Raw genomic sequence first — 40,784 nt, 5'->3', positions numbered from 1 at the left:
ATCGAGCGCTGGCACCAGACCATGAAGAACCGAGTTCTGCTGGAAAACTACTACATGCCCGGAGATCTCGAACGGCAGATCGAAGCCTTCGTTGAGCACTACAACAACCACCGATACCACGAGAGCCTGGGCAACCTGACACCCGCTGACGTCTACTTCGGCAGGGGCGCTCAGATCCTGTCCATGAGAGAGGAGATCAAGAAACAGACCATCCGGAAACGCCGCTTGCAGCACGACAGCGCTGCCGCATAACCTCAAACAGAAAGCAAACCGGAGCCCTCGTTACGAAATCGCCTCACCCTCTCTGGAAAACTCTGACGACGGACAATGTTTGGTGACCACCCTGCACCACTCAACTGGATTCGCTCGGACAATACCTTGGCGGCATTTCCGGGGTCTCCTCTGCCGCGATCCTGACTATGATGCCAGAGTTTGGCGACCTCGACCGCAAGAAGGCTCCAAGCCTCGCTAGTCCGGCTCGCGTCACCTTCCAGTCAGGGTGCTCTCCACTTTTTCGGGGCAAGTCCAGTTAGGACCCTGCACGCGGCTTCATCAGTCCGGCGGTCAATGCTGCAGCTATTCAGACTCTAGCCGTTGTCCGCTTACCCCATCGAACAGGTGAACCTTGTCAGGCAACCAGGAAATCGCCATTTTCTGGCCCGCCACCAAGGGGTATCGTTCGTTAAACACGGCACAGACCTCCTGGCCGGCAAAATCGAAGAACACCTCGACATTCGCGCCGGTCGGCTCCACTACCTTCACGGTCGCCGCGAAACCTTCCTCCGGATCGGTGAGGGAAAGGTGTTCGGGGCGAAGCCCGAGGACGACCGGTTGGCCATCCACGACGGGGGCATTCTCTGGCAACGGAATTTGGCTACCATTGGCGGTCTCCAGCAAGGCGGCCCCATCACTTCGGCGGGCATTTCCTTCGATAAAGTTCATCGAGGGCGAGCCGAGAAAATCGGCCACGAAGAGGTTTCCGGGTCGGTCGTAGAGTTCCAGCGGGGCGCCCACCTGCTCAACCCGACCGTCCCGCATGACGACAATCCGATCCGCCATCGTCATCGCCTCAATTTGATCATGCGTCACGTAAACAGAGGTCGTCTTGAGGCGTTGGTGGAGCGCCTTGATTTCGGTTCTCATCGTCACTCGAAGTTTGGCGTCGAGGTTGGACAGAGGCTCGTCGAAAAGAAACACTTGCGCATCTCGCACCAGCGCCCGTCCCATGGCCACACGTTGGCGTTGGCCGCCCGAGAGTTGTGCGGGAGAACGTTGAAGGTAGGGCCGAAGATTGAGGGTCTCGGCTGCCTCCATCACCTTTCTATCGATCTCGGATTTCGGGCGTTTGCGCAGTTTCAGGCTGAAGCCCATGTTGTCGAAGATGTTCATGTGCGGGTAGAGCGCATAGTTCTGGAACACCATCGCGATGTCCCGGTCGCGCGCTGGCACTTTGTTTACCACGCGCTCGCCGATCATGATATCGCCACTGCTGATCGTCTCGAGCCCGGCGATCATTCTGAGCAACGTGGACTTGCCGCAGCCAGACGGACCGACGAGCACGACGAACTCGTGCTCCGCCACCTCGATGTCGACACCGTGGATGACCTTGATGGAGCCGAAAACCTTCTCGACATTGCGAATTGTTACAGAAGCCATTGCCCGACCTTCCTGTTCGTATCCGGCCTATTTCACGGCGCCGAGCGCCATGCCCCGGATTAGGTATTTTTGAAGCCACGAGAAAACGATCGCGACAGGCACCGTCGCGAGCACCGTTCCGGCCATGACGTGATGCCATTCCACCTGATAGCGTCCGGCGACCTGCGAATAGATCTGCACCGGAAGGGTGAAATCGTCCGAGGAACGGATCATCGTCAGGGCCAGCACGAATTCATTCCAAGCATTGATGAAGCTGAAGATCCCGGTCACTGCCATCGCGGGAACCGCGAGTGGCAGAAAAATGCGTATCAGGCTCGAGAAGTGGGTGGCCCCGTCGATCCAGGCGGCCTCTTCGAGATCACGCGGGATGGTATTGAAGTAGCTCTGAAGCATCCAGATCGTGAAGGCCATGTTGAATGCCGCGTAGGTCAATACCAAGGAATTGAGGTTGTTGACCATGCCCAACGCCACCATCAGCCGGAACAGCCCCAGCACCAGCACGATCGGTGACATCATCTGCGTCATCAGCAGGAAAGTGCGGTAAGCCCCCTTACCAGGAAACCGGTAACGCGACAGCGCATAGGCCGCAGGGATGCTGAGGGCCAGCGCGAGCAATGTCGACATTACGCTGACGTAGACGCTGTTGAGCAATGCTTGCCCAAAACTCGTTTTCACCCACATCTCGGCGAAATTCCCCCAACGGAATTCGCTGAACCACCACGTCGGGGGAAAAACAAACAATTCGTCGCGCGGACGCACGGCGGTGACGAACATCACGCCAAAGGGGAACAGGATCACCACCACAAGTGGCGACAGGATGACCCAGTAAACAATCGACCGTATCAGTTTCGACTGCATGTCATCCCTCCTCCACTTCTTCCGGTTGCCTGTCACCGCGCGAAACCAACATCACGTAGAGGATCGTGAAAGCCAGCAGAACACCGAACATGATCAAAGAGATCGCCGCGGCCTTGCCGAGTTGACCGAAGCGGAACGCCAGCTTGTAGAGATAGGTCACCAGGATGTCGGTGCCATTGGCCGGTCCGCCCTCGGTCATCACCCAGATGATCGGCAACGAATTGAACACGTAGATTACGTTTAGTACGATCGCGATGTTGATGAAGGGCTTCATTAGCGGCAGCGTTATGTGGATGAACTGGTCCCATCTCGTTGCGCCATCTACCATCGAAGCTTCGTAGGATTCCTGCGGCATCGAAGAGAGACCGCCAAGAAAGATCGTCGTGGTAAAGGGGATCGAGACGAGGATGCCCACGAGGATCTCGACAGTGAAGGCGAGTTGAGCCTCCGCCAGCCATTCGATCGGCTCGGCTATTATTCCGACATCCATCAGCGTCGCGTTTAGCAACCCGGAGCGCCCGTTCAGCGTCCAGCGCCAGACCACCGCCGTCATGGTGAGCGAGATGGCCCAGGGCAGCATGATGATCACCCGAGCGAGCCCCCGCCCATAGAAATCCTCGTTGAGCATGATCGCGATCGGCAACGAGAGCAGCAGCGTGCCGGCGACCACACAAACTGTCCAAATGGCGGTTCGATAGAGCGACGACCAAAACAGCGGATCGGAGAACACCTCTGCGAAGTTCGCGAACCCGGCAAATCCCTGGAGTTTGCCGAAGCGGCTTACCTCCTGGAGCGAAGTGTACGCGAGATCGGCTACCGGATAGCCAATAATGAACATGGCGAGAAACAATCCCGGCAAGATCATCGCTAGAGGTTTCAGGCCGCTGAAAGATGTCATTTCCGAACCGTCGTGGACGTTGGGTGCCGGCAGAGCCGGCATACATTCAAGGGCGGCAGCACGCCGCCCTTGCGTAATTTGACAAGAGGCTTACTTGCCGCGGATCTTGTTGATCTCTGCCGCCGCCGCAGTAAGAGCAGCTTCCGGCGTTTCCTGCCCGAGATAGATCTGCTGAAGCGCGCGCACTGTTGTATCGGCAATCTCCTCCCAGTTGGCGATGGTCGGCGCGAATTTTGCGTAAGGCAGACCCGCTGCAAATCCGGCGACGTCCTTGTCGGCGGTGAAATACTCCTCGGCAGCAACGTTCTTGGTCACCGGCAGGAAACCTTCACCGCGGTCGAACTTGGAACGCCATTCGTCACCATAGGCGAACTCGATGAACTTCCAAGCCTCTTCCTTTACGTCGGAGTCCGAGAACAACATCAGCGTATCGGTGACCCCGTAGGTTGCCTTGGAAGCCTTTTCCGGGAACGGCAGAACCTGGTAGTTCATGTCCGGTGCCTCGGCCTGCAACTGCGGGATCAGCATGGGGAAGGTAAAGATCGTGCCAAGCGTTCCCTGCTTGAAAAGGTTGAACACGTCCTCGCGGCTGTAGTTGGTCGGTGACGGCTGAGTCAGCCCTTCGTCGAGCATCTTCTTGTAGAGCGTCGCGGCCTCGATCGCTTCAGGAGAATCCAACCCCGACATGCCGTCTTCGGTCAGGATATCGCCCCCATGAGTCCAGAGTGCGTAGTAGAAATAGGCGTCCGTCTCGATCTCTTTTCCCTGCAGGCCCAGGCCGTAAGTATCGGGCAGTTCGGAGATCTTCTTGGAGGCTTCATAAAGCTCGTCCCAGGTCGTCGGCGGCGACACGCCCGCCTTCTCGTAAAGATCGGCGTTGATGATCATGGCACGGGCGGACGCTGCGACCGGCAGGCCCATGATCTTTCCGTCGATCACGGAAGGCGCCATGAACGTATCGATGAACGTGTCCTTGAATTCCGGTGTAAGGTACTCGTCGACCGGTTCGGCGATGCCCTGCTCGGCGAAGTCGAGCAGCCAGCGGGTACCGATGATCGAGATATCCGGCGCGGTACCACCGGTGATGTCGGTGGTCAGGCGCTGCAACAGCGTATCCCACGGCACGACCTCGATATTGATGTCGATATCGGGATTCTCTGCCTCGAAAGCTGCGGCCACCTCTTCGAAGTAGGGACCGGTCTTCGAGCTGTATTCGGCAACAGTGAAATCCACCGTTGTTTTTGCAAGGGCCGGGCCGGCAAACGCCGAAAGCACCAGCAGTGATGTCGCAAGAACAGGTTTCTTTGCGCGGATCATGTCTTTACTCCTCTGTCGTATTCGCGTCTGCCGACGTTCGTCGCCGGTTATTTCTGACGAGACCAAGTCTGCGGCGAATTTCCGTTCGATAAAAATAGAATTATGGCATCATGCCATGTGGCTCCGGCATCACGCCTTGCAGCGACGAAAACAGAAATGGCCCGCCGGTTGAAAAAACCGGCGGGCCCTGTGCGTGCGTAGTGGACAGGTAGAGAAGGCGCAGAGTTTTCTCAGGATTTCCGCCAGGAAAACTCGGGCTCGTAGCCCAGAACCCGGCGCGCCTTATCAATCGAAAGAAGGGTCTCATTCCGGCCCAGTTCGCCCTTAACCGGGACCTCCGGGAACACTTCCTTCAAAAGCTCCGCACTGCTCTTTTCCATCACAGTGTCTGCATTTGCGATGATGAAGTGATCAGCGCCCACGAAGTCGACATGCAGGGATTTGCGCACAGCCTGCGCACAATCTCGGGCGTCGATGTAGCCCCACAGATTCCACTCGCGGAATCTCGGCGTATCCTGCCAGTCAGGGAACCGGTCATAATCCTGCGGTTCCATCACGTTGGACAACCGCAACCCGATGAAAGTCGTATCCGGGTTCCAGCGGTGCATCTGCCGCGCCATCTCTTCCCCGAGATCCTTGGACAGGGAATAGGCGCTTTCGGGCCGCATCGGGTGATCCTCGTCAACCGGCGCGTAGGCCGGTGGATTGTCAGGGCTGAACGGCAAGCCGAGCGTCGTCTCGCTCGAGGCCCAGACAATGCGTTTGATGCCGGTTCGAAGCGCCGCATCGAACACGACGTAGGTCGAGACGATGTTGTTGCGGAATGTCACTTCTTCGGGTTGCAGGTCCGGCGCGGGGATCGCCGCAAGGTGGACGATCCCATCGGGGGTGCCAAAGCTGCGGAACGGGTGGTCCTTACCGCCGGTCCATTGCAATGCATCAATAACCTGCCCCCGATCCGTGAGGTCGACGCGGTAGAACGGACAAACCGGGTCCGGCGAGGGCACGATATCAATGTTCAGAACATTGTATCCCTCCTCGACAAGGTGCCGGCACACTGCCCGGCCCGCCTTGCCGCTTCCGCCCGTGACGACGACGTTTTTCATCTGAACCTCCTGTATGTCGGCCGGAAGGACGCGACGCCGCGGCTCCGGACCTGTCGGAAATGAATTTAGCGCCGCAATGCCCGGGATTTCGAATGCCGATTCCGAATTTCCCGATGTTCTCTATGCATTGGTGCCGAAGGGACAACTCTCCTAGGTTTCAACGAAATCCCGAAGCCGAAACGGAGACTGCCTGATGCCCACCCATTCGATGTATGTCTATCCGTGGGACCTGCGCGACGAAGGCGTCTGCGAGGTTGCGGCCAGACTGCGGGACGCATCGATCGATTCCGTCTCGGTCGCGACAAGCTACCATGCCGGCAAATTTCTCCGGCCCCACGGGCCGCAGGGAAAAGTATATTTTCCCGAGGACGGCACCGTCTATTTCCGACCATCGGCTAACCGTTACCGCGTTCTGGCCCCGCAACAGGCGAGAATGGCACGCGAATACGATGCCCTTTCGGAGCTTTCCCGACATGCGCCGGATCTCGGCGTTACCGCCTGGACGGTCGGCCTGCACAATTCGCGCCTCGGAGCAGCCCATCCGGACCTGGCGGTCGAAACGGCCTTCGGGGACCGGCTGATCAATTCTCTCTGCCCCTCGCAGCCCGAGGTGCGCCATTTCGCCAAGGCGCTCTGCGCCGACGCGGCCAGCCAGCCGGGCGTGCGTGAAGTCGCCCTGGAAGCGCCGGGATGGCAAGCGTTCCGGCACGGGCACCACCACGAGTTCGAGCTGATCGAACTTCCCGACGTGGTCCAGATCATGCTTGGCACCTGTTTCTGCACTGCCTGCCTGTCGCGTGCGAGCGCCGCGGGGATAGACGGTGACGGGCTCAAGCGCGCGGCCCGAACCGACCTCGAAGACTATTTTCACTCTGGAGCCGCACCGGTGACGGACCCGAAGACGGATCCGGACTGGGTCGCCTATTTCCATCTGCGCGCCGAAACCGTGACCAGCATGGCCAGCGAGATCCGGGCGGAAATGCCCTTCGACGCCACGCTGGCGATCATTCCGACCACGCAAAGCCCGAACGATCTGTGTTGGATCGAAGGCAGTGACCTTGCCGGCCTGGCCAGCGCCGCGGACAGGATCGAAATTCCGGCATATCAGAATGGCGTCGCCGCCATTTCCTCCGATGCCACCCGGGCGGCTCGGGCCGCCGGGAACGACGCCGCTCTGGGTTTCATCCTCCGCCCGACTTACCCGAACTTAGCCGGCGCCGAGGATGTCACCAGAGCGGTCGAAGCCCTTCGTGCGCTCCGGCCAACCTCCATTTCATTCTACAATTACGGACACATGCGCCTCGAATCCCTTGACTGGATTGCAGCCGCATTGACCGCATCCTGAGAAGAAAGGACCTTCAATGACGACTTCAAGCAAACCTGTGGCCATTGTAACCGGCGGCAGCCAGGGCATCGGCGAGGCAATCACGGAGCGCCTGGTGCAGGATGGAGCCGCTGTCTGCATCCTGGACATTGACATCGAGCGGGCCGAGGCGACCGCAGCGCGCCTCGTCGATGGGGGCGGTACCGCAATCTTTCGGAAGGCCGATATCACCGATTTCGCCGCAGTCGACCGCGCGATTGCCGATACCGAAACGACGCTTGGCCCTATCGACCTGCTGGTGAACAATGCAGGTTTCACCGATGCCGGCGATATCGAAACGATCGCGCTGGATTCCTGGCACCGCGAGATAGATGTCAACCTTCACGGCCCGTATCACTGCATTCGCGCGGTCCTTCCTGGCATGATCGATCGCCGCGCAGGGGTCATCGTCAATATCGCCTCCGTCAACGGTATGCGCTATTTCGGCAATCCCGCCTACAGCGCTGCAAAAGCGGGGATCATCAATCTCACGCAGTCCACGGCTTCGGAATTCGGCAAGTACGGCATTCGCTGCAACGCGGTCCTGCCCGGCTCGGTTCGGACCAACAACACGTCCTGGGAGATCCGCATCCGGAAAGATCCCGACGTCTTCAACAAGCTGGCGCGCTGGTACCCGATGGGGCGGGTGGCCGAACCGGAGGACATCGCCAAGGCCGTCTCATTCCTGGCGTCGGAAGATGCAAGCTACATCACGGGCGCGATGCTGCCGGTCGATGGCGGGCTGATGGCAGGCATGAACGTGATGATCGACGAGTTCATACTCGAGTCGAAGGATTGACCTACGGGTCCGCAAGAATGAAAGAACCGAACGTGCCAAACCGGAAGACCCTCCTCACCCTGCCGACGCCCTGCCTTGTGCTCGATCGCGCAAAGCTACGCAGGAACATCGCCCGTATGAAGGCCGCCTGTGCCCGCACCGGTGTCAAACTGCGCCCGCATCTAAAGACGGCAAAATCGATCGAGGTGGCCCGGCTCTTCGATGGGCCGGACAGCCCGGGAATTGCCGTGTCCACCCTGTTGGAGGCGGAGTATTTCGCAAGCAACGGGATCCGGGACATCCAGTACGCAGTCGGGATCACCCCCGACAAGCTGGACCGCGTCGCTGCAATTCAACGGGAAGGCGCCCGCGTCACGCTGATCACGGACGATCTCGGGACGGCGCAGGCGATTTGCCGCCACGCAACCGAAGCCAATGCAGTCTTTCATGTTCAGATCGAAATCGACTGCGGCGAACGGCGTTCTGGCGTTGAGCCCGACTCCCCTCTTGTGCTGGAAATCGCCAGGACACTGGCCGGGGACGAGAATGTCGTTTTCGATGGCGTCATGACCCATGCGGGGCATTCTTACGGCTGCCGGTCGTTGAAGGAGATCGAAGCGGTGGCCGAAGCGGAACGTCTTGCCGTGGTTACGGCAGCCGAACGAATCCGCGCGACCGGAATTCCCTGCCCCACCGTCAGTGTCGGCTCATCCCCCACGGCACTGCACGCCCGCCATCTGGAAGGCGTCACCGAAACCCGGGCCGGTGTGTTCATGTTCGGAGACGTTTTCCAGGCGCAGATCCTCACTTGTGATCTCGAGGACCTCGCCGTTTCGGTACTGACCGAAGTCACCGGCCATCGTGCGGACCTAAGGCACATGACAGTCGATGCCGGCGCCCTGGCGATGTCCAAGGACCGCAGCACCGAAAATGTCAGTAACGATGTTGGCTTCGGCCTCGCCGCTGATATCGACGGTTCAGTGTATTCGCCGCAACTCACGATTGCGCGGGTGTACCAAGAGCACGGTCTCATTCCGGTCGCTTTGCCACACGCGCTGGACGATTTCACCATCGGAAGCCGGCTCAGGATATACCCCAACCATGTCTGCATGACGGCGTCAATGTATCCTCGCTATTTCGTCGTCGACAGCGAGGAAAGCGACGGGATCGAGGTGGTCGAAGAGTGGAAACGGATCAGCGGCTGGTGACCGCTGACCCGGACCGATCAGTACTCAACGGTGTTGCCACGCCCGGCGGCCCGCGCCTTGTTCACCGCGAGATTGGCAACCACGAGATCCTGTAACGCCACCCCTGTCCCGTCGAAAATAGTGATCTCGTCGTCGGTCTTCCGCCCGGGGTGCATGCCCGCCACGACCTCACCGATGCTCGCCCTGAGATCATCAGCCTTGATCAGCCCTTGCGCAAAGGCGTGCTGGAATTCGCCGATTGACTGCACCTGTTCCAGTTCGTCGTAAAAGAGCGAGGCGCCGGCAACGAGATCCGGGGCGAGTTCCTGCTTTCCTTTCGTGTCGGCACCCATTGCCGACACATGCGTGCCAGGCCGCACCCAAGCCTTTTCGACGATCGCCGCTTGGGAGGGCGTGACGGTGATCACGATATCGGCCGGGGCGACCGCACCGCGCGGGTCGGCATGGCCGGTGAACCCCAACCCGAGCTTCTGGGAGAGTTCGCCAAACCGCTCCAGGTTGGCCACGACCGGATCCCAGGCATGGACCTCCTTGATCTGGCGAACTTCCATCGTCGCGCGCAACTGATACTCCGATTGCCCACCGGTGCCTATGAGACCGAGCACACTGGCATCTTTCCGCGCCAGGTACTTGGTTGCAATCGCGCTTGAAGCGCCAGTTCGCGCTCCTGTCAGGTAATTTGCGGAGACAAGCGCCGATGCCCGGCCCGAACCCGCATCGAACAGAAGCGTCGAGGATTGGTGATTTCCCATTTCCCCGCGCGCGGCGTTGTGCGGCCAGTATCCGCCCGCCTTGAGTCCGAGCACCTCCTGGCCGATATCGCAACCGGTTTTCACGCCAAACACGGCGTCATGGAGACCGAGCACCTCCCGGACAACCGGATAATTTCTCGCGGTGCCCATCGCCATACCGGCAAAACAGGTTTCGACGGCCTCGATGGCATCGGCTAGCGTTACCAAATCTCGGGCGAGAGCTTCAGATATGACGATCATGGGGTTTCCTAGGGCTTGAGATTCAGGGATGGAACTTCACCGCAACATGGCCGGCAGGAACGCCGAAAGTTGCGGGAACAGGATCAGCAGCAGAACTACCACGAGTTCGACAATCAGGAACGGTAGGACTGCCCGAAAAATCCGCAGGACGGGACTGTTGGCGATCCGGCAGGCCACGAACAGGCAAACGCCTACCGGCGGCGTGATAAGGCCGAGTGTAAGGGTCAGAATGATGACCATGCCGAGCTGCATCGGATCGATTCCCATCGCGTTGGTCACTGGCATGAGAACCGGAACGATCAGAACGATCGCGGCACCGGGTTCGAGGAAGGTCCCCACGACCAGCAGGACCGCCGACAGCACGATCAGGAAAGTGACCGGGCTGCCGGCAAACTGCGAGGCAAATTCCTGCACCGCCATCCCGATACCGCCGATCGTCAGCACATATGAGACAATCGTCGCCGCCGCGATGATCAGGTAGATGGTCGCGGTCATTCGCGCCGCGCGTTTCAATGAATCCCAGAATTCCCGCAGGTCTATGGTTCGAAAGATGAATGCCGACACCACCAAGGCGTAAAGAACCGCAACGCCGCCAGCCTCGGTCGCTGTGAATACCCCCAGGAGCGTGCCACCGACGATGATCCCCGGCAGGCCGAGCACCAGGGCGCCATCCCGGATCATGACGGGGATCTCGTGCCGCTCGATACGGATTTGCGAGCGCGGCAACCGGTCGCCACGTGCCTGAAAATAGATCACCATCCACATCGCCGCCGCCAACAGTATCCCTGGAATTACCCCGGCAACGAACAAGTCGATCACCGATAACCGGGTCACCGACGCATAGATGATCATGATAACCGAAGGCGGGATGATCGGACCGATTATTGAAGACGCGATCGTTACCGCAGCGGCATAGTTCTTGTCGTAGCCTTCTTTCGGCATCCCATTGATGAAAACCTGCCCCAAGGCGGCCGTATCCGCTACAGCTGCGCCGGAAATCCCGGCGAACAGAACAGAGGAAGATACATTGGCATAAGCCGTTCCGCCCGGCACGCCACGGGTAATTAGTCCCGCCAATCGGATCAGGCGCTCGGTAATCCCGCCGCGATTCATGATCTCGCCCGCGAGGATGTAGAATGGCGCCGCGAGCAGGACGAAATTGTCCATCCCGGTAAAGAGCCTGGTCGGAACCGTCAGGAGGTCCAAATCCAGCGCCCAAAGACCAACTGCCCCGGCCAGCCCCAGCGAAAACACGATTGGCACGCCAAGAAGAAGCGTCACGACGAAGACGATAGCCATCGCGATCATTGAGCTTTCTCCGAGGGTGAAGTGGCCGCAAGGTCCTCTGTGGACATTTCGGGAAGAAGCATCATGGCAACCGTGTTTATCAAGATCAGCACGGCGCCCACTGGCACGGCGAGATAGGGCAGTGTCATCGGAACACGGATCGCCGGAGAAACCTGTCGCATGTTGTCGATCGCGCCCGGAAAGCCCTTCCAGATAAGAAGGATGCAGAACGCGGCAACGCAACCCTGCGAAACGAGGCGGACAACTCGGCGCAACTTCGGCGGAGTATCGTACTGCAGAAAATCGACCGCCATGTGTTCGTGTCGCAAAAGGGCTGGCGCTGCCGCGAGCATGACCATCCAAGTCGTGGCGTAGCGCATCGCCTCTTCCGACCACGAGATCGGGTCAACCACGACATAGCGAAAAAAGATCTGGGCAAGGTTGAGCGCCACCACGACCAACAGAAGCAGCCCTGTCAGAGCCTCAGTCGAATCGGAAATCCGGTTCACCAATTTCCGCGGCAGGTTAGCCATGACGTCCCCTTCCTTGCTTGATTCACTTCGGAAAACAGCGGCAGAGACCGTCAGACATGACGCTCCCTGCCCCTCGTTCTCGTTTGACTACAGGAACCTACTTTCCATAGAGCGACGGTTCATATTCCTTGGCCGTCGCCAGAAGGTCCGCAACCAGATCCGCCCCGACCTGCTCGCGCAGATACTCGAGCACAGGCTCCTGCGAGACCTCGGCAAAGGCTTCCTTCTCCGCCATGGTGGTCATGTGGACTTCGACGCCCTTGTCCTTGATCAGGTCGATATACTTTTTCGCCCCGGCCAGTTTCTGGGTGTTCTCAATCCGCGATGCGAGCAACGCGGCCTCGAGCACGACGGCCTTGTGCTCGTCGCTCAGCTTGTCGAAGAACTTGTCCGAGATGATGTAGGCGTGAACCCCTAGGATATGCTCATCGGTCGACATGTACTTCTGCACATCCATGAGGTTGTAGTCATAGTTCACCTGGGCCGGGTTCTCCTGCCCGTCGATCACACCCTGCTTCGCGGCCATGATGATCTCGGAGCCGGGCATCGGCGTTGCCGCCGCACCGAAAGACTCGACAAAGCGGATGAATACCGGGCTTTCCATGACCCGCATTTTCAGGCCGGAAAGGTCCTCGGGAGTCCGGATCGGTCGCACGTTGTTGGTGAAATCACGGAAGCCGTTTTCACCCCATGCCATGACGCGAATGCCGGTCTCGGCGCGCATGTTCTCTGCGAGTTGGTCGAAGAACGGGCTGTCGAAAACCTTCCACGCATGCGCCGAGGACTTGAACAGGTAAGGCACCGACAGAACCTGGATGTTATTGTAGAAACCGGCCAAGGCGCCGGTGTCCACCAAACAGACCTCGACCGTCCCCTGCTGGACCTGTTCGGCACAGGCCCGTTCGGCACCGAGCTGCGCACTCGGGAAGAGCTTCACGTCGATCGCGCCCTCGGTCTTGTATTCGACGTGGTTCTTGAATGCCACCAGGGCATTCCACTCCGGATTGTCGCCCTGAGGCGCGTTCATTCCGAACTTGATCGTTTCTGCAGACGCCGGCAGCGCGGTGAAAGCTGCGGCGATAACAGTCGCGGCGATACTGAATCTGGCTTTGCTGAACATGGCTGGCTATTTCTCTCCCAGTTGCTTTGTTGTTCTGCCGCAAAATCTAGAGAGCGATTGGACGGCGATAAAATGCCAATATTCTATTGCGTTATGCAGGACTCTTGAGGACGGCAGCAGCGCAAGGACACAGCTCCGCAACCCGGTCTCCAGCACCGGTTCTCCTGCATTATCGCCAACGGTAAAGGGGCCGCGTTTTCAAGCAGGCACCGACCACTCCACCTCGGAATCGACCGGAAACACCGGACGAGGCATGTTCTTGAAATCGAACCGTGACAGGATCGGCGAGGTCAGCCCCGGCGCATCCACTTCGATCACTTGATCCGGCCCAAAGAACTCGCTGAACCCGGCTCGGAAATGCCCCCTGGATTTCACCACGACGGCGCGCGCCGCGCCGATGTCGAGTCCCATCATCTCCAGGAACACCGGATCTGCGCATTGGTTGCGGATCGAGATCACGACCACATCGATTCCTCCAAGCGCGAGCCGCACGGTCAACCCGAGATTCATGCGCCGCCCGGCGTAGAACCCTCGGCGTCCCACGCAATCGCCATCGCGTATGCTGACAACTCTGGCCTCGGCCTCGAAACGACGGGAAAACTGGTCGGGTTCGTCCCGGTTGAAAACGGCTCGAAATACCGACCCTTCGCCAAGATCGGCAGCCTCGGCCGCTAACCTCGGATCGTTGATCACACCGACGATCACGCCCGTGGCCCCGGCAGCATGAAGCGCCTCGATGATCCACATGGTGTTGCCGTTGCCGCCGCCACCCGGGTTATCCGCGACATCAGCGAGGATAACCGGAGGCAATGAAGGGTCCCGTGAAACTTGCAGAACACGTTCGACTGCCGTTTCCATCGACGTCAGGACCGGCATGAACCGTCGATGGCTGTCCCAGGCAAGCTGCGCGATCTTTCTGGCGACGCGGTCTGCGGTGCCGCCTTTTTCGCGCGCCGTCACGATGATCGCCAACCCATTCTTGGGAGTGTCGCTATAGGCGAACCCGCCGAGAATGGAAATGTTCACAATCCCTTCCCCAACCAGGGACTGGCCATAATCGATCAGGTCGGCGTAAGGACCTTCTTCGGTCAACTGCGTGACGGTCGGCGGCACGATCGGCAGCCGCAGAAAGGCCACCTCGGGCTCCATTCCCGAGAACAGCTCCTGCAGAATTCGGGCGGCTTCCTTGCCACGTTCCAGCATGTCGACATGGGGGTTGGTCCTGTAAGATACGATCACGTCCACACTATCCACCATCCGCGACGACACATTTCCGTGGAGGTCCAGTGTCGCCACGATAGGCGTGTCCGGGCCGACAATCTCTCGCACCATGGCGAAGATCTCGCCATCCGGGTCGAGCATCTCGGTCGTGATCATCGCCCCATGGTTGCAGATATAGACGGCGTCCAGCGGCATCGCGGCCTCCAGACGGCGGCGCATCTCGGCAAGCGTTGTCTTGTAGAACCCATGTTCAAGTGGTCCCCCTGCCTCTACGAGCCCCACCAAAACAGGCGCCGGCTGCCAGTCGCCCTGGCTGTCCATCTCGCGACAGAAGCCGCACAACTCCGTAGGCAACATGGGATCGAAGCTGGCAAGATCGCGAAGGATCTCGTCCCCGGCCAGATAGACGCGCCGAAGATAATCCTCTTCCGTTATCACAGGGGCGAAACTGTTACTTTCGAGCATCAGCCCCAGAAGGGCAACTTTGCGCGGCTGTATGTCAGACATGTTCGGACCCCTGAAAAGTTTTGTCCGAACTTACGCGCGGGCTTCGTCCACCTCCAATGCAAGCTTGGCCTATGACGATGCCGAAGCTGCATCATCGAGGTATTTCCAGAACGCTTCCGCTGTGTTCGGCAACGGATCGCGGCTGCGAAACAGGCGGATTTCCGACGCGATATTCCACGAATTGTCACCTGCATAGACCAGACTGCCTGCCTCCAGTTCAGTCACGACTTCGCTTTGAGGGAGCCATGCCACCCCCCTGCCCTCGACCGCCATCGACTTGAGAACACCGGCGAGATGGGTTTCGAACACCCGCCGCAAATGGATTTCATTCCCCTTTTCCCGGAGCAAAACTTCCACCGCGCGTCCGCTCACCGCTGAGCCGAAGTAAGAAAGGTAGTCCAAGGGCGCTTTCTGGGTGCCCGGAAGGGCATGGCGTGGGGCGCCCGTCTCATCGGGGGCCGAAACAGGAACCAGCCTGTCCAACCCGACTGGAAGCGAGATGAATTCTTCCTCGGAGAGTTCGACTTCGACGGAAGTGTGGGTCGGAAGCAAGGCAAAGTTGCATTCGCCCCGAACAAGCGACTGCACGCAATTTCTGATCTGTTTGGAGTCGAGCCGGGTCCGAAGCTGGCCAAGCTCCTTCTCGACTCCGCGGATCCAGTTTGGGAAGAATACCAGCGACAGGCTATGTGTTGCGGCGAAAGTTATCGTGCTCTCGGTCCTCTGACCAATCCGTTGGATCTCTTCTCGGCTTTGAAAGAGCCTTCGTAGCACTTCGTCGGCCACCGGCTTGAACCTCCGGCCTGCTTCGGTCAACTCGATTGGTTGCTTGCTCCTGTCAAACATCGGCGCCCCCAACCATTCTTCGAGCGCCTTGATACGGCGGCTGAACGCCGGTTGCGTGGTTGCCCGGTCATCAGCGGAACGAGAGAAGTTCCGCGTATCCACGAGAGAAAGAAAATCCAATAGCCATTTGACTTCCATAGCGGTGCCTCGCGATCGCGATACTCTTTGTTTCGGGCATACCCGGAGCCTAGCAGACGCAGGGCAGGTTGAAAGGATTTGCACTGCGTATGCACCGTTGGCATTGTCGCATCCAATTTCAGCATTCGCTTTTGCCTGGAGGGGGGTATTTAGTCCTTGCCAATCCCGCTGAGCGGGATCGCAGGAAACGTCCGGAGGGGAAAATGAGTACCGGGATTCGCTCCTACTGGAAAAATTACATTGCTGGCAAATGGGTAGATGCCTCGAACGGTGGCAGACTGCCCGTTACGGACCCGGCAACGGGCCAGACAATCTGCGAGGTCGCCCGCGGCACAACAGAGGATATCGACGCTGCCGTCGCCGCAGCGCGGGCGTGTTTCGCCTCGCGGGCGTTGCAACTGATGCCGCCGCACGAACGCGGCGCGCTGATGTTCCGTATCGCCGACGAACTCGAAAAGGCCGCGGACGAAATCGCACTGGTAGAATGCCGCGACAACGGCAAAACATTAAAGAACGGGCACGGCGAGATACCGTTGACCCGACGCTACCTGCGCTATTACGGCGGGTTGGCAGACAAGCTCGAAGGCCGGCAGATCCCGCTCGGTGACGGCATGCTAGACTATACCGTGCTTGCCCCCTACGGCGTCTCGGCCCAGATCGTCCCATGGAACGGGCCGCTTCCGGTTGGTGCGCGCTCTATCGCCTGTGCATTGGTTACCGGCAACACGGTGGTGCTCAAGTCGCCGGAAGACTCCCCGCTCAGCCTGTTTCTGTTTGCCGAAGCCTGTGAACGTGCTGGCGTTCCCGCCGGTGCCGTCAACATCGTCTGCGGGATCGGCTCCGAAGCCGGCGCGGCGCTTGTGGCGCATGACGATATCGACCACATCGTTTTTACCGGCTCGGTCGAGACCGGCAAAAGCGTGCTGCGCGCGGCCGCCGAGCGGGTGGTGCCCTGCGTCATGGAACTCGGTGGTAAATCGGGAGGGATCGTGTTTCCGGACGCCGATCTCGACCAGGTCGCCGAGAGCGCCGCCGCGGGGATATTCAAACATGCCGGGCAAATTTGCTCGGCAGGCTCGCGGCTAATCGTTCATCGTTCAGTGTACGACGACGTGGTCGCTCGCCTTGTCGCCAAGGCAAAAGCGCTCGACGTCGGCCCGGGAATCGAGGGGCACACGATGGGTCCGCTGATCTCGGCGCAGCAGTTGGAGCGGGTAATCGCACTCTGCCGCTTCGGTGTCGAGGAAGGAGCAACGCTTGCCACCGGCGGTGACCGCGTTGCCGGGCTCGACGGATATTTCATGACGCCGACGGTTTTTGCCGACGTCCGCCCCGACATGCGGATCGCACAGGACGAGTTCTTTGGACCAGTTGTCGTGGTGATCCCGTTCGACACGACCGATGAGGCGATAGAGATCGCCAACGGAACCGATTACGGGCTTGCGGCGGGACTGTACACCCGCGACCTGTCGACCGCCCACGTGGTCGCGGACCGGCTGGTCGCCGGGCAGGTCTACGTCAACCAGTGGTGGGCCGGAGGTGTCGAGACTCCGTTCGGCGGCATGAAGCGCTCCGGCTATGGCCGGGAGAAGGGCCAGGAAGCGCTGCTGGGTTACGTTCAGACAAAGAATGTCGGCATCCGCCTCTGATGGCACATGACTGCTTCGACTACGTGGTCATAGGCGCCGGAAGCGCTGGGTCCGTTGTCGCCGGACGCCTCGCAGAGGCCGGCAAGGGAACGGTCTGCGTACTTGAAGCCGGCGGCCGGGACTGGCATCCGGCGATCCACGTGCCGGCCGCCGTGGTCTATGCGCTCGGCAACCCGCGGCTCGACTGGATGTACCGGACAGCGGCCGGATCGGGTATTGCCGGACGCTCCATACTTCAAAGCCGTGGCAAGGTTTTCGGTGGCACCGGCGCCATTAACGGGCATGTCTGCACCCGAGGCCATCGGTCAGACTTCGACGACTGGGCAGAACAGGGCAACCCGGGTTGGACCTATGCCGAGGTCCTGCCGTATTTCCAGCGGCTCGAAGGCCGGATCGGCCCCGGCGACGCGCGGTATCGCGGCCGAACCGGGCCCTTTACCATCACCGACATTGACGCCCCCGACCCGCTCTGCGAAGCCTTTATGGACGCCGCCGCCAGTCAGGGTATTGAGCGCGCGAAGGACTACAACGCCGCGATCCAGGAAGGCATCGCCTATGTCCAGCGATCGATCCACAAGGGGCGGCGGGTGAGTCCGGCGCGCGTATTTCTGCACCCCGCGGTGCGGCGCGGTGAAGTGGATCTGCGGCTCGACTCTCAGGTTGTGCGACTTTGCCTCGACGGCAACCGGGTCACCGGCGTGACTTATCGGCGAGGCGGCCGCGAAGAAACAGTCCTTGCCAGACGCGAGGTAATCCTCTCGGCGGGGGCTATCGGTTCGCCCCACATCCTGCAGCTTTCCGGCATCGGAGACGGCACGTATTTGAAACAGTCCGGCATCGCGGTCCGGCACGCGTTACCCGGCGTGGGAACCAATCTGCAGGACCACTTCGCTGCGCGGATCGTTCTCAGGATCCAGGGTGCTCGATCAATCAACGAGCGGGTGCGCGGCCTGCCGCTCCTGCGCGAGGTGGCAAAGTTCGCATTTCTGCGAAAGGGCGTGCTGACGCTGACACCTACCCTGCTCTACTGTTTCGCCAAATCCGACCCGGCCCTGTCGCGCGGTGACATACAGGTCTCCTTCACACCGGCGAGCTACCCCGGCGGTGTCTGGTCGGGGCTGGACCGTTTTCCCGGTGCGACGATGGCCTGCTGGCAGCAACGCCCCGAGAGCCGGGGACACGTCCAGGCGAAGTCAGCCGACCCATTTGACGCCCCCGAGATCCAGCCCAACTATCTCGTGGCGGATGCAGACCAGCGCGCCATCGTCTCGGCTATGCGCCTGGCGCGCGCCATCGCCGCCAGCGAACCTTTCGCGCAATATGTCGAAAGGGAAGCTTGGCCGGGGTTGGATGCTGCGAGCGACGACGAACTTCTTGAACACGCCAGGCAAAACGGCAACACGACCTATCATGTAATGGGCACCTGCCGGATGGGGCCCGACAGCGATGCCCGCAACGTGGTGAACCACCGGCTGGAGGTTCATGGTCTGACCGGGTTACGCGTTGCCGACACTTCGGTGATCCCCGACATGCCGGCCGCGAACACCAATGTTCCCGCGCTGATGATCGGGGAACGCGCCGCGGACTTTGCCCTCGGCCGTCCACCCCTGCCAACTGCGGACGTCTGACCGCGCGGCAGGCCAGCGCCAATGCTATCTTTGCATATCTAAATAGTGCATCGGCATTTCACGCCCCTCGGATTCTTCGCCTAGGCTCTTCGGGATTGTGGAGCGGCAACTTGAATGCCGCTTTGCACACCGACCGTCATGTACCCTGCCATGAGAGCCAGACAATGAGTTTTCCCGACAGTTTCCGCCTGGATGGCAAGCGTCTTTTCATCACCGGTGGAAGTCGCGGCCTTGGGCGGGAGATGGCGCTTGCGATTGCCGATGCGGGCGCGGATATCGCGCTCGTCGCACGTCCTTCGGACAGCCTGCAGGCGACGGCGGAGGACATCCGCGCCCTGGGGCGGAAGGCCTGGACTATCGAGGCCGACATCGGCGATCCGCAGGCCTGCGAGAGCATCTGCCACGAAGCTCTGGACACATGCGGGCCATTTGACATTCTGATCAGCAATGTCGGGGGCCGTCGCCTGAGCATCCCCACGGAAGAGATGGAACTCGAGCAGTGGAAATCGCTGGTCGATCTCAATCTTACCAGCACCTTTCTCTGCGCCAAGGTGATCGGCGGCGCGATGATTGCGCGCGGCACGGGCGGACGCATCATCAACATCGCCTCGATCAATGCCATGGTCCCCGGCCGTGGTATTGCCGGACGCCATTACGAGACGGCCAAGGCCGGTGTGCTGCAACTGACCCGCAGCCTCGCGGTGGACTGGGCGCAGCACCGCATCACCGTCAACGCGATCTGTCCGGGCATTTTCCTGACGGAGCCGAACAAGGCCTGGTCGAAAAGCCACCCGGAGGTGATCGACGGCCTCCTCAAGAACATCCCGATGGGAGAGCTCGGCGATCCGAAGGATATCGGCCCGCTGGCGGTCTACCTCGCCAGTGACCGCGCGAAATACATGACCGGCGCCTCGCTGGTCATAGACGGCGGCTACACGTGTTGGTGAGGCTGGAAATGATCACAAGTCGTTAAAAATGTTTAAAAAAATAACCAAAGCAACAGGAGAGGACCACATGCAACGGAAACTTGGCAATCTGGCACGCACCAGCGTGCTAGCCCTCGCGGCGGTGATGTCGGCGGGCAGCATCTCGGCCGAAACACTTCGCTATGCCACGATCGGCGAGCCGCCCAGCCTCGATCTGCAGATGGGCACGGCCACGCTGGCCACCACGATCGGGCAGCACATGTTCGAGATGCTTTACGCGTTCGACTCGACCTTCGAGCCGCAACCTTTCCTAGCCACCGGCGAGACCATTTCCGACGATGGCTTGACAATCACCATTGGATTGCGCGAGGGCGTGAAGTTCCATAACGGCGACGTCATGGACGCCGATGACGTGGTCGCATCGCTGCAGCGGTGGGGAGAATTCGGCGCCCGGGGCAAGCTCCTGATGAAGGACGTCACCGGGATCGGGGCGACAGGTCCGCTCGAGGTCACTATCACGCTGGCGCAACCCAACGGTGCCTGGAAATCCATGCTTGCCTTCCCCAACGGCGGTCCGGTCATCTATCCCGCCGAGATCGTGAGCGCGGCCGCCGGCGAGCCGATCGCGGCCGAAAACTACGTGGGCACAGGTCCCTACAAGTTCAGCGAATGGCGCAACAATCGCCATGTCGAGCTAGTGAAATTCGATGATTACAGCGGTCTAGCCACGCCGACCGACGGCTATGCCGGCGCGCGCCCGGCCGAGATCGACACGATCCGTTTCATTCCCGTGCCGGATGTCGGCACGCGTGTGAGCGGCATTCAGGCCGGAGACTATGACTACGCCGAATTCATCTCCGGCGACCTCTACGGCATCCTGAAGGACGATCCGGCGCTCAAGATCCACCTGAGCGGAGCGCCGATCTTCGGCCTCGTGTTCATGAATTCCAAGATCGGTCCCCTGGCTGAAAACTACCCGCTGCGGCGCGCGATCCTGACTGCGCTCGACATGGAGGAAGCACTGCGCGTTTCGGTCGGCGAAGAGGCTCTGTGGAGCGCAAACGGCTCGTTCTTCCCGGAAGGCAACATCTGGTACACGGACGCCGGCACCGAATCCTACTCCGTCGGCGACCCCGAGAAGGCCAAGGAAATGGCTGCGGCCGCGGGCTATGACGGTTCGCCGATCAAGCTGCTGGTCTCGACCAACTACAAGACCCATTTCGACCAGGCGACCGTGTTTACCCGCCAGCTCGCCGATGCCGGCATCAATATCGAGATGGTCGTGGTCGACTGGGCGACACTGCTCAAGAAGCGCGCGCAGCCCGACCAGTGGGACATGTTCGTCACCCACCACGGCAACATCCCCGATCCAGTTCTGTTGACCGCGCTCAACACCAACTACCCCGGCTGGTGGGCGACCGAGGAAAAGCTAGCGCTCGATCAGAAGTTCACCGGCACCTCGGATCTCGACGTGCGGCGCGAAGCATGGGCCGGATTACAGAGCCTGATCTACGAGCAGGTACCGACGATAAAGGTCGGCGATGTCTTCTCCTACGACATCGCTTCGCCGAAACTCGGCAACATGTGGGACACATCTTTGATCTGGCCGCATTTCTGGGGCGTGACCAAGTGATCCTGCGCGAAAGGAAACCGGGACGACGATGCTATTCTATGTCCTGAGACGCACCGGCGCGGCGCTGGCGACGCTTGCCGCCGCGTCGGTCGTCATCTTCGTCTTCATACACCTCATCCCCGGCGACCCTATCTACGTTCTTCTGGGGGATGAGGCTACTCCGGAACAGGTCGAGGCGCTGCGCACGCGACTCGGCCTCGATCGGTCTATTGTCACCCAGTATTTCTACTGGGTCGGCAATGTGTTGCAGGGAGACCTAGGCACTTCCATCTTCTTTCAGGATCCAGTTACCCTGATCATCCGCGACGGGGCCGAAACCAGCATTCTGCTGGCCTGCGTGACCATGGTCTGGATCGTCCTTCTGGGTGTACCCGTGGGCGTGCTGGCGGCAACGCGCCATGGCACCTGGATCGATCAGGGCCTGTCGGGCATTGCCATGTTGCTGGCGTCCATCCCGACATTCTGGGTTGGCCTCTACCTGATCCTGATATTCGCGGCGAATCTGGGCTGGCTGCCGAGTTCGGGATACCCCTCGATCTTCGAGGAAGGCGGGTTGTCGAACCTGCGCTACCTTCTTCTTCCGAGCCTGACGCTCGCGGCACCAAACGCGGCGCTGATACTCCGGCTGACCCGCGCAAGCATGCTCGACGTCGCCAAGGAGGACTACGTACGCACCGCGCGATCCAAGGGAATCCGCCCGCAACGTGTGGTGATCCGGCATATTCTACGCAACGCCCTGCTCGCTGTCGTTTCGGCTTTCGGCTTCACGTTCGCTGCGCTGATATCCGAGGCGGTCGTGACCGAAACCGTCTTTGCCTTGCCGGGCATTGGGCGCCTGGTGGTGCAATCTATCCTGCGCCGCGATTACCCGGTGATCCAGGGCGTGATCCTCGTCATCGTTTGCCTCTACCTGATCATCAACCTGCTGGTGGACATCTCCTATCGTTATCTCGATCCAAGAGTGGAGCTCGAATGACCCGCTCATTGCGCCCCTTCTTCGACCTCTTCGCAACCCGTCCGCTCGCGATGCTCGGCCTCGTCTACCTTGTGGTCATCATCGTGGCGGCCCTTGGCGCCAATGTCCTGGTCCACTACCCGCCGGAACAGATAGAGCCGATAAACCGGCTGAGCCCCCCGAGCTGGGAACACTGGTTCGGCACTGACCACTTCGGCCGCGACACGTTCAGCCGAGTGATCTATGGTTCCCGACTGGCGTTGCTGATCGGCGTCGGCGTGGTCAGCTTCGCGCTCGCCACCGGCGTGCCAATCGGTATTCTCTCGGCGCTGTACCCGCGGCTGGGACGCGTTCTCATGCGAATGGTCGACGTCATGATGGCCTTTCCGTCATTGCTGATGGCGCTCGGGCTGATCGTCATTCTGGGCCAGAGCGTTGCCAACGCCATCCTGGCAATCGGAATAGTCTATCTGACGACCACCGCCCGTATCACCTATGGCGTTTCCCTGCGGCTAAGGGAGGAGACCTATGTCGAGGCGGCGAATTCCATGGGCGCCAGTACGTTCTGGATCATCCGCAAGCACGTTCTGCCCAACATGATCTCGCCCCTGCTGGTGCAGGCTAGCTTTGTCTTCGCCTTTGCCCAGCTCGGCGCAGCCTCCCTCGATTTCCTCGGCCTCGGCGCGCCGCCCGAAGTACCAAGCTGGGGCAACATGCTGGCGGAATCCCGAATTTATATCACCCGGGCACCGTGGCTGCTGTTTTACCCGGGGCTGATGATCGTGTTGACCGCCTTCTCTCTCAACCTCGTCGGCGACGCACTTCGCGACCGGATGGATCCGCGTTTCCGTGAGATGCTCGGCAATAGGGGGCGATAACCATGCTCACGGTACGAAATCTGGTCGTCTCGGGTGGCAAGGGAGCCTCCAGGGTCGACATCGTTTCAGACGTCTCCTTTGAGATCGAACGCAGGAAAGTGCTCGGACTTGTCGGGGAATCCGGCAGCGGCAAGAGCATCACCTCGCTGGCTGTAATGGGCTTGCTGCCGCATCCGCAACTTTGGGTTCGCGGCGGGTCTATTGAACTCGATGGAGCCGACATTACCGAGGAACCGCCCTACCTGCGCGTGGAACGGGGCCACGGTGGTGTATCCATGATCTTCCAGGAGCCGATGACTTCGCTCAACCCCGTGGTTCCTATCGGCGATCAGATCGTGGAAGCGGTGCGTGTGCATGATGGCTCAACCGGCATCACGGCGCGAAACCGGGCGCAGGAATTGCTGGAGATGGTCCGCATCCCTGACGCACGGCTTCAACTCACTGCGTATCCACATGAACTGTCTGGCGGGATGCGGCAGCGGGTCATGATCGCAATCGCGCTGGCCTGCCGGCCGCAGGTGCTGATCGCCGATGAACCCACGACCGCGCTCGACGTGACGGTTCAGATGCAGGTGCTCAGCTTGATCCGGGAACTTTGCGACACCTTCGACATGGGCGTTCTGTTCATTACCCATGACCTCGGGGTGGTCTCGGAACTCGCCGACAGCGTCTCCGTCATGTATGGTGGCAAAATCGTCGAGAACGGGCCTGTTGAGCGGCTCTTCAACGTACCTTTGCATCCCTACACCTCGGGACTGATGAACTGCGTACCGGACCCGTCCGCCGGGCACCGGCGTTTCCAGACGATCCCGGGCCAGGCACCAAAACCGGGCGAGATTACAAAGGGGTGCCGGTTCGCTCCCCGTTGCCGCCACGCCCAGGCGGTTTGCACGACCGACACGCCAGCCAAAGTGGTCGACGGACCGCTTCATTCTGCGCAGTGCCACTTCCCAATCGCGCGAGGCGCATCATGAGCCGCATGGAAACCATTCTGTCGCTTAAGAACCTGCAAAAGACCTTCACCGCGCGTCGCAAGGGCAAGACCTACAAGATCCACGCCGTCAACGATATCTCGCTCGATGTCCGGCGCGGCGAGACACTCGGCATCGTTGGTGAAACCGGCTGCGGCAAGACGACTGTCGGAAGAACGATCATTCGGCTGACAACGGCAGATAGCGGTGTGGCGGAACTCAACGGCAACGACATCTTTACCTCGGACCGCCAGCAGATGCGGAAGCTGCGGCTCAAGGTTCGTATGGTGTTTCAAGACCCATATGCCTCGCTCAACCCCAGACGCACGATCGGCGATTCAGTTGGCGAGACCGGCGATATCCACGGCGTCTTTGACAGCCGCAGGGACAGGGAGGAACGCATTGCACGAACACTGGAGCAAGTCGGGCTCGACGCCTCCTTTGCCAACCGCTTCCCCCACCAACTGAGCGGCGGTCAGCGCCAGCGCGTTGGAATTGCGCGCGCCCTTCTGCCCACACCGGACCTGATCATCGCCGACGAGCCTGTATCGGCACTCGATGTCTCGATCCAGGCGCAGGTGCTCAACCTGCTGGCCGACTTGAAGGACGAGATGGGGCTGACGATGGTGTTCATTTCCCACGACCTTGGCGTCGTGGCCCAGATCAGCGACCGGGTCGCAGTCATGTACATGGGAAACATGGTCGAACTGGCGGATGGTCCCGGGCTGTTCGCCAACCCGCAACACCCATACACACAACTTCTCATCGCCTCGGTTCCGCTTATCAATCCGAACAAAAGGGTTTCCGGTGGCATCGAGAAGGGAGAACCACCCAGCCGATTCGCCGATGTATCCGGCTGTGCGTTTCACGACCGCTGCCCGCTTGCGACCGATTTGTGCCGGACGACGCGACCAGAACTCCGGAAAAACGGAATTGGACGAAAGGTCGCCTGCCACCATGCTTGACCGTTGCCATGCCGCAAAATTTCTGGTGTCCCCGAAAGGTCGGAAAGTCGCGGCACTGTTCATAAGACATCGCACCCTCCCGAGCCGGGTGCATCAATTCGACTTGCAATAAAGAGGAGATCCCAATGAGCAAGCAATGCTTCGGCACCTCGCATGTGCCACTCTCGCCGGCCGTTCGCTGCGGCGATTTCGTGTTCGTATCCGGCCAGGTGCCGGTCGATGGCAGCGGCAATGTCGTGCCAGGCGGCGTTAAGGCCGAGACCCGCCAGGTCATGAAGAACATCGAAGCCTGCCTGGAGATGGCCGGCTGCACGCTCGCCGACGTTGTCAAGACGACCGTCTGGCTACGTGACCGCGATGACTTCTCCGAATTCAACGCGGCCTATGCCGAATCCTTTCCATCCGATCCGCCGGCCCGGTCCACCGCGGAATCGCGGCTGATGATCGACATTGCCGTCGAGATCGAGGCAGTCGCCTACAAGCCCGCCTGAACCGCAACGGCATCACGTTTCCTCGTCACCCTCTGCAAGGCTTCAATCGTATGACCTTCGATCTTCTGCTCCGAAACGCCCACGTGATCGATCCGTCGCAGGGTATCGACGGACCATGCGATGTAGCCTTCAGGGACGGCCGCGTCGCCGCGATCGGGGGGGCCTTGAATGGCGAGGCAAAGGAAACCGCTGATCTTGGCGGGCTGATCGTCACACCGGGCCTGATCGACCTGCACACCCATGTCTACTGGGGCGGCACTTCGCTCGGGATCGACGCCGATGACTATGCCCGCGCGTCCGCCGTGACCACGACAGTGGATACCGGCAGCGCCGGTCCCGGCTCCTATGCGGGGTTTCGCAAACATGTCATCGAACCCGCCAGATCGCGCATTCTCGTATACCTGCACGTTTCCTTTGCGGGGATCTTTGGATTCTCACGGACGGTCATGGTGGGCGAAAGTCACGACATGCGCCTCATGGCGCCGCGCGAAGCGGTCGAGGTGGCCGGGTCGGATCCGGAGAACATCATCGGCATCAAGGTCCGGGTCGGCCATCACGCGTCCGGCCCGTCCGGCATCGACCCGCTGATCGTTGCGCTTCAGGTAGCTGACGAAACCGGGTTGCCGCTCATGTGCCATATCGACGAGCCCCCGCCCAGCTACGAGGCGGTCGTCGATATGCTGCGGCCGGGTGATATCCTGACACACTGCTTCCGTCCTTTCCCGAATTCACCGCTATCGCGGGATGGGCGAGTCAAACCCGAGGTCCTGGCGGCGCGGGAGCGGGGCGTGATATTCGACATCGGTCACGGCATGGGCTCCTTCGGGTGGAAAACCGCGCGCGGAATGGTGGCGGCAGGTTTCCTGCCCGACGTGATTTCCAGCGATGTCCACGCGTTGTGCATCGACGGCCCCGCCTACGATCTCGTGACCACGATGTCCAAGTTCCTGCCACTTGGCATGGACCTCAATGAGGTCATCCGCGCCACCACGGAAACCCCGGCGAAGGCCCTGCAGCGGCCCGATCTCGGAACGCTACGGGTCGGGGCTGTCGGGGACGCCTCGGTGCTGTCAGTGCAAACCGGCGCCTTCGAGCTTGAGGACGTTGAGGGTGAAACGGTGACCAGCGAGCGCCGGATCTTTGCCGAGGGTTGCGTGATCGGCGGCAAGTGGTTCGAAAGGCCGCAATCGGGCTGAGGGCGGGTCGGAAGGCGACCCTCGGCCGAGGCGTCGGAGGTCACCAGACCTTTCCACGTGCTGCCACCGGCGTTGATCCCAGATACGTCTCCCCCCTTACCAGTTCGACCTGATCGAGCATGTTCGACACCACGCAAGCGTGGTTCGGGACAATTCGCAGGCGTTGCCCGACCGCGAGGCCAACCGGACCTTCGGAAACGATCCGGCCGTGTTCTTCGCTGAGTTGGTCGATCGCAAGGTCGGGACGCCCGAGTATGCGGCCATGTCCCTCCAGCCCTAGCAGGTCGGAGGTCAGCACCTTGGATCCGGCGTCGATGACCGCGCGATTCTCCGCAGGAACGGAAACGACCGTCGCCAGAACGGTCAGCGCGCAATCCTCCCACGCGCAGGTTCCCTGCCCGACGAGAAACCCGTCGTTGTAGACGTAGGTCCCGACACGGTACTCGGTTGCCAACGGCATCTCGTGTGCCTTCCAGATGTCCGGCGAGCCGCCCGACGAGATCGTGGGAACGCCGATCCCCTCTGCCTCGATCAATGCCTTTGCCCGGCCGAGCCAGTCCGCCACGGCTCCGGGTTTGCCTATTGGTGGATAGGTCATCAACCCCGCGAACCGAAGCCCCGGCATGGCCTCGATCGCCTTCGCCAGTTCCGCCGCCGCCTCCGGGCTTTCCACGCCGCAGCGATCGGCGCCGGTATTGCACTCCACCAGGACATCCAGCGGCCCCTCGGCGCCCCGAAAGGTCGCGCTCAGCCCCTCTGCCACGACGAGATTGTCGGCAACCACCGAAAGCCGGATGCGCTCCGACAATGCGCGCAGCCGGCGCAGCTTTTTTTCGCCAAGGATGTTGTAGGTGATCAGGACATCGTCCACCTCGCCTCCCACCACCATCGCCTCGGCTTCGGACACCTTCTGGCACGTGATCCCCACCGCGCCCTGCGCTACCTGGTAAGCTGCCAAGCGCGGCAGTTTGTGTGTCTTGATGTGGGGCCGAACCTTCAGCCCATGCCGATCTGCGTAGGCCTGGAATGCCCGAATATTTGCCTCCGCCTTGTCCAGGTCCACGAGCACTGCGGGGGTATCGATCCCATCCAGAGACATGCTGTCTTTCTCCCTCATTTTCGTCATGGCCATGGCTTCAGGCGCCGTTTTGTCTCGGAATCCGATCAGAAAACCGCTCCGCGCGCATCGACGGGCCACAAGCACTCCACGCGATCGTCCCTCACCCCGATGATCCAGTCGTGCAGGTTGACGGTCGGATCGCAATGCCCGGGTATCAGGTAAAGAGCCTCGCCCAGGGCTGGCCGCACTTCGGGCTCGGAAAAGGAGATCATCGTGTGTTCGTCCGCCGCCTTGAAAATCGAGCCATGCGGGCGATCAACCAGGGCGGGCAGCCCACAATCCGTTGTGTAAGCCTTGAGACCGGCATCGGTGGCAACCAGTGTGGGGCTGGGCGTGCTCATCACCGTTGTCTTGATCGTCAAGCTGTGGCGGAACGTATCGACCGGGCCGCCAGAGGCATCGAGGTTCAGGGCATAATCGTGATCCATGAACACGTAGGAGCCGACCTGCAGTTCATTCCACAGGCCACTCGCGGCCTCGAAAGCGTAACTGCCGGTTCCCGCCCCGCCCACGATGTCACATTCCAACCCGTCGGCTTTCAGCAGCTCCAGCGTGTGGCGCAGCGCGTCGCCGCCTTTTGCAATGGTTAGCGCCCGTTCTTCGTGGCTTCGCACATGCTGGGCCGGCCCGTGATAAGCTTGAATGCCGCCGAACCTGAGGTTCGGAGCAGAATTGATGCGCCGGGCGAGATCCAGCGCCTCCTCGCCCGGGCGCACGCCACAGCGTCCGGCCCCGACATCGACTTCGACAAGGACGGATAGCACAGTGTCATACTTTGCCGCAGCGGCGTCGAGCGCATCGACGTTCTCCGCATTGTCCGCACAAACGGCCACTGTAATTCGCTTGGACAAGGCGGCCAGTCTTTCGAGCTTCCTCGCTCCGACCACTTCGTTCGTCACCAGGACGTCGGAGACACCGCCATTGGCCATGGCCTCGGCCTCGCCGACCTTCTGGCAACACACCCCGACGGCTCCCGCCTCGATCTGGAGCCGCGCGATGGCCGAACATTTATGCGTCTTTGCATGAGGGCGCAGCCGAACGCCGCTGGCGGCGGCGAACTCCGCCATATACGCGATATTGGCCTCCAGCGCGTCGAGATCGACGACCAGAGCGGGGGTGTCAATGTCGTCTCGCTTGTCACCGATACGGGCGGCGGGGCATTGCGGCATGAAATGGCTCCTTCAATCTGCGCTGCAGCGACCGAACACGACCGGAGATCCGCGTGCGAAGCCGGCAGCGAGCGGCTTCTTAGTAAAAACTCTGGGCAGAGGAGTGCACCTATCGTTGCGTTTCGCAATCAGGTCTCCGCCGCGTCCTGCCACCACGCTCCCCCGATCACGATTCCATCGTGTTCGAGCCGGGTGTCGGAGGTGATGGTTTCGCCGACGGCATCGGTATGCTCGAAGCGCCCTCTGCGTTCGACGACGATGGTCGCATCGCCCGCCGCCCCGACCTTGAGCGTGCCGATATCCTCGCGCCGAATGGCCCTGGCTGGATTGATCGTCGCCGCGGCAATCACCTCGGTCAGCGTCATCCCCAGGGCCATGAACTTGGACATGACCGCCAGAACATCATAGGCCGGACCATCGACGCATAGCACATGCACGTCACTGCTGAGCACATCGGGTTTTATCCCCTCTTCCAGCATCGCCACCCCGGATTCGAAACTGAATCCGCCATAACCGTGCCCGATATCGAAGATGATCCCCCGGTCGCGCGCCTCTAGTATCTCCTGGCGGATCGTACGGTCTCCGTGGATCGGTGCGTTCGGGAACGGCCGGTAGCAATGCGTCAGGATATCGCCCGGTCGCAGCGCGGCCAGGACCTCGTCGCGCGTGGGCGGCGGATTGTCGATATGGGCCATGACCGGCAGCCCGAGCGCATCGGCAACCTCGATCGCCAGCGACAAAGGCGCCATGCCGGAACTGCCCCCGGCGCGGGCCCCGACGCGCGCCTTCATTCCAACGATGATATCCAGATGCTCGCGTGCAGCCCGCAAGCACTCGCGCGCATCGAGAAGCCTAAGATTCTCGCACTCGCCAACCATCACCGTTTTCGAGAACGCATAGATTCCGGGAAACGAGATATTGAGATAGGCCAGGATGCGCGGGGCTGAAGGCTCGATCACGTGCTTCCTGAAACCGGCGATATTTCCCGCTCCCGCGCTGCCCGCGTCGACGAAGGTCGTTGTACCGCTGCGCCGCGCGATGGTTTCGGCATCGACTCCCAGCGACGTTCCTCCCCAATAGACATGGGTGTGCAAATCGATCAGCCCGGGGCTGACGATCTTGCCGGTAACGTCACGCACGTCTCTGGATAGGGTTGCGTCGATATCTGCCTCGATCGCGGCGACCTTGCCGTCGGCGAATGCCACATCGAACGTCCCGTCCATGTTCTGAGAAGGGTCGATCAACCGGCCACCTTTGAGGAGCAGATCATACATCGTTGTTCATCCTGTTGTCCTGAATCCGTGGTGACGCCCCCGCCGGCCTCGTCCGACGCATGCGGTGTTCCGAGATCTGGCTTGTGCTGCTTTCTTTCAACGAAAACCAATCTCCAGCGCGCCGCAAATGCCTTATCTGGATCGGTCAATGCTTAATTGTCATAGCCGGCCCTGAGCGGATCAAGCCGCCGATTTCCTCCATGCTCTCCGAGAATAGACAAATTCCAAAACGGCATTGGCCTGCTCCCTGCTCAGTCATCAACACTAAGTTCAGCTCCAGTCATTTTCCGACTTGGACGGCCAATCGCGCCGGAAACTCGCGCAGGCCTGACAAACGGTTTCACCGACAGCCTATCGAACCGGTTTCCGCCGCAACAACAGGAGAGGAACTCACATGCGGATTGCATTTCGGAAGTTGGCAGGGTTGGCGACAGCCAGCATATTGGCCGGCACCGCCGTACTGGCCCAGGACCGCGCGACGGCGCTTATCGTTGCCGAAGACGTGGCGCCCCAAACATTCGACCCTATCCAGTCGTCGCAGATCCGCACCTGGTATGTGTGGCAGCTTGTATATGAAGGGCTGGTGCGCGCGGAACTGGATGGCAGCCTGACGCCGTTACTCGCGAGCAGCTGGGAAATCGACGAAACCGGGACGGTGTACGACTTCACATTGCGCGGCGGCACCAAGTTCTCGGACGGAAGTTCGGTCACGCCCGAGGACGTCGTATTCTCGTTCGAACGCCTCAAGGCCGATGGCCTGCCCTATGCGCAGGACCGGTTCAAGTCGCTGACTTCTGTCGAGAAGGTCGATGACACCACGGTTCGCTTCACCCTCAGTGGCCCGGATGCAGGTTTCATGCTGAACCTTGGGAGCCCCTTCGTTGTGGGCTCGGCCATCATGAAAGCCGATTGGGTGACAAGCCATGACCCCAAGCAGGAGATGCTCGGCACCGGTCCGTTCGCGCTGGTATCCTACGCTCCCAACAGCGAGTTGGTGCTGACGCGCAACGAAAACTACTGGGATTCCGAAGAGGCGGCCAAGGTCGAGACCCTGAAGATCCGCTACATGCCTGAGCAATCGGCGCAAATAGCGGCCATGCTGTCGGGCCAGATCGACCTCATGTTCCCGAGCGCCGAAAGCATGCTGCAACTCACGCGTGTGCCGGAGGTGACTACTGTTGCCGTCGCCTCGACCAACACCGTGCGGTTGAACATCAACACTAATCTCGAACCCTTCAGCAACCCCGACTTCCGCCGGGCGATGTCGTTGTCACTCAACCGAGACGAGATCGTCGCCGGGGCGTTTCTGAGCGAAGCCAGCCCGAGCGCGCAGATTCCTCCCGCCTACGCCTGGGGGCCAAACCTCGATGAGCTGAAATACCAAAAGCAGGATATCGAACAGGCCAAGGAACTTCTGGCAAAGGCCGGCTATCCGGATGGTATCGACATCACCCTCAACCACCTTGCGGGATATGCCACCTATCTGGATCGTTTCGCGGAAATCCTGAAGGGCCAGATGGCCGAGGCGGGAATCCGCGTTACCATCGAGGCCAACCAGACCGCCGTCTGGCTGGATAAACAGAACTCCGCGAATTACGAGATCATGACCAACGAATACGCTTTCCAGGCGGATCCGCTGTTCTATCTCATGCCGCGGCCCGGCCGCCAGGGCCCGACACCGCAGGAAATGGTCGACCTCATCGGCGCGGCCACGAGCGGTCCGGCAGCCGAATATCCGGCCATGCTGGCAAAGGTGGCGGTGATGCAGGACGACCTGGTTTTCCCGGACATCACCGTCGCCTCCCGCAATGCCTGGGTCGCCTATTCCGACAACGTGGTCTCGGCCGAACCGGACGCGACGATCTCGCGAACTTTCCTGGCCGACGTTGCCTTGAAGTAATCCCGGAACCGAAACCCGTCCGCACCCAGCGGACGGGTCCATACACCGAAACATCAGACTGACCGGATCGCAAACGTGAACAACCGTCCTGTCCTGAGGGTCGAAAACCTGACGACCCGGTTCCACACAGGCCAAGGTGCCGTGACCGCCGTGGACGGCGTTTCGTTTGAGGTCGCTCCCGGAGAGACCCTGGGGCTGGTCGGCGAATCCGGATCGGGCAAGAGCGTAACCGCCATGTCCGTGCTTGGTCTCGTTCCAAAGCCGGGAAGGATCGTGAGAGGCGCGATCGAGTTGAACGGCAGCGATATGCTCACTCTCCGCAACGAGGAGCTGCGACGCCGCCGCGGTAAGGAATGCGGGATGGTGTTCCAGAACCCGATGACCGCACTGAACCCATCCTTTTCCGTCGGTTGGCAGATGCGCGAAGCGATCACGGCGCACGACAAGCGCAGCGACGTCGACACCCGCATTCATCGGGCCCTGGCGGATGTAGGCATGCCGGACCCCCAGCGCCAGGCCGCGTCGTTTCCACACCAGATGTCTGGTGGAATGCGTCAGCGCGTGGTGATCGCAATGGGGATGATCAACGATCCGCAATTGCTGATCGCGGACGAACCGACCACCGCGCTGGACGTGACCATTCAGGCCCAGGTGCTGAGCCTGATGAAAACCCTGACCCGCGAGCACGGCACCGCCTTGCTGCTGATCACCCACAATATGGGCGTGGTAGCCAACATGTGCGATCGGGTGGCGGTCATGTATGCAGGAGAGATCGTCGAGGAAGCGCCGGTCGACGAGCTCTTCGCCAGTTCCCGGCATCCTTACACCAGGGGCCTCCTTCGCTCGATCCCCAATCCCGACCGGCCGCGACAGAAGACGCCGACTCTTCCCGGATCCCCGCCGAACATGGCTCAGCTTCCAACGGGCTGCCGGTTTCGGCCGCGCTGCGTTTTTGCCGACTCGCGCTGCGATGCACACCCCGATCTTCTGGCGGTGGCCGACCGCCACAAGGCGCGCTGCTGGAAAACGCAGAATGGCGAACTGCTGACAGAAACGAAAAGCTTGACGGAGACCACGGATGCCAACTGACGGCACCATTCCGCTGCTTCAGGTGAAAAACCTGAAACGACAGTTCAATGTTCGCCAGCTTGGCAGCCGTGAAAACGGCGTACTGCGTGCTGTCGATGATGTTTCGCTGCACCTGGAGGCCGGCGAGTCGCTCGGTATCGTCGGAGAATCCGGATGTGGAAAATCCACGCTGGCACGCCTGATCGTGGGCTTGCTGGAACCCACGGACGGACGCATTCTGATTGAGGGGGGCGACATCTGGGCATCAGGGGCAGCAGGACGCGAGCGCAGGCGCAAATTCCAGATGGTGTTCCAGAACCCGGCCGGATCGATGAACCCGCGCCGCACCGTGGGCGCCAGCGTGTCCGAACCGCTCCAAGCCAAGGGCATCCGAAAGACCGCCGAGGCGGTTGAACGGATGCTGACGCTTGTCGGTCTTGATCCGCAGATGGCCGACCGCAAACCGCACCAGCTGTCAGGGGGCCAGCAGCAGAGAGCGTCCATCGCAAGGGCACTTATCGCCGATCCTGCAATCGTGGTTCACGACGAGTCCATTGCCTCGCTGGACATCTCACTGCAGGCGCAGATCCTGAACCTTCTGCTGGACCTCCAGAAAGAACTGGGCACATCATACATCTTTATCAGCCATGATCTTGCCGCGGTGCAAGCCATCAGCCACCGGGTGATCGTGATGTATCTCGGTGAAGTGGTGGAGGCCTCTGACTCCACGGTCTTCGCCAGCCGTCCCCTGCACCCGTATTCCCAAGCGCTGCGCAATGCCACGCTGCTTCCCGACCCGATACACGAGCGTGCACGTGGAGACACGCTCTTGCGGGGTGATGTGCCAAGCCCGATCAACCCGCCAGTTGGTTGTCGGTTCCACACGCGCTGCCCGCTGGCCACCGACCAGTGCCGCAAACAGAAACCGTCACTGCGCGATACCGGGGACGGACATCTCGTGGCCTGCCACTTTGCTGGCTCCAGCTCCCAAACCCAGGTTGTGTCGGAGGGGGTCGCATGATGCTGCGGGTCATTGGAATACGCCTGCTGGGCATGGCAACGGTTCTGCTGGCGGTCTCGGCGCTGGTTTTCGCCTTTGGGGCGCTGATCCCCGGCGATCTGACCAGTGTGATCGTCGGACAGGAAGGAGCGACCGAAGAGCAGTTCGAAGAGGTGCGCCGAAAGCTTGGCCTCGACAAGCCACTGGTTGTTCAATACTTTTTTTGGCTGACAAACGCGCTCCAAGGCGATTTCGGGACATCTCCCATCACGGGAAGAACGGTGGCGGCCGACTTGCTCCAGCAGATCCCGGTATCGCTCGAACTCGCGCTGCTGACACTCCTGGTTTCAACGCTCATCGGCCTTCCGGCAGGCATTGTGGCGGCAGTTCACGCCAACAAACGCCTGGACATTCTAATTCGAACCTCGCTGCTGGTTACCTTCTCCGTTCCGATCTTCGTGATCGGCATCCTGCTTCTTCTGGTCGGCTCTCGCTGGGCACCTGATCTATTCCGCGTGTCGTTCACGCCCTGGGCAGAGGACCCGATGATGCACATACGTTCGATGGCGATGCCGCTTCTAACCATCGCCTTTCCGATCACCGCCATGACCATGCAGATGACACGCGGCGCCATGCTCGAGGTCTTGCACAGCCATTATGTCGTGACCGCCCGCGCTGTGGGGGTGCGGGAGAAACGCATCGAGTACCTTCACGCACTACGCAACGCCCTGCCGCCCATCGTGACTTTCATCGGTTTCCAGCTTGGCATCCTGCTTGGCGGCCTGATCGTGGTCGAGCAGATTTTCAGCCTGCCCGGCCTCGGGCGCGGAATGCTCGAAGCGATAAATACACGTGACTACCCGATGGTCAGCGCGACTACGCTGGTCTTTGCAACGGCCTTCGTCATCATCAATGCACTGGTCGACATGCTTTATCCACTCCTCGACCCGCGTCAGAGAGGGCGATGACCATGACCGTTTCCCCCGACACCCAAATGCCCGGCCATCGCCTGGGTCGGCCGATGCTCCTGGATCAACTGTTGCGCCACAAAGGCGGCGCCTTCGGCTTGGCGATCATGTTGCTGTTCATCTTTCTGGCTGCGTTTGGCCGTTTCGTTGCGCCTTACGACCCCAACGCGAACGACTATGTAAGCCTGCTGTCTTCACCTTCGGCCTCGCACTGGTTCGGCACAGACGAATTGGGCCGCGACACGTTGAGCCGGGTCATCGACGGATCGCGCATCGCGGTGGCCGTGGCATTCCTCTCGGTCTCGATCGCGATGGCGGTTGGAGTCGTCATCGGCGTCGTTTCCGGGTATTTCGGCGGGTATGTCGACGCGGTGCTGAACCGAAGCCAGGATGTGCTGTTCGCATTTCCCACCCTTCTACTGGCGATCATTCTTGTCGCGGTTCTGGGACCGGGTCTGTTCAACGCGTCTCTGGCGATCGCGATCGTTTATTCCCCGCGCTTCGCCCGCATGGCCCGGGCAAGCGCGTTGAGCATCAAGAGCAGCGAGTTCCTCGATGCCGCACGTCTGGCCGGTGTCAGCACGCCGGTCATCCTGATCCGTCACATCCTTCCCAACGTTCTGCCGCCCGTGATCGTGCTGGCCGCACTGAGCATGTCGACTGCGCAGTTGGCCTATGCATCGCTCAGCTTTCTCGGACTGGGCGTCAGCCCGCCGCAGGCCGACTGGGGCAGCATGCTGTCCAAGGGACGCGACTTCATCACAATAGCGCCCTGGTTGGTTATCTGGCCCACTGTAGCGCTGGTCTTGCTCATGCTGGCCTTCAACGTGTTGGGAGACGCCATCCGCGATGTGCTCGACCCCAATCACAGCAGCATCGGCAAAAACCCCGACACCCTTCTATAACCGCTCTCACATGAACCGCACAATGAACACGCCCATAGTTGTCCTGCACCACGCCCTGCCCCCCGGCGTGCGTGATTTTCTTATCACGCGAACAGACATTGAGGCAATGTGTCCCGCTGATGATGCCGGTGTCGCCGAGGCGCTGGCGGCGGGCGGAACGGTCCTTGTCACGCATACCTGGCGCACGGAGTTTCTGACGCCGTCATTGCGCTGGATCGCCGGGACCGGGGCAGGCTTCGAACAGTACCCGCTCGACCGTTTCGATGCGCAGGGCATCGTGCTGTCAACCGCCGCCGGCGTGCATACGAACTGCGTCACTGAACACGCCTTTGCCTTGCTGCTCGGCCTGACACGTCGGATTGGAGAGGCTTCACGAAACATGGAACATGCGCGATGGCAACCGATGGTCGGCGATGAACTAGCGGGACGCAAGCTGTTGGTCGTCGGTCTGGGCCGGATCGGCGATATGATCGCGCAGCGCGCGCTCGACTGGGGCATGTCCGTGGCCGGCATTAAACGCGATCCCTCAACCTACGATGGAAGGGTCGAAGATGTGCGCGGCGCCGACCAGCTTCAGGCGCTCTGCGCGTGGGCCGATATCGTTGTGCTGGCCTCGCCGGCGCGCCCCGACGGCCGCCCGGTGATTGGCGCGTCGGAGTTGGAAGCTCTGGCAGATGGCTGGATTGTGAACATCGGTCGCGGCAGCCTGATCGACGAGCCGGCGCTGCTCGCAGCGCTTGAAACCGGTGCGCTCCGCGGCGCCGGCCTGGATGTGACCGCTGTCGAACCCTTGCCGACCGACTCCCGGCTCTGGAGCAATCCCAAGGTCATCGTGACCGCGCACAACGCCGGTGCCAGCCCGGGCTTCGGTCGGCGTTGGGGAGCGATATTCGAAAAGAACCTGGCCGCGTTCACGGGCCGCGGCGCCCAATGGGTCAACCGGCTCGGCCACGACGTCTCAAAGGGGCCAAGATGAGCAACTTCGTAATCCTTCCACCAACAGACGAATTGACCGAGGCCTGGGCAAGGGCCGTGTCTGAGGCGGCGCCGACATTGACCGTTCAGATCGCGCCTGACCGTGAGGCCGCGATACGGCTGTTGCCGGAAGCAGATGGCGCCTACGGGACGCTTGACCCCGAACTCCTATCTCTCGCCGGAAAGCTGCGCTGGCTGCAGGCGCCGATGGCGGCGCCGCCCGCCGGGTTTTTCTCTCCTGAACTGGTGGCTCACCCCGTCCAGGTCACGAACTACCGCGGTATCTACAACGACCACGTCGCCACCCACGCGGTAACGATGTTGCTGAGCCTTGCACGCAATCTGCCCCCCTACATGCGCCAGCAACCCACCGGGGCGTGGGTGCGTTATCTGGACGATCAGGACATACTGCACTTGCCCGAAAGCACCGTTCTCGTGATCGGGGTCGGTGGTATCGGTGCCGAGATCGGTCGGATGGTGGCCACCTTCGGCGCCCGGGTGATCGGCATAGATCCCCGCCGCACGGACTGCCCCGAGGGTTTACAGGAAATGCACAAGCCTGCGGAGCTCGACCGTATTCTCCCACGGGCCGACGCGGTCGTTCTCACACTGCCGCACACGCCCGAGAGCGAGGGGATGTTCGACGACAAAAGGCTGGCGCTGATGAAATCCTCCGCCTTGTTGATCAATATCGGTCGCGGTGCCACGGTGCGACTGGATGCGGTTACCGAGGCCTTGCAGTCGGGCCGGTTGCGCGGAGTGGGTCTGGACGTTTTCGAGCAGGAACCGCTCCCGCCTGATCATCCGTTATGGAAAGAAGAGCGCGCCATCCTCACGCCGCATGTCGCTGTCGTCGGCCCCTACATTCCCGAACGACGCCTTGCGGTACTGTGCGAAAACGCCAAGCGTTTCACGGCGGGACAAGAGCTGATCAATCTCGTGGACAAGTCCTTATGGTATTGACGGCATCGACGAACGACCGCGCGTTGCAACGGGATTAATCGGAATGCAAACATCCGTTTTCATATTCGGGACCGATCTGCGCCACGAAGGCACCGGCCATGTCCTCGATGCCTTGCAGCTCCGCGCCGGTGCCACTGACGTGATCCTGTCTGCCACCTACCACGATGCGCGCGATGTCTTCCCCCACAACCCGCGCTATCGCGTATACCGCCACGAAGGAGATATTGCCTGGTTCAAGCCTCGGCCCGACATCTACCCGGAGGGTTTCGTTCCCAAGCTGGCAGATGCCGCTGACGGAAACGACGTGCTGGAAGATCTTTGCGTTGCAGCCGGCGAGCGTGACATCAGTGTCAGCGCCTGGACGATCTTCCTTCACAACTCGCGCCTGGCCACGGCCCTCCCGGATTGCGCCATACACAATGTCTATGGCGATCCCCACCTGTCCGATCTTTGTCCGGCCAATCCCGACGTCCGGAACTACTGCCGGGCTCTGGCGCGGGAAATCGCGAGATACCCGGTCCGGCGGCTGCTGGCCGAAGCGCTCCACTATCGGACGCTGGAACATGGCGAACACCATGAACGTTATCTAATCGCCCTGCCCGGCTGGGCACGGGGCCTGATGTCGCTTTGCTTCTGCTCACATTGCCAGGAAGCGGGAGAGCAGGCCGGCATCGACATGAAGGCCCTGGCACAGGCCATACATCGCGCCCTTGACCCGATCTGGCAGGGTCGGCTAACGCCGAAACGACCGGATCTGGGCGAGGATCTTCGGCGGTTTTGTCGGCAACGCTGCTCGGTCGTATCGTCGCTGGTGGCCGAGGTGAGGTCGGAACTCGTTCCTGCGGGGGTTGAGTTGTCCTTCATGGACCACGCGGGCGCGATGCATCATGCGTTGCCGGGAGTGAGCGCGAGCGATGACGTGGTCGGCATCGCCCGAAACCTGCTAGGCATCGATCCTGCGGACGTCGCGGCGACAAGCGACGAATACGTCGTTCTCGGTTACACGGGCACCGCCGAGGAATTGTCGGTCCAATTGCGCCAGTACCGCGAAGCCCTGGGTACAGAAACGCGGATGGCCGTTGCGCTTCGCCCACTAGCGATAGATTGCAAGACACCAATCGACTTGCGCGCCAAAACGCAGGCGGCCCGCACGGCGGGCGCCAATAACCTTGCCTTCTACCACTACGCCATGATGCCGCTCGATCGTCTCGATTGGATCGCGGCCGCGCTCAAGGAAGGGGAGAAACAGACATGAAAATTCTCGTCACCGGCGCCTCAGGCCACGTGGCTCAGATGGGGTTGGCCAAGATTGCCGAGCGGCACGACCTTCTGCTCACCGACAGAGCGTGTCCCAAGTCGCTCCCCGACAGCACCTGCTTCGCCGAATGCGATCTGCTTCGGGACGAAGACGACAAGCTCGCGGAGCTTTTCCACGGTGTCGAGGTGGTCATTCACAGCGCCTATATCCATTCCTCGGAGAAAGGCGATGTCTATGGGTTGGAACCACCGCAGATCGACCGGTTCGACACCGAAATGGACAACATCCGCATCGCGCAAAGGGTTTATCGCAGCGCCTATGACGCAGGAGTGCGGCGCGTCGTGATGGTTTCGTCCAACCACGCCTGCGATTGGTACGAGCACAGCCAAGTCCATAGCCGTCGGCGCGAGTTGATCACCGAATCCGATTACCCACTGTCGGACAATTTCTACGGCTGGGCCAAGGCGTCATATGAACTGCTCGGTTTTCCCTATGCCTGCGGCAGTTTTGGCCGCAAGCTGGAGGTCGTTCACCTGCGCATCGGTTCGCCCTATTCCATTAATGCAGAGAAGTTCCTCGCAACTGGCGCGACACAGACAACCTCTCTGCCGAAACCGACCGGAGTAGCGGGATTTAAACGAGCGCTCGGCGCATATCTCAGCCCCCACGACTGTGCAGAACTATTTCGCGCGGCGGCCGAGTCACCCGAGATCGAAGGAATAGATGGCGTCCCATGGCTCGTCGTTTTCGGAATATCAGACAACACGCGCGCCTTCTGGTCACTGGAAACCGCACGCAGCAAGCTCGGCTATACACCAAGGGACGATTCCGAACTCCTTTATGCGGACGACATCGACCGCGTTCTTCGGTCGGGCAGATGCTCCGGTAGGGTCGGAATTTGACTCTTCTCTTTGCCGCCCGAAGCGGACGCGATTCTGATGTCGGAACCTTTATCGACTTTGAGTCCTTCTTAAAGCGTACCGCCAAAAACCTGAATCGTTGGGATTCCGTTGAAGCCTGATCTGTGATTCATCCTGTTTGGGAGGATGGATCATGTCAGCACC

General features: G+C 60.8%; 37 protein-coding genes. 23 read left to right on the top strand and 14 right to left on the bottom strand.

Translation table 11 applies throughout. The features are described 5' to 3' along the window. A partial coding sequence (locus tag BLR85_RS18680; RefSeq protein ID WP_212635109.1) for an integrase core domain-containing protein occupies positions 1–252 on the top strand: 252 nt, incomplete at its 5' end. Between the two features lie 324 nt (positions 253–576). Here BLR85_RS18680 and BLR85_RS18675 read toward each other — a convergent pair. The 5 genes from BLR85_RS18675 to BLR85_RS18655 all read right to left on the bottom strand — a co-directional run bounded on the left by BLR85_RS18675 (position 577) and on the right by BLR85_RS18655 (position 5,835). Beyond that, positions 577–1,656: an ABC transporter ATP-binding protein gene (locus tag BLR85_RS18675; protein ID WP_093160410.1), complete on the bottom strand. Its 1,080-nt coding sequence runs from the start codon at positions 1,654–1,656 to the stop codon at positions 577–579. 27 nt (positions 1,657–1,683) lie between these two features. After that, positions 1,684–2,514 carry a carbohydrate ABC transporter permease gene (locus tag BLR85_RS18670; RefSeq protein WP_093160406.1) on the bottom strand — a complete coding sequence of 277 codons (831 nt, stop codon included), beginning with the start codon at positions 2,512–2,514 and terminating at the stop codon, positions 1,684–1,686. A 1-nt stretch (position 2,515) separates the two neighbouring features. Beyond that, the gene (locus BLR85_RS18665; protein WP_093160428.1) at positions 2,516–3,412 is read right to left on the bottom strand and encodes a carbohydrate ABC transporter permease; all 897 of its coding nucleotides are present in this window, start codon (positions 3,410–3,412) and stop codon (positions 2,516–2,518) included. A 90-nt stretch (positions 3,413–3,502) separates the two neighbouring features. Beyond that, positions 3,503–4,729 (bottom strand): ABC transporter substrate-binding protein, encoded by a 1,227-nt coding sequence (locus tag BLR85_RS18660; protein WP_093160402.1) that lies wholly within the window; start codon positions 4,727–4,729, stop codon positions 3,503–3,505. A gap of 230 nt (positions 4,730–4,959) precedes the next feature. Further along, positions 4,960–5,835, bottom strand: coding sequence for an NAD-dependent epimerase/dehydratase family protein (locus BLR85_RS18655; RefSeq protein ID WP_093160397.1), 876 nt, complete (start codon positions 5,833–5,835; stop codon positions 4,960–4,962). Between the two features lie 193 nt (positions 5,836–6,028). On the opposite strand from BLR85_RS18655, the gene BLR85_RS18650 reads away from it, so the two are divergent. Genes BLR85_RS18650 through BLR85_RS18640 form a run of 3 tightly spaced genes read left to right on the top strand, consistent with a single transcriptional unit; the run spans position 6,029 to position 9,184 of the window. Continuing rightward, on the top strand, positions 6,029–7,180 hold the full coding sequence (locus BLR85_RS18650) for a hypothetical protein (protein WP_093160392.1): 1,152 nt from the start codon (positions 6,029–6,031) through the stop codon (positions 7,178–7,180). Between the two features lie 16 nt (positions 7,181–7,196). Beyond that, positions 7,197–7,997: an SDR family NAD(P)-dependent oxidoreductase gene (locus tag BLR85_RS18645; RefSeq protein ID WP_093160388.1), complete on the top strand. Its 801-nt coding sequence runs from the start codon at positions 7,197–7,199 to the stop codon at positions 7,995–7,997. 17 nt (positions 7,998–8,014) lie between these two features. Next, positions 8,015–9,184, top strand: a complete 1,170-nt coding sequence (locus BLR85_RS18640) for an alanine racemase (protein WP_093160384.1) — start codon at positions 8,015–8,017, stop codon at positions 9,182–9,184. A gap of 17 nt (positions 9,185–9,201) precedes the next feature. On the opposite strand, the gene BLR85_RS18635 is transcribed toward BLR85_RS18640, so the two are convergent. The 6 genes from BLR85_RS18635 to BLR85_RS18610 form a co-directional block, all read right to left on the bottom strand. Beyond that, positions 9,202–10,176, bottom strand: coding sequence for an ornithine cyclodeaminase family protein (locus BLR85_RS18635; protein ID WP_093160381.1), 975 nt, complete (start codon positions 10,174–10,176; stop codon positions 9,202–9,204). Between the two features lie 36 nt (positions 10,177–10,212). Continuing rightward, positions 10,213–11,484, bottom strand: coding sequence for a TRAP transporter large permease (locus BLR85_RS18630; protein WP_093160376.1), 1,272 nt, complete (start codon positions 11,482–11,484; stop codon positions 10,213–10,215). Further along, on the bottom strand, positions 11,481–11,996 hold the full coding sequence (locus BLR85_RS18625; RefSeq protein ID WP_093160371.1) for a TRAP transporter small permease: 516 nt from the start codon (positions 11,994–11,996) through the stop codon (positions 11,481–11,483). Before BLR85_RS18625 ends, BLR85_RS18630 begins: the two co-directional genes overlap by 4 nt. A 97-nt stretch (positions 11,997–12,093) precedes the next feature. Continuing rightward, positions 12,094–13,116: a DctP family TRAP transporter solute-binding subunit gene (locus BLR85_RS18620; RefSeq protein ID WP_093160366.1), complete on the bottom strand. Its 1,023-nt coding sequence runs from the start codon at positions 13,114–13,116 to the stop codon at positions 12,094–12,096. A 198-nt stretch (positions 13,117–13,314) separates the two neighbouring features. After that, positions 13,315–14,844 carry a M81 family metallopeptidase gene (locus tag BLR85_RS18615; RefSeq protein ID WP_093160361.1) on the bottom strand — a complete coding sequence of 510 codons (1,530 nt, stop codon included), beginning with the start codon at positions 14,842–14,844 and terminating at the stop codon, positions 13,315–13,317. A gap of 69 nt (positions 14,845–14,913) precedes the next feature. Beyond that, positions 14,914–15,828 carry a LysR substrate-binding domain-containing protein gene (locus BLR85_RS18610; RefSeq protein ID WP_093160356.1) on the bottom strand — a complete coding sequence of 305 codons (915 nt, stop codon included), beginning with the start codon at positions 15,826–15,828 and terminating at the stop codon, positions 14,914–14,916. Positions 15,829–16,031: 203 nt separating this feature from the next. On the opposite strand from BLR85_RS18610, the gene BLR85_RS18605 reads away from it, so the two are divergent. The 10 genes from BLR85_RS18605 to BLR85_RS18560 all read left to right on the top strand — a co-directional run bounded on the left by BLR85_RS18605 (position 16,032) and on the right by BLR85_RS18560 (position 27,120). Then, entirely contained in the window at positions 16,032–17,477 is a 1,446-nt protein-coding gene (locus tag BLR85_RS18605; RefSeq protein ID WP_093160351.1) for an aldehyde dehydrogenase family protein, read from the top strand. After that, on the top strand, positions 17,477–19,105 hold the full coding sequence (locus BLR85_RS18600) for a GMC family oxidoreductase (RefSeq protein ID WP_093160346.1): 1,629 nt from the start codon (positions 17,477–17,479) through the stop codon (positions 19,103–19,105). The genes BLR85_RS18605 and BLR85_RS18600 overlap by 1 nt, the downstream gene beginning before the upstream one ends. Before the next feature lie 164 nt (positions 19,106–19,269). Next, entirely contained in the window at positions 19,270–20,052 is a 783-nt protein-coding gene (locus BLR85_RS18595; RefSeq protein WP_093160341.1) for an SDR family NAD(P)-dependent oxidoreductase, read from the top strand. A gap of 67 nt (positions 20,053–20,119) precedes the next feature. Further along, positions 20,120–21,664 (top strand): ABC transporter substrate-binding protein, encoded by a 1,545-nt coding sequence (locus BLR85_RS18590; protein WP_093160336.1) that lies wholly within the window; start codon positions 20,120–20,122, stop codon positions 21,662–21,664. A gap of 28 nt (positions 21,665–21,692) precedes the next feature. Continuing rightward, on the top strand, positions 21,693–22,640 hold the full coding sequence (locus tag BLR85_RS18585) for an ABC transporter permease (protein ID WP_093160331.1): 948 nt from the start codon (positions 21,693–21,695) through the stop codon (positions 22,638–22,640). Continuing rightward, complete coding sequence (locus tag BLR85_RS18580) at positions 22,637–23,497, top strand: ABC transporter permease (RefSeq protein ID WP_093160326.1); 861 nt, start codon at positions 22,637–22,639, stop codon at positions 23,495–23,497. The genes BLR85_RS18585 and BLR85_RS18580 overlap by 4 nt, the downstream gene beginning before the upstream one ends. A gap of 2 nt (positions 23,498–23,499) precedes the next feature. Beyond that, positions 23,500–24,471, top strand: a complete 972-nt coding sequence (locus BLR85_RS18575) for an ABC transporter ATP-binding protein (protein ID WP_093160321.1) — start codon at positions 23,500–23,502, stop codon at positions 24,469–24,471. Then, a complete protein-coding gene (locus BLR85_RS18570; RefSeq protein ID WP_170844631.1) occupies positions 24,468–25,433 on the top strand; it encodes an ABC transporter ATP-binding protein in 966 nt (321 codons plus the stop codon). The genes BLR85_RS18575 and BLR85_RS18570 overlap by 4 nt, the downstream gene beginning before the upstream one ends. Before the next feature lie 125 nt (positions 25,434–25,558). Next, complete coding sequence (locus BLR85_RS18565; protein ID WP_093160316.1) at positions 25,559–25,924, top strand: RidA family protein; 366 nt, start codon at positions 25,559–25,561, stop codon at positions 25,922–25,924. 50 nt (positions 25,925–25,974) lie between these two features. Continuing rightward, the gene (locus BLR85_RS18560) at positions 25,975–27,120 is read left to right on the top strand and encodes an amidohydrolase/deacetylase family metallohydrolase (protein ID WP_093160312.1); all 1,146 of its coding nucleotides are present in this window, start codon (positions 25,975–25,977) and stop codon (positions 27,118–27,120) included. A gap of 40 nt (positions 27,121–27,160) precedes the next feature. Here the strand turns inward: BLR85_RS18560 and BLR85_RS18555 are convergent, their stop codons facing one another. The 3 genes from BLR85_RS18555 to BLR85_RS18545 all read right to left on the bottom strand — a co-directional run bounded on the left by BLR85_RS18555 (position 27,161) and on the right by BLR85_RS18545 (position 30,683). Beyond that, positions 27,161–28,219, bottom strand: a complete 1,059-nt coding sequence (locus BLR85_RS18555; protein ID WP_093160308.1) for a D-TA family PLP-dependent enzyme — start codon at positions 28,217–28,219, stop codon at positions 27,161–27,163. A 65-nt stretch (positions 28,220–28,284) separates the two neighbouring features. Next, a complete protein-coding gene (locus tag BLR85_RS18550) occupies positions 28,285–29,409 on the bottom strand; it encodes a DSD1 family PLP-dependent enzyme (RefSeq protein WP_093160303.1) in 1,125 nt (374 codons plus the stop codon). 128 nt (positions 29,410–29,537) lie between these two features. After that, a complete protein-coding gene (locus BLR85_RS18545; RefSeq protein ID WP_093160298.1) occupies positions 29,538–30,683 on the bottom strand; it encodes an amidohydrolase/deacetylase family metallohydrolase in 1,146 nt (381 codons plus the stop codon). Positions 30,684–31,077: 394 nt separating this feature from the next. Between BLR85_RS18545 and BLR85_RS18540 the strand changes: the two genes are divergently transcribed. The 9 genes from BLR85_RS18540 (at position 31,078) to BLR85_RS18500 (ending at position 40,622) form a co-directional block, all read left to right on the top strand. Then, positions 31,078–32,583 (top strand): ABC transporter substrate-binding protein, encoded by a 1,506-nt coding sequence (locus BLR85_RS18540; RefSeq protein ID WP_093160295.1) that lies wholly within the window; start codon positions 31,078–31,080, stop codon positions 32,581–32,583. Positions 32,584–32,658: 75 nt separating this feature from the next. Continuing rightward, positions 32,659–33,672 carry an ABC transporter ATP-binding protein gene (locus BLR85_RS18535; RefSeq protein WP_093160290.1) on the top strand — a complete coding sequence of 338 codons (1,014 nt, stop codon included), beginning with the start codon at positions 32,659–32,661 and terminating at the stop codon, positions 33,670–33,672. After that, positions 33,662–34,672, top strand: a complete 1,011-nt coding sequence (locus BLR85_RS18530) for an ABC transporter ATP-binding protein (RefSeq protein ID WP_093160285.1) — start codon at positions 33,662–33,664, stop codon at positions 34,670–34,672. The genes BLR85_RS18535 and BLR85_RS18530 overlap by 11 nt, the downstream gene beginning before the upstream one ends. Beyond that, the gene (locus BLR85_RS18525; RefSeq protein ID WP_093160279.1) at positions 34,669–35,619 is read left to right on the top strand and encodes an ABC transporter permease; all 951 of its coding nucleotides are present in this window, start codon (positions 34,669–34,671) and stop codon (positions 35,617–35,619) included. Before BLR85_RS18530 ends, BLR85_RS18525 begins: the two co-directional genes overlap by 4 nt. Continuing rightward, positions 35,616–36,524: an ABC transporter permease gene (locus tag BLR85_RS18520; protein WP_212635108.1), complete on the top strand. Its 909-nt coding sequence runs from the start codon at positions 35,616–35,618 to the stop codon at positions 36,522–36,524. Before BLR85_RS18525 ends, BLR85_RS18520 begins: the two co-directional genes overlap by 4 nt. Before the next feature lie 22 nt (positions 36,525–36,546). Next, complete coding sequence (locus tag BLR85_RS18515; protein ID WP_170844630.1) at positions 36,547–37,500, top strand: NAD(P)-dependent oxidoreductase; 954 nt, start codon at positions 36,547–36,549, stop codon at positions 37,498–37,500. 77 nt (positions 37,501–37,577) lie between these two features. Beyond that, positions 37,578–38,462 carry a D-2-hydroxyacid dehydrogenase gene (locus BLR85_RS18510; protein ID WP_212635107.1) on the top strand — a complete coding sequence of 295 codons (885 nt, stop codon included), beginning with the start codon at positions 37,578–37,580 and terminating at the stop codon, positions 38,460–38,462. Positions 38,463–38,505: 43 nt separating this feature from the next. After that, on the top strand, positions 38,506–39,717 hold the full coding sequence (locus BLR85_RS18505; RefSeq protein WP_093160265.1) for a hypothetical protein: 1,212 nt from the start codon (positions 38,506–38,508) through the stop codon (positions 39,715–39,717). Next, positions 39,714–40,622: an NAD-dependent epimerase/dehydratase family protein gene (locus tag BLR85_RS18500; RefSeq protein WP_093160260.1), complete on the top strand. Its 909-nt coding sequence runs from the start codon at positions 39,714–39,716 to the stop codon at positions 40,620–40,622. The genes BLR85_RS18505 and BLR85_RS18500 overlap by 4 nt, the downstream gene beginning before the upstream one ends. Positions 40,623–40,784 lie beyond the last annotated feature (162 nt).

It is taken from the genome of Aliiruegeria lutimaris, assembly GCF_900099935.1.
In the GTDB taxonomy this organism is placed as follows: Bacteria; Pseudomonadota; Alphaproteobacteria; order Rhodobacterales; family Rhodobacteraceae; genus Tropicimonas; species Tropicimonas lutimaris.
This window is presented reverse-complemented; position numbering and strand designations above follow the sequence as displayed.

Coding starts and splice junctions, on each gene's coding strand:
- BLR85_RS18625 (WP_093160371.1), bottom strand. CDS start 11,996: ATGGCTAACCTGCCGCGGAAATTGGTGAACCGGATTTCCGATTCGACT.
- BLR85_RS18530 (WP_093160285.1), top strand. CDS start 33,662: ATGCCAACTGACGGCACCATTCCGCTGCTTCAGGTGAAAAACCTGAAA.
- BLR85_RS18640 (WP_093160384.1), top strand. CDS start 8,015: ATGAAAGAACCGAACGTGCCAAACCGGAAGACCCTCCTCACCCTGCCG.
- BLR85_RS18585 (WP_093160331.1), top strand. CDS start 21,693: ATGCTATTCTATGTCCTGAGACGCACCGGCGCGGCGCTGGCGACGCTT.
- BLR85_RS18520 (WP_212635108.1), top strand. CDS start 35,616: ATGACCATGACCGTTTCCCCCGACACCCAAATGCCCGGCCATCGCCTG.
- BLR85_RS18515 (WP_170844630.1), top strand. CDS start 36,547: ATGAACACGCCCATAGTTGTCCTGCACCACGCCCTGCCCCCCGGCGTG.
- BLR85_RS18670 (WP_093160406.1), bottom strand. CDS start 2,514: ATGCAGTCGAAACTGATACGGTCGATTGTTTACTGGGTCATCCTGTCG.
- BLR85_RS18525 (WP_093160279.1), top strand. CDS start 34,669: ATGATGCTGCGGGTCATTGGAATACGCCTGCTGGGCATGGCAACGGTT.
- BLR85_RS18500 (WP_093160260.1), top strand. CDS start 39,714: ATGAAAATTCTCGTCACCGGCGCCTCAGGCCACGTGGCTCAGATGGGG.
- BLR85_RS18560 (WP_093160312.1), top strand. CDS start 25,975: ATGACCTTCGATCTTCTGCTCCGAAACGCCCACGTGATCGATCCGTCG.
- BLR85_RS18650 (WP_093160392.1), top strand. CDS start 6,029: ATGCCCACCCATTCGATGTATGTCTATCCGTGGGACCTGCGCGACGAA.
- BLR85_RS18575 (WP_093160321.1), top strand. CDS start 23,500: ATGCTCACGGTACGAAATCTGGTCGTCTCGGGTGGCAAGGGAGCCTCC.
- BLR85_RS18605 (WP_093160351.1), top strand. CDS start 16,032: ATGAGTACCGGGATTCGCTCCTACTGGAAAAATTACATTGCTGGCAAA.
- BLR85_RS18580 (WP_093160326.1), top strand. CDS start 22,637: ATGACCCGCTCATTGCGCCCCTTCTTCGACCTCTTCGCAACCCGTCCG.
- BLR85_RS18590 (WP_093160336.1), top strand. CDS start 20,120: ATGCAACGGAAACTTGGCAATCTGGCACGCACCAGCGTGCTAGCCCTC.
- BLR85_RS18595 (WP_093160341.1), top strand. CDS start 19,270: ATGAGTTTTCCCGACAGTTTCCGCCTGGATGGCAAGCGTCTTTTCATC.
- BLR85_RS18550 (WP_093160303.1), bottom strand. CDS start 29,409: ATGCCGCAATGCCCCGCCGCCCGTATCGGTGACAAGCGAGACGACATT.
- BLR85_RS18630 (WP_093160376.1), bottom strand. CDS start 11,484: ATGATCGCGATGGCTATCGTCTTCGTCGTGACGCTTCTTCTTGGCGTG.
- BLR85_RS18660 (WP_093160402.1), bottom strand. CDS start 4,729: ATGATCCGCGCAAAGAAACCTGTTCTTGCGACATCACTGCTGGTGCTT.
- BLR85_RS18555 (WP_093160308.1), bottom strand. CDS start 28,219: ATGTCTCTGGATGGGATCGATACCCCCGCAGTGCTCGTGGACCTGGAC.
- BLR85_RS18600 (WP_093160346.1), top strand. CDS start 17,477: ATGGCACATGACTGCTTCGACTACGTGGTCATAGGCGCCGGAAGCGCT.
- BLR85_RS18615 (WP_093160361.1), bottom strand. CDS start 14,844: ATGTCTGACATACAGCCGCGCAAAGTTGCCCTTCTGGGGCTGATGCTC.
- BLR85_RS18655 (WP_093160397.1), bottom strand. CDS start 5,835: ATGAAAAACGTCGTCGTCACGGGCGGAAGCGGCAAGGCGGGCCGGGCA.
- BLR85_RS18645 (WP_093160388.1), top strand. CDS start 7,197: ATGACGACTTCAAGCAAACCTGTGGCCATTGTAACCGGCGGCAGCCAG.
- BLR85_RS18620 (WP_093160366.1), bottom strand. CDS start 13,116: ATGTTCAGCAAAGCCAGATTCAGTATCGCCGCGACTGTTATCGCCGCA.
- BLR85_RS18505 (WP_093160265.1), top strand. CDS start 38,506: ATGCAAACATCCGTTTTCATATTCGGGACCGATCTGCGCCACGAAGGC.
- BLR85_RS18675 (WP_093160410.1), bottom strand. CDS start 1,656: ATGGCTTCTGTAACAATTCGCAATGTCGAGAAGGTTTTCGGCTCCATC.
- BLR85_RS18665 (WP_093160428.1), bottom strand. CDS start 3,412: ATGACATCTTTCAGCGGCCTGAAACCTCTAGCGATGATCTTGCCGGGA.
- BLR85_RS18545 (WP_093160298.1), bottom strand. CDS start 30,683: ATGTATGATCTGCTCCTCAAAGGTGGCCGGTTGATCGACCCTTCTCAG.
- BLR85_RS18635 (WP_093160381.1), bottom strand. CDS start 10,176: ATGATCGTCATATCTGAAGCTCTCGCCCGAGATTTGGTAACGCTAGCC.
- BLR85_RS18565 (WP_093160316.1), top strand. CDS start 25,559: ATGAGCAAGCAATGCTTCGGCACCTCGCATGTGCCACTCTCGCCGGCC.
- BLR85_RS18540 (WP_093160295.1), top strand. CDS start 31,078: ATGCGGATTGCATTTCGGAAGTTGGCAGGGTTGGCGACAGCCAGCATA.
- BLR85_RS18610 (WP_093160356.1), bottom strand. CDS start 15,828: ATGGAAGTCAAATGGCTATTGGATTTTCTTTCTCTCGTGGATACGCGG.
- BLR85_RS18570 (WP_170844631.1), top strand. CDS start 24,468: ATGAGCCGCATGGAAACCATTCTGTCGCTTAAGAACCTGCAAAAGACC.